This is a genomic window from Hafnia psychrotolerans (assembly GCF_014639435.1).
GTDB classification, from domain to species: domain Bacteria; phylum Pseudomonadota; class Gammaproteobacteria; order Enterobacterales; family Enterobacteriaceae; genus Ewingella; species Ewingella psychrotolerans.
The window spans coordinates 208631-266301 of record NZ_BMFZ01000004.1; the positions used below are offsets into that span (position 1 = coordinate 208631).

General features: G+C 49.6%; 51 protein-coding genes, 2 tRNA genes and 2 CRISPR repeat arrays (1 of these 55 cut by a window edge). Of the genes, 12 read left to right on the top strand and 41 right to left on the bottom strand.

What is annotated here, in order from left to right:
- Positions 1-92: 92 nt before the first annotated feature.
- From IEV89_RS09300 to ubiT, 10 genes are all read right to left on the bottom strand, one after another.
- Positions 93-275, bottom strand: coding sequence for an ash family protein (locus tag IEV89_RS09300; protein WP_188472792.1), 183 nt, complete (start codon positions 273-275; stop codon positions 93-95).
- Positions 276-436: 161 nt separating this feature from the next.
- Positions 437-2144: direct repeats of the CRISPR family, unit length 28 nt; unit sequence TTTCTAAGCTGCCTGTACGGCAGTGAAC.
- Between the two features lie 129 nt (positions 2145-2273).
- The gene (cas6f, locus tag IEV89_RS09305; RefSeq protein WP_188472794.1) at positions 2274-2828 is read right to left on the bottom strand and encodes a type I-F CRISPR-associated endoribonuclease Cas6/Csy4; all 555 of its coding nucleotides are present in this window, start codon (positions 2826-2828) and stop codon (positions 2274-2276) included.
- A 10-nt stretch (positions 2829-2838) separates the two neighbouring features.
- Positions 2839-3858, bottom strand: a complete 1020-nt coding sequence (csy3, locus tag IEV89_RS09310; protein ID WP_188472796.1) for a type I-F CRISPR-associated protein Csy3 — start codon at positions 3856-3858, stop codon at positions 2839-2841.
- A gap of 26 nt (positions 3859-3884) precedes the next feature.
- A complete protein-coding gene (gene csy2 / locus IEV89_RS09315) occupies positions 3885-4850 on the bottom strand; it encodes a type I-F CRISPR-associated protein Csy2 (protein ID WP_188472798.1) in 966 nt (321 codons plus the stop codon).
- Positions 4847-6196 carry a type I-F CRISPR-associated protein Csy1 gene (csy1, locus tag IEV89_RS09320; RefSeq protein ID WP_188472800.1) on the bottom strand — a complete coding sequence of 450 codons (1350 nt, stop codon included), beginning with the start codon at positions 6194-6196 and terminating at the stop codon, positions 4847-4849. The genes csy2 and csy1 overlap by 4 nt, the downstream gene beginning before the upstream one ends.
- 27 nt (positions 6197-6223) lie before the next feature.
- Positions 6224-9481, bottom strand: a complete 3258-nt coding sequence (gene cas3f, locus IEV89_RS09325) for a type I-F CRISPR-associated helicase Cas3f (protein WP_188472802.1) — start codon at positions 9479-9481, stop codon at positions 6224-6226.
- Entirely contained in the window at positions 9478-10458 is a 981-nt protein-coding gene (gene cas1f, locus IEV89_RS09330; protein ID WP_188472804.1) for a type I-F CRISPR-associated endonuclease Cas1f, read from the bottom strand. The genes cas3f and cas1f overlap by 4 nt, the downstream gene beginning before the upstream one ends.
- A 221-nt stretch (positions 10459-10679) precedes the next feature.
- Complete coding sequence (locus IEV89_RS09335) at positions 10680-10946, bottom strand: helix-turn-helix domain-containing protein (protein WP_188472806.1); 267 nt, start codon at positions 10944-10946, stop codon at positions 10680-10682.
- Between the two features lie 432 nt (positions 10947-11378).
- A CRISPR array of direct repeats spans positions 11379-13387; the repeat unit is 28 nt; unit sequence TTTCTAAGCTGCCTGTACGGCAGTGAAC.
- 199 nt (positions 13388-13586) lie between these two features.
- Positions 13587-14090: a GNAT family N-acetyltransferase gene (locus IEV89_RS09340; RefSeq protein ID WP_188472808.1), complete on the bottom strand. Its 504-nt coding sequence runs from the start codon at positions 14088-14090 to the stop codon at positions 13587-13589.
- On the bottom strand, positions 14084-14605 hold the full coding sequence (ubiT, locus tag IEV89_RS09345) for a ubiquinone anaerobic biosynthesis accessory factor UbiT (protein ID WP_188472810.1): 522 nt from the start codon (positions 14603-14605) through the stop codon (positions 14084-14086). Before ubiT ends, IEV89_RS09340 begins: the two co-directional genes overlap by 7 nt.
- Before the next feature lie 314 nt (positions 14606-14919).
- On the opposite strand from ubiT, the gene ubiU reads away from it, so the two are divergent.
- A complete protein-coding gene (gene ubiU, locus IEV89_RS09350) occupies positions 14920-15915 on the top strand; it encodes a ubiquinone anaerobic biosynthesis protein UbiU (RefSeq protein WP_188472812.1) in 996 nt (331 codons plus the stop codon).
- A gap of 14 nt (positions 15916-15929) precedes the next feature.
- Complete coding sequence (locus tag IEV89_RS09355; RefSeq protein ID WP_188472814.1) at positions 15930-16808, top strand: U32 family peptidase; 879 nt, start codon at positions 15930-15932, stop codon at positions 16806-16808.
- 67 nt (positions 16809-16875) lie between these two features.
- Here IEV89_RS09355 and IEV89_RS09360 read toward each other — a convergent pair whose 3' ends face one another.
- The 3 genes from IEV89_RS09360 to IEV89_RS09370 are packed head-to-tail and all read right to left on the bottom strand — an operon-like array spanning position 16876 to position 20167.
- On the bottom strand, positions 16876-18027 hold the full coding sequence (locus tag IEV89_RS09360) for an ABC transporter permease (RefSeq protein WP_188473271.1): 1152 nt from the start codon (positions 18025-18027) through the stop codon (positions 16876-16878).
- 14 nt (positions 18028-18041) lie between these two features.
- Entirely contained in the window at positions 18042-19190 is a 1149-nt protein-coding gene (locus tag IEV89_RS09365) for an ABC transporter permease (RefSeq protein WP_188473273.1), read from the bottom strand.
- Positions 19191-19195: 5 nt separating this feature from the next.
- The gene (locus tag IEV89_RS09370) at positions 19196-20167 is read right to left on the bottom strand and encodes an HlyD family secretion protein (RefSeq protein ID WP_188472817.1); all 972 of its coding nucleotides are present in this window, start codon (positions 20165-20167) and stop codon (positions 19196-19198) included.
- A 337-nt stretch (positions 20168-20504) separates the two neighbouring features.
- Between IEV89_RS09370 and IEV89_RS09375 the strand changes: the two genes are divergently transcribed.
- The gene (locus IEV89_RS09375) at positions 20505-21530 is read left to right on the top strand and encodes a luciferase-like monooxygenase (protein ID WP_188472820.1); all 1026 of its coding nucleotides are present in this window, start codon (positions 20505-20507) and stop codon (positions 21528-21530) included.
- An 89-nt stretch (positions 21531-21619) separates the two neighbouring features.
- Here the strand turns inward: IEV89_RS09375 and IEV89_RS09380 are convergent, their stop codons facing one another.
- The 17 genes from IEV89_RS09380 to rlmE form a co-directional block, all read right to left on the bottom strand.
- The gene (locus IEV89_RS09380; protein ID WP_188472822.1) at positions 21620-23530 is read right to left on the bottom strand and encodes a DEAD/DEAH family ATP-dependent RNA helicase; all 1911 of its coding nucleotides are present in this window, start codon (positions 23528-23530) and stop codon (positions 21620-21622) included.
- Entirely contained in the window at positions 23520-23600 is an 81-nt protein-coding gene (gene yrbN, locus IEV89_RS22015; RefSeq protein WP_096335046.1) for a protein YrbN, read from the bottom strand. The genes IEV89_RS09380 and yrbN overlap by 11 nt, the downstream gene beginning before the upstream one ends.
- Positions 23601-23715: 115 nt before the next feature.
- The gene (nlpI, locus tag IEV89_RS09390; RefSeq protein WP_188472824.1) at positions 23716-24600 is read right to left on the bottom strand and encodes a lipoprotein NlpI; all 885 of its coding nucleotides are present in this window, start codon (positions 24598-24600) and stop codon (positions 23716-23718) included.
- Positions 24601-24732: 132 nt separating this feature from the next.
- The gene (gene pnp, locus IEV89_RS09395; RefSeq protein ID WP_188472826.1) at positions 24733-26853 is read right to left on the bottom strand and encodes a polyribonucleotide nucleotidyltransferase; all 2121 of its coding nucleotides are present in this window, start codon (positions 26851-26853) and stop codon (positions 24733-24735) included.
- A gap of 267 nt (positions 26854-27120) precedes the next feature.
- Positions 27121-27390: a 30S ribosomal protein S15 gene (rpsO, locus tag IEV89_RS09400; RefSeq protein ID WP_188472828.1), complete on the bottom strand. Its 270-nt coding sequence runs from the start codon at positions 27388-27390 to the stop codon at positions 27121-27123.
- 122 nt (positions 27391-27512) lie between these two features.
- On the bottom strand, positions 27513-28457 hold the full coding sequence (truB, locus tag IEV89_RS09405) for a tRNA pseudouridine(55) synthase TruB (RefSeq protein ID WP_188472830.1): 945 nt from the start codon (positions 28455-28457) through the stop codon (positions 27513-27515).
- Positions 28457-28870: a 30S ribosome-binding factor RbfA gene (gene rbfA, locus IEV89_RS09410; RefSeq protein WP_188472832.1), complete on the bottom strand. Its 414-nt coding sequence runs from the start codon at positions 28868-28870 to the stop codon at positions 28457-28459. Before rbfA ends, truB begins: the two co-directional genes overlap by 1 nt.
- Before the next feature lie 80 nt (positions 28871-28950).
- Positions 28951-31641: a translation initiation factor IF-2 gene (gene infB / locus IEV89_RS09415; protein ID WP_188472834.1), complete on the bottom strand. Its 2691-nt coding sequence runs from the start codon at positions 31639-31641 to the stop codon at positions 28951-28953.
- Between the two features lie 24 nt (positions 31642-31665).
- Positions 31666-33153, bottom strand: coding sequence for a transcription termination factor NusA (gene nusA / locus IEV89_RS09420; protein ID WP_188472837.1), 1488 nt, complete (start codon positions 33151-33153; stop codon positions 31666-31668).
- A gap of 21 nt (positions 33154-33174) precedes the next feature.
- Entirely contained in the window at positions 33175-33627 is a 453-nt protein-coding gene (gene rimP, locus IEV89_RS09425; protein WP_140473274.1) for a ribosome maturation factor RimP, read from the bottom strand.
- 242 nt (positions 33628-33869) lie between these two features.
- Positions 33870-33946, bottom strand: a tRNA-Met gene (locus IEV89_RS09430).
- Positions 33947-34005: 59 nt separating this feature from the next.
- Positions 34006-34092: transfer RNA gene (locus IEV89_RS09435), tRNA-Leu, on the bottom strand.
- Between the two features lie 104 nt (positions 34093-34196).
- Positions 34197-34535, bottom strand: a complete 339-nt coding sequence (gene secG, locus IEV89_RS09440; RefSeq protein WP_188472838.1) for a preprotein translocase subunit SecG — start codon at positions 34533-34535, stop codon at positions 34197-34199.
- A 253-nt stretch (positions 34536-34788) separates the two neighbouring features.
- Complete coding sequence (glmM, locus tag IEV89_RS09445; protein ID WP_188472841.1) at positions 34789-36129, bottom strand: phosphoglucosamine mutase; 1341 nt, start codon at positions 36127-36129, stop codon at positions 34789-34791.
- Positions 36126-36971 carry a dihydropteroate synthase gene (gene folP / locus IEV89_RS09450; protein WP_188472842.1) on the bottom strand — a complete coding sequence of 282 codons (846 nt, stop codon included), beginning with the start codon at positions 36969-36971 and terminating at the stop codon, positions 36126-36128. The genes glmM and folP overlap by 4 nt, the downstream gene beginning before the upstream one ends.
- 118 nt (positions 36972-37089) lie before the next feature.
- Positions 37090-39033: an ATP-dependent zinc metalloprotease FtsH gene (gene ftsH / locus IEV89_RS09455; protein ID WP_229746431.1), complete on the bottom strand. Its 1944-nt coding sequence runs from the start codon at positions 39031-39033 to the stop codon at positions 37090-37092.
- A gap of 48 nt (positions 39034-39081) precedes the next feature.
- Positions 39082-39720: a 23S rRNA (uridine(2552)-2'-O)-methyltransferase RlmE gene (rlmE, locus tag IEV89_RS09460; protein WP_188472846.1), complete on the bottom strand. Its 639-nt coding sequence runs from the start codon at positions 39718-39720 to the stop codon at positions 39082-39084.
- Between the two features lie 182 nt (positions 39721-39902).
- Here rlmE and yhbY point away from each other — a divergent pair, with 182 nt between their 5' ends.
- Positions 39903-40199 carry a ribosome assembly RNA-binding protein YhbY gene (gene yhbY / locus IEV89_RS09465; RefSeq protein WP_188472849.1) on the top strand — a complete coding sequence of 99 codons (297 nt, stop codon included), beginning with the start codon at positions 39903-39905 and terminating at the stop codon, positions 40197-40199.
- Positions 40200-40391: 192 nt separating this feature from the next.
- Here the strand turns inward: yhbY and greA are convergent, their stop codons facing one another.
- Positions 40392-40868: a transcription elongation factor GreA gene (greA, locus tag IEV89_RS09470; protein WP_188472851.1), complete on the bottom strand. Its 477-nt coding sequence runs from the start codon at positions 40866-40868 to the stop codon at positions 40392-40394.
- Between the two features lie 281 nt (positions 40869-41149).
- Here greA and dacB point away from each other — a divergent pair, with 281 nt between their 5' ends.
- From dacB to pmrB, 3 genes are read left to right on the top strand one after another with little or no spacing between them, the layout of a single operon-like run.
- Entirely contained in the window at positions 41150-42583 is a 1434-nt protein-coding gene (dacB, locus tag IEV89_RS09475) for a serine-type D-Ala-D-Ala carboxypeptidase (RefSeq protein ID WP_188472854.1), read from the top strand.
- A gap of 8 nt (positions 42584-42591) precedes the next feature.
- Positions 42592-43254: a two-component system response regulator PmrA gene (pmrA, locus tag IEV89_RS09480; RefSeq protein WP_188472856.1), complete on the top strand. Its 663-nt coding sequence runs from the start codon at positions 42592-42594 to the stop codon at positions 43252-43254.
- Positions 43251-44318, top strand: coding sequence for a two-component system sensor histidine kinase PmrB (gene pmrB, locus IEV89_RS09485; RefSeq protein ID WP_188472858.1), 1068 nt, complete (start codon positions 43251-43253; stop codon positions 44316-44318). Before pmrA ends, pmrB begins: the two co-directional genes overlap by 4 nt.
- Before the next feature lie 89 nt (positions 44319-44407).
- Here pmrB and cgtA read toward each other — a convergent pair whose 3' ends face one another.
- From cgtA to rplU, 4 genes are all read right to left on the bottom strand, one after another.
- Positions 44408-45586: an Obg family GTPase CgtA gene (gene cgtA / locus IEV89_RS09490; protein ID WP_188472865.1), complete on the bottom strand. Its 1179-nt coding sequence runs from the start codon at positions 45584-45586 to the stop codon at positions 44408-44410.
- A gap of 18 nt (positions 45587-45604) precedes the next feature.
- Entirely contained in the window at positions 45605-46576 is a 972-nt protein-coding gene (locus IEV89_RS09495) for a DMT family transporter (RefSeq protein WP_188472868.1), read from the bottom strand.
- Positions 46577-46663: 87 nt separating this feature from the next.
- Positions 46664-46921: a 50S ribosomal protein L27 gene (gene rpmA / locus IEV89_RS09500; RefSeq protein ID WP_188472870.1), complete on the bottom strand. Its 258-nt coding sequence runs from the start codon at positions 46919-46921 to the stop codon at positions 46664-46666.
- Between the two features lie 18 nt (positions 46922-46939).
- Entirely contained in the window at positions 46940-47251 is a 312-nt protein-coding gene (gene rplU, locus IEV89_RS09505; protein ID WP_140473288.1) for a 50S ribosomal protein L21, read from the bottom strand.
- A gap of 259 nt (positions 47252-47510) precedes the next feature.
- Between rplU and ispB the strand changes: the two genes are divergently transcribed.
- Positions 47511-48482 (top strand): octaprenyl diphosphate synthase, encoded by a 972-nt coding sequence (gene ispB, locus IEV89_RS09510; RefSeq protein WP_188472872.1) that lies wholly within the window; start codon positions 47511-47513, stop codon positions 48480-48482.
- A 62-nt stretch (positions 48483-48544) separates the two neighbouring features.
- Here ispB and IEV89_RS09515 read toward each other — a convergent pair whose 3' ends face one another.
- Entirely contained in the window at positions 48545-48895 is a 351-nt protein-coding gene (locus IEV89_RS09515) for a DNA-binding protein (protein ID WP_188472874.1), read from the bottom strand.
- Between the two features lie 667 nt (positions 48896-49562).
- On the opposite strand from IEV89_RS09515, the gene IEV89_RS09520 reads away from it, so the two are divergent.
- A complete protein-coding gene (locus IEV89_RS09520; RefSeq protein ID WP_188472876.1) occupies positions 49563-49829 on the top strand; it encodes a helix-turn-helix domain-containing protein in 267 nt (88 codons plus the stop codon).
- A 61-nt stretch (positions 49830-49890) separates the two neighbouring features.
- On the opposite strand, the gene mdh is transcribed toward IEV89_RS09520, so the two are convergent.
- Positions 49891-50829 carry a malate dehydrogenase gene (gene mdh / locus IEV89_RS09525; RefSeq protein WP_188472878.1) on the bottom strand — a complete coding sequence of 313 codons (939 nt, stop codon included), beginning with the start codon at positions 50827-50829 and terminating at the stop codon, positions 49891-49893.
- Between the two features lie 463 nt (positions 50830-51292).
- On the opposite strand from mdh, the gene argR reads away from it, so the two are divergent.
- Positions 51293-51763 (top strand): transcriptional regulator ArgR, encoded by a 471-nt coding sequence (gene argR / locus IEV89_RS09530; protein WP_188472880.1) that lies wholly within the window; start codon positions 51293-51295, stop codon positions 51761-51763.
- A 299-nt stretch (positions 51764-52062) separates the two neighbouring features.
- Here argR and mpl read toward each other — a convergent pair whose 3' ends face one another.
- Positions 52063-53448 carry a UDP-N-acetylmuramate:L-alanyl-gamma-D-glutamyl-meso-diaminopimelate ligase gene (gene mpl, locus IEV89_RS09535; protein ID WP_188472881.1) on the bottom strand — a complete coding sequence of 462 codons (1386 nt, stop codon included), beginning with the start codon at positions 53446-53448 and terminating at the stop codon, positions 52063-52065.
- A 167-nt stretch (positions 53449-53615) separates the two neighbouring features.
- Between mpl and fbp the strand changes: the two genes are divergently transcribed.
- Complete coding sequence (fbp, locus tag IEV89_RS09540) at positions 53616-54632, top strand: class 1 fructose-bisphosphatase (RefSeq protein ID WP_188472883.1); 1017 nt, start codon at positions 53616-53618, stop codon at positions 54630-54632.
- Positions 54633-54740: 108 nt separating this feature from the next.
- Here fbp and IEV89_RS09545 read toward each other — a convergent pair whose 3' ends face one another.
- Positions 54741-56312, bottom strand: coding sequence for a methyl-accepting chemotaxis protein (locus tag IEV89_RS09545; RefSeq protein ID WP_188472885.1), 1572 nt, complete (start codon positions 56310-56312; stop codon positions 54741-54743).
- A 304-nt stretch (positions 56313-56616) separates the two neighbouring features.
- Between IEV89_RS09545 and ppa the strand changes: the two genes are divergently transcribed.
- Positions 56617-57147 carry an inorganic diphosphatase gene (gene ppa / locus IEV89_RS09550; RefSeq protein ID WP_188472887.1) on the top strand — a complete coding sequence of 177 codons (531 nt, stop codon included), beginning with the start codon at positions 56617-56619 and terminating at the stop codon, positions 57145-57147.
- A gap of 135 nt (positions 57148-57282) precedes the next feature.
- Here ppa and IEV89_RS09555 read toward each other — a convergent pair whose 3' ends face one another.
- Together IEV89_RS09555 and tamB are read right to left on the bottom strand one after the other, a co-directional pair.
- Complete coding sequence (locus IEV89_RS09555) at positions 57283-57633, bottom strand: gamma-glutamylcyclotransferase family protein (RefSeq protein WP_188472889.1); 351 nt, start codon at positions 57631-57633, stop codon at positions 57283-57285.
- Between the two features lie 31 nt (positions 57634-57664).
- Positions 57665-57671, bottom strand: the final stretch of a protein-coding gene (tamB, locus tag IEV89_RS09560; protein ID WP_188472891.1) for an autotransporter assembly complex protein TamB. It continues 3821 nt past the right edge of the window; the window shows 7 of its 3828 coding nt (coding positions 3822-3828); the start codon falls outside the window, past its right edge; its stop codon occupies positions 57665-57667.

The window sequence follows — 57671 nt, forward strand, 5'->3', positions numbered from 1 at the left end:
TTGTATTGATGATTAAAAGCAGCGAACAAGAAGTGAGAAATGGCAGAAAGGTAGGATTGTGGGACGTTTTCATCGTGAATTCCTTTAGCTAGTTAATAGCTACCACCGGAGTTCTCACGCTCTTGGGTGGTAGCCCAGACAGGGGTGAGAATACTGGCGCTAAAGGATACCAGCCTGACCGAAGTCAGCCCTGCCTGAGCCACCATAGACATATAATTTGCCATATTACGGCTTATCATAGGTGAGCAAAAGCTTCGATACTTTACGCACATCATTTATAGATGTGCAGCATCGCCTTTAGGTTACCGAGTTCTCACGCCCGACTGCGAATTATGTCGCAGCGAGGTGACTATAGCGTAAATCGCTAAGCTAAATAAAGCGGGTATATTTGAAATTGCTGTGAGGATTCCAGATAAATCTTTTGGTTTGCAACGTGTTGCAGAACTGCCTGTACGGCAGTGAACGCGGGTTTCCGGCCTGGCGGCTAGGGTCTGATTTTCTAAGCTGCCTGTACGGCAGTGAACGGTTGACCAGATTTCGGCTGGTTCTTCGTTATTTTCTAAGCTGCCTGTACGGCAGTGAACATCCGTGAGCTGAAAGGCGATCAGGTGCCGGTTTTCTAAGCTGCCTGTACGGCAGTGAACCTTGACTTTCAGCGCTGCGATTTCTGCCTCAATTTCTAAGCTGCCTGTACGGCAGTGAACCCCAGACGTATGCGGATAACTTAACGCTCATATTTCTAAGCTGCCTGTACGGCAGTGAACGGGGCCGCGCGCACTGGGTCGGTGCGCGACGTTTTCTAAGCTGCCTGTACGGCAGTGAACCGAGACTGGAATCTTTGCTCGGCTCAAGTTGATTTCTAAGCTGCCTGTACGGCAGTGAACACAGGATTAGCGTAAAAGATTTCGGTGCTATGTTTCTAAGCTGCCTGTACGGCAGTGAACAGATTGCCGCTGCGCTGAATGCTGTTGCGTTTTTTCTAAGCTGCCTGTACGGCAGTGAACGAAGCTGCTATTGCTCTTTACGAGTCAGTTATTTTCTAAGCTGCCTGTACGGCAGTGAACCATTCGCATGCTTTTCAGTTCTTCAATGCTCATTTCTAAGCTGCCTGTACGGCAGTGAACTCATCTCGCACAGGGAAGTTGATGCTGATTAATTTCTAAGCTGCCTGTACGGCAGTGAACTGGACCGGAAAGTTTATCGAATGGGGTTTTGGTTTCTAAGCTGCCTGTACGGCAGTGAACGAACTTTTGGCACATAGTCTCTGGTTTCTTTATTTCTAAGCTGCCTGTACGGCAGTGAACAGTTGCGTGAGTTCTTCGACGGAGCATTCACTTTTCTAAGCTGCCTGTACGGCAGTGAACTAGCCGGTGTTCGATGCCGCTGAATAGTTGCCTTTCTAAGCTGCCTGTACGGCAGTGAACGCTCATTAGCATTCATAGTGTGTTCCTTGAAATTTCTAAGCTGCCTGTACGGCAGTGAACTTTTGTTTTCTCCCCGTTCGATTTTGTGGATGTTTCTAAGCTGCCTGTACGGCAGTGAACGTCGATTGCAAAAACAGCAACTCCCGGCAAATTTTCTAAGCTGCCTGTACGGCAGTGAACTGCTTGTTGCGGTATTTGATGCTGCAGGTGAATTTCTAAGCTGCCTGTACGGCAGTGAACAGCATTGGCTGAGTGTTTATCTAAGAGTTGGCTTTCTAAGCTGCCTGTACGGCAGTGAACCCTGACAGAGTAGTCATTATTCGTCTCTATACTTTCTAAGCTGCCTGTACGGCAGTGAACCTGAAGCCGCGATGGTTCTATCGCTTATTCTCTTTCTAAGCTGCCTGTACGGCAGTGAACCCCGATGGTGACTATTTGACTCATACGATGAGTTTCTAAGCTGCCTGTACGGCAGTGAACCCAGTCCCTTGCCATCGCTGCAATCACCGTCATTTCTAAGCTGCCTGTACGGCAGTGAACGCTATTGACTGCGGTGTGCGGCCAGTGATGAGTTTCTAAGCTGCCTGTACGGCAGTGAACGGTGTCCAGACAGGCAGCGGGAATACCAACAATTTCTAAGCTGCCTGTACGGCAGTGAACTCCTTCACATCAGCAAGACGCAATTTAATAATTTTCTAAGCTGCCTGTACGGCAGTGAACAGTTGAAAAAAGCGATTATCCTTTTAATAAACAACCGCTTTTTCCCATCTATAGCGTTAACCCCTTTTTTTATCCTTTTACGACCCCGTGTTTACTATCAATGACTTAGTGATAAACAAAAATAAAGGGTCAAAACCAGGGGACCGTGGTGGTCGCACTCAACCCATACGCGCTGAATACCCCTTCCACTGGCGAATCACGCAATTCTCCTTGCCGGATAAACAATTGAAAACGCTCACCAGTCGACAGGCTTTTAAGGGCAATAAACGGCAAGTTGCAACGTTTTGACTGATTATCCGGGATACGTTCCAGCGCTTGCTCTTCCGTCAGCCAGCCTTTTTTGACTGACCGGCGACGCAGCCTGTCGGCGCTGCTTTTCACCTGAACCCGGCTGACAGTGCGATACTTCAGACTGCCCGGTACAGCGTTAATTTCGCTGGATTCAATATGGTCATTGACTCCTTTCCGCCACGGATGCTGGTTAAACGCCGCCAGCGCCTGTGCAGTGCCATGCAAACGCAGCACATCACCGGGCGTTTTTGCGGCACGGGGGAAACTCACGCCGATGTCACCCGCGGCATGTTGACCCAGCGCGCGGTGCAATTTAGAGAACAGCGCGGCCATCAGCAGCTCGGTACCAAATTCCGGATCAGGTAAGAGGCGGATATCCTGGTAACTTTCCATTGTTGCCCCCTTATTCGCTCTTCTCACCAAAGACGCCACCACGGATCAAAATCGCCATCACGTAATGTTGTTGCTCCACGTCAGGCTCTTTGTCTTTGGTAACCCAGTTATCCAACAGCGTGTAGAAATCCATTTTGTCTTTTGGCTGACGGTAGGCTTTCCCTTTGCTGGTGACTGAGCCATAAGGTTCAACGGCGATCGGGCCAAGTTCCCGTTCCGTGGCCTGCGGATACCAGTCATCGATGGTGCGTAGTGCATTGCCCACTTTCTGAGAGTGCAGTGCCGCAACGTTGCCAACCTGATAGAGGATCTTGCTTTTTTTGCTGTCACGACTGGTATCCAGCACCAGTTCCTGGGAAGGGAAAACTTCCTGCCCCGCGCCCAATCTGACGAAGGCTTCAATACTCAACAGTGCCGATGCCGTCCCACTCAGCCCTTCTTCGACCACGGCCGCCAGTTCAGCCAAATCACCAACGGGTGTGCTGAAGCTGCGCAGGTTTAAGGTATCCGCCTCAAATTTCCAGCAGCGATTATTATGAGTCACATGCACGGCGATATCCTCGGCACCCACGCGGTTGCGCCATAAAAAGCGACCATTCGCCAGGTTTTCTGCGTAACGTGCGGCAAGAATGCCAAAGCCGTGTTGGGTGCGGTAACCGTCAATGACCGCCGCCAGAGCGGCCTGATAATCCTGATCGTTACACACGGACGGCAAGGAGAGATTACCCAGCACCCGCAAGGTAAAGCTCAGTTTCAAGGTATCAGCATCGAAAGGCAACGCGGCAACATCCACACGTTGCAGGTTAGCTTTTTGGATCTCGGCATCGACTTTCAGCGGGTCACTGGCCAGCCCTGTTTTCATACGGTTGGAAATGGTCCCACGTACCGCTTTTTCTTTGATTTCAATCGGCTGCCAGCGGGTATGATCACCCGAGTCCTGCCAGTTTCCGGCAAACATCAACGCATCAGAGTTAGCCAGTTTGCGTTCGAAAGCCAAAACAGAGGCAGTTTTTACGGTAGTTTTAGTCATTGTGCTTTCCTTGTTATCAATGCTGGTTAATCCAAATACATGGTTAGGTCAGATTCTTCGATTTTTTCAGCGTGACGGCACAGATAATGGCCGTCCTGATACTGGTAACGCCAGAACAACTGGTGGATGTCTTTAACACGGTGCGGGCTACGCCACTCGCCGACACCATAGACGGATTCAACAAAACAGAACGGCATGGTTGGGTCGCGGGATTTATCTACCTCATCCGGCGAATAAACCGGTGAGATAGCGCCATACCCTGTCACCAGCGGCACCAGATAACCCCGCTCAGGTTTGGCGACCACGCTCCAGATTGCAGCATCACCATGTTCGGGCTGGCGGCTTTCATCAATAGGTGCGGCCTGCATTTTCAACACGGAAAAATCCAGCCAGGCGTCGATCATTTCAGCATTAGGATCCTGCTGCTGGCGTTGCTTCCAATGGTCGGTCAGATAATCGGTGCGATCCACCAGCGCAAACCCGGGTAGTGCGCGGTACATTTCCCGGCGGGTTAGCGCGGCGAGCCCGGTTTCATTTTCCGGCAGCGCCAAAATACGCGGCATCTCTGCTGAAACAATGGTGCCACCTGCCAGACGCTGAGTCGGGTATAGCGTTTGCAGCAACAGCGCCAAATCGCGCGCGCCGGTGTCACCGTTGGCAATGACTCCCTGGCATTCAATAAACAACGTCACCGTCATGTGCATGCGACCTTCTTCATTGAAGGCCGCGGTTTTAGCTTCTTTGGTCAAGGGGTTACGCGTCAGGGCAAAAGAGTAATCACTCCATTGAGATGCCCGATGAGCCTGAATTTGATGCTGATGGCACACCACGCCGCAACCGGTAAACCTCAGCCCGTGATCCGGTTGAATTTTGCGGGATAAAGCGTGGGTAAAACCGAGAAAATGGCTGATGGCAGGAAAACCATAAGTCAGGCCCGATATAGCATTGGCATTTTCGACTTTCACCCGAGGGATCACGACTAAGTAGCTCATGGTGTCACCTCCTGACGGCAGGCATCAAATTCGAACAGGCGACGGCGCAGCAATACAGAGGCAAGTTCACTGATCTCCACCGCACCCATATTGAGCTTCTCATCCCGATTCAACCGGGTATGTAACCAATGGCCGAAATCTCCGGCAATCTCTTTTTGCCAGCTATCCGTATCTTCACGCTGAAGTTTGAACGACAGGTCTTGTTCCTGACGCAATGGATCAAGCCAGAGTTGCTGAGAGACTTTCAACTGGCATTCTGCCCGGGCACTCCAGCCTTGTTGATCAGTCAAATTTTGGATTTCAGCGGCGTAGCTAAAGACAATGCCGATAATATCATCCACCCGTTCGGCGCGTTGCTGACGGATCAGCATCGTGTTTTCCTCCTTCACCACGCTGACCAGATACCTGCGTAGCTGGTGAATGCTTCCACCCGCCAGTTGGCCTAATGTCGGTCCAAAAATCGTTTTCTGTTCAACCGGCGGTTTAAGGGTGGAGTGCCATTCAGGTGGTGCGCAGCGCAAAAGGTAGGATTTGCCGCCGCGAGCACTGTTCAGGTAGGAGATATTTTGCGGCTTCGTACCGCCAATGCCTTGAATGGCGACATCAGCAAATATTGACAAAGTATCCGGGGCCCATTGCTGCTCACGGCGTGCTTTGCGTATGTCGACCGAGGTTTCGCTGTAGCGCGACGTGTTGATGCGCTGATATAACGCATGGGCCAGTGAGGAGGAGTAAAGCGGGCTGAGCAGATGATAATTGTCATTATCGCCAATGGAAAAGTAGATCTGTTTCGCCAACTTATGCGAGCTGAGACTTTTGTCCGACAACGCCTGCGTAAAACCGCTAACCCAGAGTGCAAGCTGCTGTTCATTTTTTGCCAGCTGTGCAAGCGCTGAGTGGTCACCACGTTGCAAACTGGCCAGCAGCGAATCCCCTTCGTGTTCCGTTTGCAGCAGCTTCGCGACATCAAGAACCGCCGAGTTGCCCACAGCATCAACCGCTGGCGTTTTTAGGGAAGATGTTGACAGATGACTGGCCTGAGGATGTTCCGCAGTACTGTAAATGCTGCTGCCTTTCGCATCACCATGAAAGTACTTAATCGCGTGTGTCACCAGACTGATTTGCCATGCGCGAGACGCAGCCTCGGTCAGCCAGGTACGAACTTCGTACTTTTTCTCAATCTCCTGGCGCAGCCCAAATAGCTTTTGCTGTAATGCGGCTTTCTCTTCTGGATCAGATATCTCCGCCAGTTTTTTTTCTGCGTCTTTGTCGTGGGCTTCAAGCTTGGGTTGCTTGCGGCCCTCGATGTAATCAGTGATAAATTGGCTTAATCCATTTCTTTCCATATCGCCTCTTTTCAGTGTAACTCTTTGTTAATCCCTTTCGCCAAACACCCCTAACAGCGGGTGCCAGTTCCATGTTTTTTTCTCATCAGCCGTCAGACGGATTTCACCGAAGGTCGCGCTGATTCGCGGTAACTCCCATTCCAATTCGTCGGCCAGTTGCTGGTAAATCTTGCCGTAGTCCATGTCTATCCAGGCGCTGACACCGGGTGCCATTTCCTGTGCGATCACGTTGAATCCACCACTGTCTTTCCAGCCCTCAATACCGTCATCGGGTTTACGAAAAATCGGCTCGTTGCCCTCTTCGGCAATCCACAAATTGTGTTGCTCGTCGGGTGCTGACTGACGAAACGGCGTGTTGCGTTGCAGTTCTCCGCACCAGCTCACCGGATATCGCCACCATTGTGCTGCACACGCTTTGTGAGCAGAATCACCCTGTAATTCAATGAATAAACGATAGTGTTCGAGATCGACCAGGTTATCTTTCGGCGTTTTATGAGTGCGCTCCTGAATCCGTGGAATAGCGGTGATAACGTGATATTGCTGCGGTTCGAGGAGCTGGTGTAAATCGTGGCTGGAAAACAGATTAACCGGCGTCTCAAAACCCGGTTTGCAATACGCCGGGAATGCCGGCGTAGTCTGTTTCAGCGCTTTTACGTTTTTGTGCAAAATATGCATATTCGGCGTTGCCGGGAGAAGCTGTCGATGACGTTGAAGACGCCCGGCAAGTTGAATCAGTGAACGCATCGAGCTGGGCTCGGCAATGACCCAGTCATAATCATGGTCGCGCCCGACCTCTGCCACAGCGGTCGCCAGCACGACAAAGATATGATGTTTTTCCGGGGAATGTTCTAATGCATGCCGCACTTCTGCCACCTGCCACAACGCGTTGGGATCATAGCGGGTTAAAGTGGCGTCCAACCGTTTTTCGATATGTGAACGCATCGCCAGCGGATGGCGGCTGTGATAAATGCAGTAGTGAATACGGGTATCAGCGGGCGGGATTGTGTTGAGCAACCGCCTGGCGACAGCCACCAGCGGATCAATATTGGCCATTCTGACTACCCCTACCGAGGCGGTTTTCCCCGTGGAATGTGGCTGATGGTGCAACTGATGCAGGCTTTCAATCGAGGCAGCAATACGGGCTGCTACCGCATCATGTACATCGGCCTCACTCATACTGGCGGGGATAGCGTCAACCAGCAGAGATTTACGCAATGCCTCGCCCTGCCGCAATTTTGCCACGCGCTTCTCGACAAATTCTGCCTGTGCGGTATGGAACGACGTGCCAGCAGCGTGATCGCTCTGCGCAATACTGTTTTCGTCAAACCAGGCGCAGGGAACGTTCAGCGGTAAATCTGGTTCTCCGCAGGCTCGCTGATATTCCTGACGGCCGGTGCGGTAAGCATTGAACAGCGCCAACACCAGAGCCGGAGCCAGTGTGGCGGAAGAGAGTAATACACGCGAACCCAGCATCCCCGCCCAGTTCACCAACCGGCACAGCGCCGGGAGATCGGCCAGATCAAAGTCATCGGGTTCATCTAATACCAGATCAGAGGTCAACAGACGCAACATTGGTGCGATCTGTTTCCCGCCGCGCAGGCTTTCACAGGCCGGGATCAGATGGTCAATGGTGGTGACCAATACCGGCGCGCTAAGCAGTTTATGCAGCGTCGGTGTCTGTTTCAGCCATTGGCTGAGGCGGCCATCGTCCAGGCTGCCGTCGTAACGTACGTACTGATGTTCCGCAAACAGGGCATCCGAAGATCCACTGCCGGTATCTTGATTATTCTGTTTATCGCGCTCGAGCTGATGCAGTTGCTGCACAGCCTGTGAGCCAATCATCACGGCCAAATCTTCGGCATCGAGATGGAGTTTCCCCCCCAGCGCATCACCCGTTTGTAAGGTCAGGGTACGTAAACCGAGAGCAATCGAGAAACGACAGCCGCGTTTTTCATCTGCCAGACCGTACATGATGCGCGCATTGGCCAGGGTTTTACCGCAACCGGTTGAAGCCATGTTCACACCAAAGAACCCTTGTTTATCCGTTCGTTCCCGTACAGAGCAGGCCAGATCGAAAGCCTTGTCCTGCCAGCGAAACTTCTCCTGTGCAGTACGCTTTTTAAATCCTTTATGCCGCGCAATAGCAGGTAATGAATCACGTAAATTTGGCAGACTTCGTCCCAGCAGATAAGCGTTTTGGCTAACGCCGATATTGTGTTCATCGAGTCTCTGTTTCAGTATGCGGGACTTACGATCCGTATTGGCCCAAACATCATAACTTGCGTCTTGCCAGCCTATGATGGCATCAGATGATGAGTAATGGTGGTCAGCCAACATCAATATCAGGCGTGCTATATGACAGGTGAAACGATCATCAATATTGCAATATAACAACCCCGGAAGTTGCAGCGCCCGTCCGGCGAACTTCTGTGCCTTCGCCCGCCATGTGGCACTACGTATTGGTGTCCCTTGTGGAAATTGCCAGACGGCTTGTTGTTCCTTCTCCGTCCATGGTGCATCGGCGTTGGTCGAGTTCCAGCAAGGGGCGAATTGCGAAGTCAGCCACTGCTCGATATCACCAGATTGTGGGGGATTATGATGGGGACCCGTTGCCGAAGGATAAACGGGTAAACGGTGGTGGGAGACAATCAACCAAGCGACAATCCGCGCCACTGGAGGCAGAGCGCTGAAAGGGCTTTGTGAACCCGCGACCGGATCGCAAATCAGGCGTGCCAGCATATTGTCTTCGCTGACCGCGCTGATGGAACGCAATTCAGTCAACCATTGCCTGTCGCTGCTATTGCCCACAAACGCCTGAAACAACCGCAGTGAAAGCCATTCATGCCGGTAGGGTTCGAACCCTTTGCCCTTCCCCTTTAATTTATTCTGAAATAGCCGACTGGCTTTACCGAAATCATGAAAGAGGCCAGCAATAGCGGCCAGGAGGCTAACCGCCTGTAGACTATTCCACTGATTTTCGCTGTCAGACTTTAAGATATCTCTTTGCGTGGTATTCGTCGGTACGGAGCCTTTCTCATTAAACTTCCGGATGTTCCCGACAACCCATAAAATTTCCGTCTGATTATTGGATTTAATCCAATGGCATGCCACTGCGGTATTTCTGCGAGCCGTTTTCTTGAGTATGCGCCGTAAGGTATTCAACCCTTCCATCGTGATTGCCGTCTGCCAGGTTCGTTCCCCTTTTCTTTCGGCAAACTGATCGAGAATACGGCGAGTTTCTACCAACGCTTTTTTATTACATTCGGAGATCAACAAAATATTCATTTGCTGACCTGACTGAGTTGTTGCGCGATGCTTTGTAGTGAATCAATCATCACGTCGAGCGCTTCAGCCCGTTGAAAATTGCGCAGGCAACGCTGACGAAATTCCTGCTCGTCTTCACCGTTCATCGCGGCAATAAAAGCCTGCGGAAGGATTAAGGCATCCTTGATGAGATCGGCAACATCAAACACCAGTCCACCGCGTCGCGTTTTGCCATGCATGACAGCCAGGCCATGCGGCAGACCAATCACCCACACAGCCGTAGCCGCGAGCCCATACGCAAGATAGTTACCATGATCGAGAAAGCGATTAGCGAGATCGACTCCGCCGCCGCGCTTGGCTCTGGTAAAGTCACCATAACTGGCTGCTGTGGCTGCAACCTTATAGAGACTTTTGGTCAGTACCGCTTCCTGCGCCATTAACTCAGTAATGCTGCTACATTCAGGCAGACTCTGCTCAAAACGTAATAGCGTTGATTCTATTCGGGAATGATCAAGTTTAAATGTATCTTCACGTGACATGGTCGCGCTAAGCCAATGTTTCCGAATTTGTTCAATGCGAACCCTTTGAAAGGCGACAGCAGCGGCCAATCTTTTCTGTTCGTCAAACCAAAAACTGACCCAGTGTTGCAGGTATTCTGTCGGCCGGTATTCACTTTGAGAGGTCAGCCACGAGACATTAACTTCAACCTCATTCGCCGCAAATAGCGGCGTGCCGCCTCCCCCACAAAAACCGACTAACACGCCTGCACGGGCAAATTCGCGCATTGCAGCCTGAGTGACGGAGGTGCCGGTTCCGAGCATAACCACCGTGGTATTCGCAATGGGGATATTCCAGTATAAAGACTGTTTTCCCTCTTCCGTGACATATTCCACGCGCCCGCCGCTCACTAATACGCGGCAGTATTGCAGATAATAAATATTGGATCGTTTGGAATGCAGAATGGTTTTAAGTTCACTGGGTGTGAGTGCTTCAGGCATTTTTAGTCGCCTTAAAATAATCAGAAATAGCCTATGGCAATATACTGACTATTTCTAACACCAATAACACATTCAAACCAATAACAATCCGTCTTTTGAAGAGATAATTATAAATAGAATGAAATACATGGGGGTTTTAAATATAAAAAACAATGCGTTATATCTGTTTAAATGGCGTAATTTCTCACGCCATTTAACCTATTCAAGGTGATGACTTACTTTTACAATGCCGTATCACTGGAACGGGGTTTTCTGTCGATCATTTTACGGGTATGCAGATCATAATAGCGGCTGGGCCAAATCGTGGAAGGCGGAACACCAATCGCTTTACTGATGATTAACTCCCCTTTTGGCCATGGCCGTGAAAGTGCATTCGCCAGTGTAGAAGAGCTCAGCCCGGCATTACGTGATGTCGCGGCTAATGTAGTGCCTTTCTTACGCAGCGCGGCAATAATATCGGCGGGGTGCCAGTCAGGTTTAACGCTCATAGCCCACCTCCTTTATTGATGATTAAAAGCAGCGAACAAGAAGTGAGAAAGGGCAGAAAGGTAGGATTGTGGGACGTTTTCATTTACATCTCCTCGTAGTAATAATTACCAACACCGGAGCTGCGAAACTCTTTGGTGATGGCTCAGACAAGGTTCGCAGTACCGGCCTACGAGGACACCGGCCAACCCTAAGGTTGCCCAGCCTGAGCCACCATTGACTGAACAGTTTAAACTGAACGGGTAATAGGTGTGCAAAGACATTAACACTTGATGCAAACATCATGTGTATCCTCATAAGTTTCCGGGCTGCGAAACCCGACTGCGAATTATGTCGCAGCGAGGTGACTATAGCGTAAATCGCTAAGCTAAATAAAGCGGGTATATTTGAAATTGCTGTGAGGATTCCAGATAAATCTTTTGATTTGCAACGTGTTGCAGAACTGCCTGTACGGCAGTGAACGCGGGTTTCCGGCCTGGCGGCTAGGGTCTGATTTTCTAAGCTGCCTGTACGGCAGTGAACAAAGATTTGCGGGGTGTGGTGGTCCACGTCGCTTTCTAAGCTGCCTGTACGGCAGTGAACAGCCAGACAAATAAAGCGTTGTAACGCCAGCATTTCTAAGCTGCCTGTTCGGCAGTGAACGTGCGATACTATCTTAACGGCATCGCCTTCATTTTCTAAGCTGCCTGTACGGCAGTGAACGGAAAATGGTTGTGTGGTTAAGGAATTAGCTATTTCTAAGCTGCCTGTACGGCAGTGAACTCTTACATCATATCGCGATGGTGGCGGCCTATTTTCTAAGCTGCCTGTACGGCAGTGAACGTTCATGCGGCGCGTATCATCCTGCTCTGTATTTTCTAAGCTGCCTGTACGGCAGTGAACAATGCCGCCAAAAGACAGATTGATTCTGCTTTTTTCTAAGCTGCCTGTACGGCAGTGAACCATCTGTTAGCCTCGAATCATCTATGCAGCTTTTTCTAAGCTGCCTGTACGGCAGTGAACTATCAGCCTGCCCAGTCCCGCCGCTAGCTACCTTTCTAAGCTGCCTGTACGGCAGTGAACCAGAATAATGGCAGACATTGATTATCCTAGCTTTTCTAAGCTGCCTGTACGGCAGTGAACCGCATCCCCTCAAGCTGCGGGCTGGGTCTCCCTTTCTAAGCTGCCTGTACGGCAGTGAACATTACACTCGTCTGGAATCGCGAGGACATGGTTTTCTAAGCTGCCTGTACGGCAGTGAACGGTGAGCCAAAGGAAGTGAAGGTCGGCGATAATTTCTAAGCTGCCTGTACGGCAGTGAACTGAACAGTCGCCGGTGTTCGATGCCGCTGACCTTTCTAAGCTGCCTGTACGGCAGTGAACGTGCGGCCAGTGTTGAGGGCGATTTCTTTGTCTTTCTAAGCTGCCTGTACGGCAGTGAACACGTTATGACGCAGGCGCGCACGTACGGTATTTTTCTAAGCTGCCTGTACGGCAGTGAACCTGATCCGTAGAGCCATGCAGTCAAGCAGCACTTTCTAAGCTGCCTGTACGGCAGTGAACAAGCCAGCATACAGCGGCTGAGCTTTCGATGATTTCTAAGCTGCCTGTACGGCAGTGAACCTTAGTGAATGAACGCCACTGTTCCGCTGTATTTTCTAAGCTGCCTGTACGGCAGTGAACTTGGCTCATCCCTTCCTCCCAGCGCGCAGATTTTTCTAAGCTGCCTGTACGGCAGTGAACGGTATTCTCATCACGATGTGCTTTGTCGCGCATTTCTAAGCTGCCTGTACGGCAGTGAACTCTTCATGATCCGCAGCACTGGATGATTCGATTTTCTAAGCTGCCTGTACGGCAGTGAACGTCCGGCGATGCGCGGGTGTCCGGCAATGCGTTTTCTAAGCTGCCTGTACGGCAGTGAACACCTTCTGCAAACTGTTAGCTGTGAATTTCTTTTTCTAAGCTGCCTGTACGGCAGTGAACAGCACTTGAGCCTCGCCCTGCATTGTCACAAGTTTCTAAGCTGCCTGTACGGCAGTGAACAGGAGAGGACATTTAAGCAGAAATCTTCCTGCTTTCTAAGCTGCCTGTACGGCAGTGAACGCTGCGCGGAGATGCAACGAAGAACTTCACCATTTCTAAGCTGCCTGTACGGCAGTGAACATTCTCAGAGCCTATAGGTCCAATGGTTATATTTTCTAAGCTGCCTGTACGGCAGTGAACTGATGCGCGAAACCGAGTGCCGCCCATTGCCATTTCTAAGCTGCCTGTACGGCAGTGAACGCGTCGTCGCCGCTACCCCAACAATGCAGGCCTTTCTAAGCTGCCTGTACGGCAGTGAACACACTCCGCATTATTCTAGTGCTAACTATTCTTTTCTAAGCTGCCTGTACGGCAGTGAGTGCGCCGATCTGCGCCTCCGTTTTTCCCTCGGCGTTTCTAAGCTGCCTGTACGGCAGTGAACGGTTGAAAAATACACTGATTCCCTGTGTTATTAAAGTCCTGCGATGGTTTTAGTGGATAAACCCTTTTTTCAGGCAGATATTGATCTCTATAAATATCAATGTGTTGATACCGGTGAAAAAAAGAGGGTTCGAACGGCGGAATACTGGCGACAAAAAAGCGGAGAGAGCTCCGCTTAGGTTTTATGGGTGAAGCTCACATCAGAACCGATGAAACGCAGCCGGAAAAGTGACTTCGCCGTGGGCATCAGTCAGGGCATCGTCGGTCAGTGTGTAGAGCTGGAAGGCGGCTTCGGTGCCCGGCCAGCGGCAGTGAAGATCGTGGGCGGCGGCAGGTTTGAAGCCGAAACGGCCGAAGTAGGCAGGGTCGCCGAGCACAACCACAGCGGCGTAGCCGAATTCATTGAGGGAATCCAGCCCTTCGTAGATAAGCTTCTCGCCCAGCCCCTGACGGCGCAGGGATTCGTCGACGGCCAACGGTGCCAGCCCGACCCAGTTGCGGTCTTCGCCTTTGATGTCTACCGGGCAAAATGCGACGTAACCGACAACACTTCCTTCATCGTCCGTCGCCACGACGCCAAGCGTCAGCAACCCGTCTTCACGCAGCTCTTTGACCAGATCGGCTTCATCGCCACTCGGAAACGCATTGCGCAATAAGCGGTCGATGCCCGCTGCATCAATGGGGATTTCAGTACGAATTAACATGTCTGCACTACCGGAGCCACAGGCTCGCGGTCCTCCTGTAAACCGGCTTCGATAAAATCTGCCAGACGCATCAGACCACTTTTCAGCAGAACCGGCATGCTGTCCAGATCAATGGCGTCCATAAGATTTTTTACGTTCAGGCCAAGTTCCGTGTCGCCTTCAATACGCAGGCGACGCTGGAAGAATAACGTGTCAGGATCTTGTTTGCGGGCGGCGATCAGCACCAGGTCATTGGCGTTACCGCTGAAGCTGACGTCTGCTTCGCCGTGCTCACGAATTTGCAGCTTGCCCTCTTCGACGCTCATCAGCCAGCTTAGGTTGAGATCACTGACCTCAATTTTTAACCAGCGATCTTCGAGAAAATCGAGTTCACCTTCAGCCAGCGCCTGACGGAACTGCCAGCTCAGCACTTGCTGCAAAACCTGACGCTGTAGTGCAAAAGGCGTGAATTTTAATGGCACACTCAGTAGGGATGGCCCCTGACGCACCATACGTGCTCGTAGTTTTTGCAACACTGGCACTACTCCTTTCGGTAACTTTTCGAAAACTGATTCGGTCAAGATATGCGCCCTATTTTGCCACATCACCCGTTTAGTGCAGCGGCCTGCATCAATAAATACTGCAACAGAAAGAATGCACACACAACCTCCCGCTAAGGCATCCCTCGGTCAACTCGGCATAAACTGCCTCAAATCAAAATATTGGATTGATAGCTTCACTAAAATAGTCGGCCAGTAAAAGGTTCCCTGATGAATGATTTACGTCAGCGGATCCTCCCCTTTTCATTCTTGCCGGCGCGGTTATTACCGGTTAAAGCCAGGAACAGACGATGGAGTTACTTTGCCCGGCGGGCAATTTGCCTGCGTTAAAAGCGGCGATTGATAATGGAGCCGATGCGGTTTATATCGGCTTAAAAGATGATACCAATGCCCGCCACTTTGCCGGTCTGAACTTTACTGAGAAGAAATTGCAGGAGGCGGCAAATTATGTCCACCGCCACCGCCGTAAGCTGCATATTGCCATCAATACGTTTGCTCATCCGGATGGTTATCAACGCTGGGAGCGCGCCGTAGACATGGCGGCGCAGCTCGGTGCTGATGCACTGATCCTCGCTGATATTGCCATGCTTGAGTACGCCGCGACCCGCTATCCGCACGTCGAACGCCATGTCTCGGTGCAGGCGTCGGCGACCAATGACGAAGCTATTCGTTTTTATCAGCGCAATTTTGACGTCGCCCGCGTGGTGCTGCCGCGCGTGCTGTCAATGCATCAAGTTCGTCAACTGTCGCGCAGCAGCGTGGTGCCACTGGAAGTGTTTGCGTTCGGCAGCCTGTGCATTATGGCCGAAGGACGCTGCTACCTGTCTTCTTATCTGACGGGTGAGTCCCCTAATACGGTCGGTGCCTGTTCTCCGGCGCGATTTGTGCGCTGGCAGCAAACACCGCAAGGGATGGAGTCGCGTCTGAATGACGTGCTGATTGACCGCTATGACGAAGGCGAGAATGCCGGGTATCCGACATTGTGCAAAGGCCGCTATCTGGTCGATGGTGCCAAATATCACGCGCTGGAAGAACCTACCAGCCTGAATACGCTGGAGCTGCTACCGGAATTATTCGCTGCCAATATTGCCTCGGTGAAAATCGAAGGCCGTCAGCGCAGCCCGGCTTATGTCAGCCAGGTAACGCGCGTCTGGCGAGCTGCTATTGACCGTTTTATGGCCGATCCGCAGGGTTTCACCACGGATGCAGAGTGGATGAAACAGTTGGGTTCTATGTCGGAAGGTACGCAAACCACACTTGGCGCGTATCATCGTAAATGGCAGTGATCGCAGGAAAAATGATGAAATACTCTTTAGGCGCCATTCTCTATTATTGGCCAAAAGCCGACGTTGAGGCCTTTTATCAGGCCGCCGCCAGCAGCAGCGCGGATGTGATTTATCTCGGGGAGAACGTCTGTACCAAACGGCGCGAGATGAAGGTTAATGACTGGATGGAGATCGCCCGTCAGTTGGCGGCCAGCGGCAAACAAGTGGTGTTATCAACGCTGGCGTTGTTGCAGGCACCGTCTGAGTTGAATGAGCTGAGACGCTATGTCGAGAACGGCGAGTTTGTTATCGAGGCCAATGATTTTGGTGCCATCAATATGGCGGCGGAGCGCAATCTGCCGTTTGTGGTCGGCCATGCGCTCAACTGTTATAACGCAGTGACGCTGAAGATCCTGCAAAAACAAGGGATGACACGCTGGTGTATGCCGGTCGAGTTGTCCCGCGACTGGCTGGTCAATCTGCTGAAACAGTGCGAAGAGCTGGGTATCCGCGATAAATTCGAGGTGGAGGTGTTGTCTTACGGCCATCTGCCACTCGCCTATTCCGCACGCTGTTTTACCGCACGTTCAGAAGATAGGGCGAAGGACGATTGCGAGACGTGCTGCATCAAGTATCCGCAGGGCCGCAAAGTGCTGTCACAGGAAAACCAGCAGGTGTTCGTGCTCAACGGTATTCAGACCCAGAGCGGCTATTGTTACAATCTCGGGAATGAGATGACGTCAATGGAGGGTTGGGTGGATATCGTAAGGCTATCGCCAGAAAGTCAGGAAACACTGAAGGTATTGGAAGCATTTCGCACTAATGAGCGCGGCTTAATCCCACTCAGCCTGACCGACAAAACCGACTGCAACGGCTACTGGCAGCGCGTCGCCGGGTTGGAATTGGTGCGCTAGTTTCGGCTAATCGAGTTTTGGCTAATTAAGGGCAGATGCCTGCCCTTATATTTAGCGTTTCATCATCTCAGTCATTCTTCAGCGATTTTCCGCGATACAGCAGGCTGCGCAAGCGGCCGCTATCACGCAGTATTCCCAGCCCAATCCCCAGCACGGTATAAACCGCTCCGAGCAGGAGCAGCATCAGCATGTCGCTGCCCACTTCACTGAACGGCAGCCCCATCTGGTTCACTCCAGCGATAGCTTTGGTTGCCCAGGTCGAGGGGAGCATTGACGAGATGGCCCGTACCCAGTCAGGCATCGCCTGCAGTGGCCAAAGGGTTCCGGAGATATAAAACACTGGCATGGTAATAAAAGAGAGCGTCAGGTAGATCATCTCCACGCTGCGCAGACACTCCGTCACCAGTTTTCCCAACCCGAGAACCGCCAGCAGGAAAGGGAACGTCAGCATGATGATCTCAGGAATGCTTGCTGTTTGCCGATAGCCCAATACCCACGGCCATAAAACAAACAGGACAATCGACAAAAACAGCCAGATGGGAATTAACGCCGATAACCCGCCGAGAAACACCGGAATGCCGGGTTTACCGTCAGGCGCACTGTTGAGCGTAATGTTGACTCGCACACTGGCGATCAACAAAGAGTGCTGTAACAGCATCACCAGCAGGCCAGGGAAGATGATCGCTGCAAAACTGATACCTGGGTTGAACAAGTCCAGGGTCTGGCCGACGATCGGGGTGATCAATACGTTGGCCTGTTTGGCAGTAAAACCGCTACGCATCAGAATTTCTGTGTTGTATTGCATGAGGATCGACTGATAGGCCGCCACCACATCTTGTTGGATCTGGCCGTTCGCCAGCCGGTTGGTGGCATCGCCATACACTGGGATCACCATATCCTGACCGGCGAGGATTTTCTTCTCCAGATCAACCGGCATGATGATCACAGCAAACAGTTTTCGCCAGGCCAGGTCTTGTTGCGCCTCATCAACACTGTCGTAGCTGTTGATTTTGATCTTCGACGTCGCATCCAACTGACGGATCAACAGGCGGCTGGCGCTGCTGTGGTCCTGATCAATCACCGCTACCGGCAAGTCCCACACCGTGCGGTTAGCGTATACCGTGCTCATGACACATAGGGAGAGCAGTAGCATCATCCACATCGGTTTGTCGAGCATGCCAGTCAGCACTTTGCTGAAGGTTTTCCAGTAGGTTTGCAACCATTGGCGCGTCGTCATTTTCCCAGCTCCTGTTTTTTCAGTCGCTGGTATAAACGCTTATGGACCAGCAGGCCGGTGAGCATTGGGTAAATCAGCAAAATAGCGCAAACGCTAAAGATGGCACGGGCAGGAACCTGCCGCAGGAAGATATCAAACATGGCGTAAAGCGCGTGTGTCAGGGGTTCAATGTTGGAAATGATACGGGCAGGCCAAGGCATCGAGAGCTCGGGAACCGCCATACCCGAGAAGGTCAGCGCGATACCCACGAAAATCCCCATCATGGTATACGCAGTGATGGTGGTTCGGGTAAACGTAAACAACAGCAACCCGATGCTCTGCGCGGCGATCACATAAAAGAAGCCGATCAAAACCATAAACAACGGATTACCACTGACCCGTGCATCAAAGAAGCCAACCAGCATGGCAATTTCTACCATCAGCAAGGTGGTAAAGCACAGAGTATAAGGCGCCAGTTTTCCTAGCAGAGCGAAGGTAAACGAAGGTGCGCTTAGCAGCGACTGACTTCGGGCCATCACGTAGATCATGCAGGTAACGGTAAAGAGTTGGATCAGGTGGATCATGGCGGCAAATTGCTGGTAGTAAATGTAGCTGCCACTGGCGTTGAACAGGCTGCCATAAGAGAGCTCAACGCTGGCCAGAGGCGGCACTTTCTTGCCAATTTCATTAGCAATGATCGACCGATATTGAGCATTGAGTTCAGTCATCAGCCCACTGAAGTCCTGCGTTGAATACAGACCAGCGCCGTAAAACAGGGCGTTGTAGTAGAGCACTACGCTGGGCTGTTTACCTGCGAGGGCATCCGCTTCAAAGTCTGGCGGAATGTAGAGCAATGCGTAGTCCTGCGCGGTGCGCAGCCGGTGCTCAGCTTCCTGCAAACCTCCATCAAAGGTCTGTACATGGGCGTGCGAACCGGCATCAAGTTTTCGGGTTAGGGTTTTCGACAACGTGCTGTGGTCGTTATCGACCACCGATACCGGAAGGTCCAGTAGCGTTCCTTCCGAGAAGTTACTGCTGATGAGAATAAATAGCAGCAAGGGAAATATCCAACCCAGCCAATGGATCACCGGTTGACGAAAAGCATGATGCGTTTCCCGGGTAAAAGAACGTGAGAAGCATCGCCAGCTGGCTTTAATTCGGTACATTGCCACTACTCTTTCCAGTTCCACAAGGCGCTCATTCCCTGCCTTAAATTGGGAATAGGTTTGAATGGATAGAGACGGACTTCAAACGTTTTTAGGTCAAAGTCGCCGGTAGCACGGGTGGCACGCTTGGTGGCGTAATCCCCAAGCGGAGCGATGTAGCGCACTTCGGCTTCGATCATTTGGTTGTTCAGCGCCGGAACACGGATCTGGACTTTGTCACCTTTGTGCACACCTGCCAGAATATTTTCCCGCAGATTGAAAACAAAATAGGCATCGGGAAGACGGATCAGAGTTAAGAGCGGGCTGGATGCACTTTGCAACTCCCCGACTTCCACCGGGATCGGCCCCACTTCACCATCAATGGGCGCTTTCACTTGCAAGTCATCAGTCTGAACTTTGACTTCCAGCAGTTCTTCCTCGGCTTTCCGCAGTTGGGCAGCATAGCTTTCACGCTGCTCAGCGCGATCCCCATTAATGCCTTCATCCAGATTGGCTTTCGCCACTAACACCTGTTGATAGGCACTGTCGCGCGCACGACGGGAGTCCTCTAAATCTGACGCCGAGATAAAACCTTTAACGGCCACCTTGGCGTTACGATTATATTCATCGCGGGCATTCCTATATTCGGCCTGCGCCTGCGCAAGTGTGGCCTTCAGGTTGCGAATGCCTTCTTCGCGGGTTCCATTGACTGACAAATCCAGCTGCGCTTTGGCTTGGTCGCGTACAGCTTCCAGCGAACGCAGTTGTGCCATCAGTTCAGGGCTGTCGAGAGTGATCAGAAGCTGTCCGGCTTTGACATCATCACCGCGCTCAACATGACGCTCAATGACGCGGCCTTTCGCTTTGGACGCGACGATAACTTCAGGGGCATCAACTTCACCCTGCAATAAGAGAGCCTGGCTATTTGCGCGGAAAAGAACCGCCAGTGAAATAGCCACGGCGACCAGCAGTAGGGTCAATAATATTCTTTTACTCATGGGATTCGCTTCCTTTATGACTGCCAGCAGTACCGCTCAGCCCGCTTGGGGTTGGTGCGGAACGTTGGCATTTCCTTTTTCCATTGTGCCTGGTCCCTGGCCACCTGCTTCATTGGAAGAGCAGGCATGATAATGGGATGCAGAGAGGCTTTTTTAACACGAAACAGCATATCCGTTAAAATTATAAATCAAACGGTAAATAGTCATGCAGATTAGCACTCCTGGTAGCCCAGAGCACAAATCAAGTATTCAGCTCAAATTTATTGGGTGATACTTACCTGTATAATTAGCGGGCGAATAAGTTTGCCCCTCACCCATTAACGAGTGAGTGATCATCATGTCTGAAAAAATAACCGTTCCTCTCTCCGTGCTGGATCTGGCACCGGTACCACAGGGTTCTTCGCCGAAGGAGGCTTTCCACTCATCTCTGGCGTTAGCTCAACACGCTGAAAAGTGGGGCTATAAGCGTTATTGGATGGCAGAACATCACAACATGACCGGCATCGCCAGTGCCGCGACGTCGGTTCTGCTTGGGTTTATCGCCGGTGGCACCAAAACGATTCGCGTGGGTTCGGGTGGCGTTATGCTGCCTAACCACTCACCGCTGGTGATTGCAGAGCAATTCGGTACGTTGGCAACGCTCTATCCTGACCGTGTGGACTTGGGTCTTGGCCGCGCACCGGGTACCGATCAACGCACCATGATCGCCCTGCGCCGTCATCTCTCCGGCGAAGTCGATAACTTCCCGCAGGATGTGCAGGAACTGCAGCACTATTTTGCCGATGTACAGCCGGGTCAGCCGGTGCAGGCCGTACCGGGTCAGGGTTTACATGTGCCTTTATGGTTACTGGGCTCAAGCCTGTACAGCGCACAGCTCGCCGCAGCGCTGGGCCTGCCGTTTGCTTTTGCGTCACATTTTGCACCAGACATGTTGGAGCAAGCGCTGGCGATTTATCGCCGCCAGTTCAAGCCATCGGAACAATTGCAAAAAGCACACGCTATGGTCTGTATCAATGCAATTGCCGCCGATACTGACGAAGAAGCTCGCCGCATGTTTACGTCCAATCAGCAGCAGTTCATCAATCTGCGTCGAGGCAATCCAGGTAAACTGCCCGCGCCTGTCGATAATATAGAAAGCCTGTGGTCTGCATCAGAACGCTTTGGGGTTGATCAGGCGCTACGGCTGTCGGTGGTGGGTAAGAAAGAGACAGTACGTGCAGGTCTGCAAAAGATACTCCGTGACACCGAAGCGGATGAATTGATGATCAACGGCCAGATTTTCGATCAGCAGGCGCGGCTGTATTCGTTCGACATTGTCTCTCAGTTGCAAGGCGATTTAGTGAAAGAGCAACGTATCAGCTAAAGACGTCGGTAAATGACAGACGAAAAAAAACCAGCCGGTGAAGGCTGGTTTTTTATTATCTACACTTTCGTAAACCGAAGTGCGATAAATTATGCGTCAGTAGTACGGCGTGGTGTACGACGTTCGCCAGCAGGAGCAGAAGCACCGCCTTCACGACGTTCAGCAGGACGACCACGGCCACCTTCACGACGTTCGCCGCTGAAAGTTCGTGGTGGCGCGCCGTTACCACGGCGTTCGCCGCCAGCACCGGCAGGACGTTCACGACGTGCGGCTTGTGGTTGTGCATCGCCCAGCAACTGCATGTTCATCGGCTTATTCAGGATACGAGTACGGGTGAAATGAGACAGAATCTCGCCCGGCATACCTTTCGGCAACTCGATGGTTGAATGCGAAGAGAACAGCTTGATGTTGCCGATATAACGGCTGCTGATATCGCCTTCGTTAGCAATGGCGCCAACGATGTGACGAACTTCAACACCGTCATCGCGACCCACTTCGATGCGATACAGTTCCATCTCACCGGCATCACGACGTTCACGACGTGGTGCGCCATCACGAGAAGCTGCGCCATCACGTGCAGGACGGTCACCATCACGAGATGGACGACGATCATTACGATCACCGCGATCACTACGCTCGTCGAAATCACGACGCGGCGGACGGCTTTTGAAAGCTTGATCAGCAGGAACGATCAATGGACGTTCGCCCTGTGCCATTTTCAGCAGCGCAGCAGCCAGCGTTTCGATGTCCAGCGCTTCTGCAGGTTGCAGTTTTGCCAGCAACGCACGGTATTGATCCAAATCGCTGCTTTCCAGTTGTAGCTGAACTTTTGCAGCAAACTTAGCAAGACGACGCTCACCCAGTACATCTGCAGTAGGAATTTCAACTTCTGGAATAGTCAGTTTCATGGTGCGTTCAATGTTACGCAACAGACGACGCTCACGGTTCTCAACGAACAATAACGCACGACCCGCACGACCTGCACGACCGGTACGGCCGATACGGTGAACGTAGGATTCTGAGTCCATCGGGATGTCGTAGTTGACAACCAGGCTGATGCGTTCAACATCGAGGCCACGTGCTGCCACGTCGGTTGCGATCAGAATATCCAGACGACCATCTTTCAGACGTTCCAGAGTCTGCTCACGCAGGGACTGGTTCATGTCACCGTTCAACGCTGCACTGTTGTAGCCGCTACGTTCAAGCGCTTCAGCCACTTCCAGTGTTGCGTTTTTGGTACGCACGAAAATAATCGCCGCATCAAAATCTTCAGACTCAAGGAAACGCACCAACGCTTCGTTTTTACGCAGACCATGAACAGACCAGTAGCTCTGGCTGATGTCCGGACGAGTAGTGACGCTAGATTGAATGCGAACTTCCTGCGGATCTTTCATGAAACGACGAGTAATACGACGGATAGCTTCCGGCATAGTGGCAGAGAACAGCGCGGTCTGATGGTCAGCCGGGATCTGCGCCATGATGGTTTCAACGTCTTCGATGAAGCCCATACGCAGCATTTCATCGGCTTCATCCAGCACCAAACCGCTCAAGTTAGAGAGATTCAGGGTGCCGCGTTTCAGGTGGTCCAGCAGACGGCCTGGGGTACCCACAACAATTTGTGGACCCTGACGCAGTGCGCGCAGTTGGACGTCATAGCGCTGGCCACCGTAAAGGGCAACCACATTCACGCCATGCAAATGTTTAGCGAAATCAGTACAAGCTTCAGCAACCTGAACGGCCAGTTCACGGGTTGGAGCCAATACCAGAATCTGTGGAGCCTTCAAATCAGGCTTAATGTTGTGCAGCAGTGGCAGCGCGAAGGCCGCAGTTTTACCAGAACCGGTTTGTGCCATACCCAATACGTCACGACCATTTAACAGGTGCGGGATACATTCGGCTTGGATCGGTGATGGTTTTTCGTAGCCCAGATCGGTCAGGGCGGCAATGATAGGAGCAGACAGCCCCAGGTCAGCAAAAGAGGTTTCAAGCTCAGTAGTCATGTACACGTGCCTCATTAATAATGGCAGCCAGTCTACATAACTCGTCGAGAAAATTTTCAGTCATTTTCATTGAAAAGTGTGAACCGGCTCAAATTAGATTATAAAACGAACAAAAAAACCCTCGCCCGTTAAGGCGCTTAAAAATGGTTAAACCATGATTTAAGAGGGCTGATTGGTGTCGTCAGCTATTGCTGGTCCGATTCTGATAGGTCGTCTTGCTCTTGGCCTAATAGCGCCAATTCCAACAATGCATAGCGGTGCTCAACAAAGTTATGAACGTTGTTAGCTACCGTCAGTTTGAACAGTGCTAAGGCGCTGTTCTTGTCCCCCAGACTTAGGTAATGTTTACCTAAATAGAAGTCAGTTTCACTGAGATGCTCAGCGAGCGAAGTGTTATCCGTTGCTTCCGCCTTTAGGCGTTCCATCAGCGTTGCCTCGCTGATCTTACCCAGGTAGAATTCGACGATATTCCATCCCCATTGCCCTCTATCCGCTTTGTCATAACGCTGTTGTAGCGCTATGTCGGCATTCTTCGGATTGATTTCTCGCTCCGCAAGATAAAGCCATAAAGAACGGAAGGGATCATTTGGATCGTCTCGATAAAACGCCTGCAGATCATCCTGCGCTAACGAGAATCTCCCACCGTAATACAGTGCGATACCTCGATTCAAACGCGCGTAGTTGTAAGTTGGATCAAGCTCTAGTACAGAATCAAACGCTTCATAGGCGGCATCAAAGTTGCCGGCCTGCGTTAAGTAAATCCCCAGGTAGTTAAAAACTTCTGGCATATCAGGACGTATAGACAGCGCTTGAGAGAAATCGTTCCGCGCTAATGCTCTAAGTCCGAGGCTATCATACAGCACACCGCGCTCATATAATAGCTGTGCACGTTCATCATCAGTCAGCGCTCTGCTGGCAAGGATTTGTTCCATACGCGCCAAGATAACTTCCTGCTGCAACGTAGGTTGCAACGGGACAGCCAGAACTTCGTTTTTACGCCAATCATGGTTGCTGCATCCTGCCAACATAAGTGCTGTCGCAACATAACACCAGCGCAAGAAAGGCTTCATTTCTACTCCCGAAGACGAACATTGGATTAACTTCCTGTCATCCGGCTGCTTAACACAAACGCATCCTGCGCTCGTGATACGAACAGTTCCCTGCCTGACGACAGGGAACTGTAAAACTTCCGTTACAGAAATTTATTCTGCTGAAGGTTCAGCTGTTTCGCTTTGGCTCGGCGCTACAGCATCTTTCATGCTCAAGCGTACACGCCCTTGGCGATCAACCTCAACAACTTTAACCGGAACTTCCTGACCCATCTGGAGGTAATCAGTCACTTTATCAACGCGCTTGTCGGCAATTTGAGAAATATGAACCAAACCTTCTTTACCGCCACCAATGGCAACAAATGCGCCAAAGTCTACGATACGGGTCACTTTACCTTGATAGATACGGCCAACTTCAACTTCAGCAGTGATCTCTTCGATGCGGCGGATAGCGTACTTCGCTTTCTCACAATCGGTTGCCGCGATTTTAACGGTACCATCATCTTCGATTTCTATGGTGGTGCCGGTTTCTTCAGTCAACGCACGGATAACAGAACCACCTTTACCGATCACGTCCTTGATTTTGTCCGGGCTGATCTTGATGGTGTGAATACGTGGTGCAAACTGAGAGATGTCGCCACGCGGTGTGCTGATAGCCTGTTCCATCACGCCCAGAATGTGCAGACGCGCACCCTTAGCCTGATTCAGTGCAACCTGCATGATTTCGCGGGTAATGCCTTCAATCTTGATGTCCATCTGCAGCGCGGTAATACCATCACGGCTACCTGCTACTTTGAAGTCCATGTCACCCAGATGATCTTCGTCACCCAGAATGTCAGAAAGAACGACAAAACTCTCGCCTTCTTTAACCAGGCCCATTGCGATACCGGCAACAGCGGCTTTAATTGGCACGCCTGCATCCATAAGAGCCAGAGATGCGCCACAAACAGAAGCCATAGAAGATGAACCGTTAGATTCGGTGATTTCAGATACCACACGTACTGTGTATGGGAAATCTTCTGGTTTTGGCATCATCGCCAACACACCACGTTTCGCCAGACGACCATGACCAATTTCACGGCGTTTAGGCGAACCAACCATCCCAGTCTCACCAACGCAGGATGGAGGGAAGTTGTAGTGGAAAAGGAAGCTGTCAGACTTTTCACCCATCAGCTCATCCAGGTTCTGCGCGTCACGTGCAGTCCCCAGAGTAGCAGTCACCAACGCCTGAGTTTCACCACGGGTGAACAGTGCTGAACCGTGGGTACGTGGCAGAACGCCAGTACGCACGTCCAAACCACGGATCATGTCTTTTTCACGACCATCGATACGCGGCTCGCCACGGAGAACTCGGCTACGTACTACGTTCTTCTCAATGTTGCCCAGCAAGTCAGAGATCTCGCCAGCATTCAGTGTTTCATCTTCAGCTTGCAGGGTTTGAACCACTTCAGCTTTGATAACGTTGATCTGAGTATAACGCTCTTGTTTGTCAGTGATCAGATATGCATCACCTAAACGAGACTCTGCCAGTGCTGCAACACGAGCATTCAGCTCAGCGTTGACAACTTCAGGTTTCCAATCCCATTTCGCTTTACCGACTTCAGCAACCAGAGAGTTGATGTTATCAATAACGATTTGTTGTTGTTCGTGACCGAACACCACAGCACCCAGCATCTGATCTTCGCTCAACACATCAGCTTCAGACTCAACCATCAGTACCGCACCTTGGGTACCGGCAACCACCAGATCCAGGCTACTGGTTTTCAGCTCATCTGCCGTCGGGTTCAGAACGTACTGACCGTTGATGTAACCTACACGTGCTGAACCAATTGGACCACTGAATGGAATGCCAGACAGGCTCAGTGCAGCAGAAGCGCCGATCATCGCAACGATGTCAGGGTTTACTTGTGGGTTCAGGGAAACGACAGTCGCAATCACCTGAACTTCATTCAGAAAACCTTCTGGGAACAGAGGACGAATTGGACGGTCAATCAGACGGGAAGTCAGGGTTTCGCCTTCACTTGGACGGCCTTCACGACGGAAGAAGCTGCCCGGGATACGACCAGCAGCATAAGTACGCTCCTGATAGTTAACCGTCAAAGGGAAGAAGCTTTGGCCTGGCTTGGCTTTTTTCTGGCCAACAACAGTAACGAATACTGCGGTGTCGTCCATGCTCACCATAACCGCTGCGGTTGCCTGGCGAGCCATCATGCCGGTTTCCAGCGTGACAGTGTGTTGACCGTATTGGAATTTACGAATAGTCGGATTAAGCAATGTAATATCCTTTCATTGGACGCGCAGCTGTTATGACAGCAGTTCACGCCAGTAAATATCAGAACTTCTCACTACATTCTCGCGACTAATGACAATCCTTATTTCTCTCAGTGGAAATAAAGTCTCTCATTAGCCGCGCGAACCTATGTAACGGAAGATCGCGTAAAAATAATTTCTATAAAAACAGCAGTACTACAGTAACCTGATTTACAGTCGCTTCCTAGAATAAAGGGGCCAATTGGCCCCTTTACACTGAAACTCGCTAGATTAGCGACGCAGACCCAGACGCTCGATCAGGCTGGTATAACGTGCTACATCTTTACTCTTCAGGTAATCAAGCAATTTACGACGCTGAGAAACCATACGCAGCAGACCACGACGGCTGTGGTGATCTTTTTTGTGTTCTGCGAAGTGACCTTGCAGATGGTTAATTTGAGCAGTCAGCAGAGCAACCTGAACTTCGGAAGAACCACTGTCGTTAGTGCCACGACCGAAGTCTGCAACGATTTGAGCTTTAGCTTCAACGCTTAGAGACATAATCATACTCCAAAATATTATAGACAATTAAATAGGTGCCGATCTCTAATTCAGCTACCCAGTACATAAGCCGCGCTATTCTACTCTTTGCATTATACGATCGCAAGATGGACAGAACGGGCTTACTCGGTGTATTCAACCACCAAACGACGCGGCGCAACGCGGCCATCATCGTCAATCTCACCAACGCCGATAAACTTACGCTCTTCGCCCTCGGTGATGCGCACCATGCCTGACGTTGGAGCACCCGAAGCCTGAACCGGTTGCCCCTGCTTCACGTATCCAGCCACGACAGGTAAAAGATTCACTTCAGGGAAGTCCTCACAGGCACTGTCCATAGGTAATAGCAGAGGATCCAGCAACTGACGCGGCTCAATGCCTTCAACTTCCGCCTGTGCGATCAACTCATGCAGTTTCTCCATCGTCACCATCCTTTCGGCAGGATAGGTCGCCACCTGAATACGACGAAGATAGATAACGTGCGCCCCGCAGCCGAGCTTCTCACCCAGATCATCCACAATTGTGCGGATATAAGTCCCCTTTGAGCAGTGTATTTCCAGCTCAACTTCAACCCCTTCCCAGCGAATGAATTTCAGTTCATAGACAGTGATAGGGCGGGACTCGCGCGGGACTTCGATGCCCTGACGAGCGTACTCGTACAGTTTTTTCCCTTCATATTTTAACGCTGAATACATTGAAGGGACCTGCTGAGTTTCTCCGCGAAAACTCCCCAATGCGTCATCAAGTTGCAGTTGTGTAAAGTCGACGTCGCGCTCAGAGATAATCTGACCTTCCGCATCAGAAGTATCCGTGCGTTGTCCCATGCGGGCGACGACCAAATAACGTTTATCTGAATCTAACAGGAAGCGGGAAAACTTAGTGGCTTCGCCCAAACAGAGTGGCAACATACCGGTGGCCAGAGGATCAAGCGCACCAGTGTGTCCTGCTCGGTTAGCATTATAAAGCCGTTTTACTTTTTGCAGTGCATCGTTAGAGGACAGTCCAAGAGACTTGTCCAATAACAGTACGCCGTGGATATCACGGCCGCGGCGACGTGGGCGACTCATTATACTTCCTCGTCGTCGCCTGCAGCTGAACGACGTTCAGCATCATTCTTCACGACGTTAGTCACCAGGTTGGACATACGCATGCCTTCAACTAATGAGTTGTCGTAAGCAAAAGTCAGCTCAGGAACAACACGAAGACGCATCGCTTTACCCACTAGAGTACGAATGAAACCAGACGCATCCTGCAAAGCTCTGATGCCATTTTTAACACGATCAGGATCGTGATTATCGGTGGTCAGCACATCAAGAAAAGTCACGAAAACTTTGGCATATGCCAGGTCACGGGACACTTCAACACCAGAAACGGTAGCCATACCAACACGTGGGTCTTTCACTTCACGTTGTAAAATAATGGCGATTTCTTTTTGCATCTCCTGAGAGACGCGTTGGGTACGGCTAAATTCTTTTGCCATGATAGAACTCCTTCAGACAATTTCCAGACAAAGAGGGGGGCTCAAGGCCCCCCAACTGGATATAAGCGACGTCGCTGAGATTATGCGATGGTGCGTTTGATCTCGATGATTTCGAAGACTTCGATCACATCGCCAGCACGCACATCGTTATAGTTCTTCACGCCGATACCACATTCCATGCCGTTACGAACTTCAGCAACGTCATCTTTGAAGCGGCGCAGGGATTCCAGCTCGCCTTCGTAGATCACCACGTTGTCACGCAGTACACGGATTGGATTGTTACGCTTAATCATACCTTCAGTAACCATACAGCCGGCAATTGCGCCGAATTTCGGTGACTTGAACACATCACGAACTTCAGCCAGACCGATGATTTGCTGTTTGTATTCTGGCGCTAACATACCGCTCATTGCCTGTTTAACTTCGTCAATCAGGTTATAGATAACGGAATAGTAACGCAGATCCAGGCTCTCATTCTCGACAACACGACGTGCTGACGCATCAGCACGAACGTTGAAGCCGAGGATAATAGCACGTGAAGCCGCTGCCAGAGTTGCGTCGGTTTCGGTGATACCACCTACGCCCATGCCAACAATCTTGACTTTAACTTCGTCAGTTGACAGAGCCTGCAATGCGTCAGAAATCGCTTCGCAAGAACCCTGCACGTCAGATTTCAGCACGATGTTAAGTTCAGAAACTTCACCTTCGGTCATGTTAGCAAACATGTTTTCCAGTTTAGATTTCTGCTGGCGAGCCAGTTTCACTTCGCGGAATTTACCCTGACGGTAAAGCGCAACTTCGCGCGCTTTTTTCTCATCACGTACAACGGTAACTTCATCACCCGCAGCAGGAACGCTGGAAAGACCCAACACTTCCACCGGGATAGAAGGACCTGCAGACATAATGTCACGGCCCATTTCATCACGCATTGCACGAACGCGGCCGTATTCGAAGCCACAAAGAATGATATCGCCTTTGTTCAGAGTCCCTTCCTGAACCAACACGGTAGCAACCGGACCACGACCTTTATCAAGGAAGGATTCAATCACTACGCCGTTTGCCATACCGCTGCGAACCGCTTTCAGTTCCAGAACTTCAGCTTGCAGCAGGATTGCGTTCAACAGTTCATCAATACCCGTGCCCGCTTTCGCAGATACATGGATGAACTGAGACTCGCCGCCCCACTCTTCCGGCATAACACCGTACTGAGAGAGTTCGGTACGAACGCGATCTGGATCAGCGTCAGGCTTATCAATTTTGTTAACGGCAACCACGATTGGCACACCAGCAGCTTTCGCATGCTGTACGGCTTCGATGGTTTGTGGCATCACGCCATCATCGGCTGAAACAACCAGAACTACGATGTCTGTCGCCTTGGCACCACGAGCACGCATTGAAGTAAATGCGGCGTGTCCCGGTGTATCCAGGAAGGTGATCATGCCGTTTTCAGTTTCAACGTGATAAGCACCAATGTGCTGTGTAATACCACCGGCTTCGCCCGCTGCCACTTTCGTTGAACGAATGTAGTCGAGCAGAGAAGTTTTACCATGGTCAACGTGGCCCATGATGGTCACTACCGGAGCACGAGACTCAGCGGCGGTTGACGCACCCGTGTCACGGTCACTCATCAGCGCTTCTTCCAGTTCGTTTTCACGGCGCAGGATGACTTTATGACCCATCTCTTCAGCAACCAGCTGAGCGGTTTCTTGATCAATAACCTGGTTGATGGTGGCCATCGCACCCAGTTTCATCATGGTTTTGATGACCTGAGAGCCTTTAACGGCCATTTTGTTAGCAAGTTCAGCCACGGTAATGGTTTCACCCACTACGACGTCGCGATTCACTGCTGCAACTGGCTTGTTGAAGCTCTGTTGCAACGTGCTTGGCTTACGTTTGCCTTTACGACCAACTGCACGCGCTTCTTCGCGATCTGCTTTAGATTCAGACAGTTTATTGCCTTTCTTCTGCTTGGTCGCTTTGCCACCGCGGGTACGGCTGCGACGTTCGCCTTCAACTTTGGCGTCATTTTCGTCTTCAGCAGCACGGGCATGTGTAGAAGTGGTGACATGATAGTCAGCAGATTCGGATTCACTTGGCGCAACAACTTCAGTCCAAACGCCAGAGTCAGCCATTTTACGGGCCTCTTCTGCAATGCGTTTAGCATTTTCTTCCAGTTTGCGTTGGGCTTCTTCTTCCGTTTTGCGTTTCAGCTCTGCGGCTTCAGCTTCACGGCGTGCTTTATCTGCCTGAGCTGGTTTGATTGCTTCATCTGTATGTTGATTTGTCACTTTGTCTTTTTCCGCTTGTTCGCGCTTAGCTTTTTCAGCGGCCTCACGTTTGGCTTGCTCTTCGGCGGCGCGCTTCGCTTTTTCCTGAGCTTCGCGCTGGGCTTGCTCCGCTGCTATTGCACGCTGTGCCTGTTCTTCCGCTTCACGCTTCGCCTGCTCTTCCGCTTCGGCCTGAGCAACTTCTGCTTCGGTCATATCACGTTTAACATAAGTGCGTTTCTTGCGGACTTCGATTTGCACCGATTTACTCTTCCCGCCGGTGCTCGGAATGTTCAGTGTACTACGCGTTTTGCGTTGTAACGTCAGCTTGTTTGGTACACTTCCGTTTCCACGGTTCAAGTGTGCCAGCAATGTCTCTTTTTCTTGCTGGGTGACAGAGTCAGCTTCCGACTTGTCGATCCCTGCATCAGCAAATTGCTGTACCAGGCGATCAACCGGAGTTTGAATCTCTGCTGCCAGCGATTTTACGGTTACATCTGTCATGCTGTTCCTTCCTGCTACAGTTTATTACGCATTGTCGCCAAACCAGCAGATATTGCGTGCGGCCATGATAAGTTCGCCAGCCTGTTCGTCGCTAAGACCTTCAATATCTGCCAGATCGTCAACACCTTGCTCGGCAAGATCTTCCAGCGTACAAACCCCTTGTGCAGCCAGTTTAAATGCCATACTACGTTCCAGACCCGCCAGGTTAAGCAAATCATCAGCAGGCTTACTGTCGCCGAGACTTTCTTCCTGAGCCAAAGCCAGGGTAGTCAATGCTTCTTTCGCACGTTCGCGCAGCGCATCTACCGTGTCTTCGTCCAGACCATCGATTTCGAGCAATTCTTTCATTGGCACGTAAGCCAATTCTTCAAGCGTTGAGAAACCTTCCTCTACCAAGACGGTGGCGAAATCTTCATCGATAGCCAGATACTTGGTGAAAGTTGCGATAGCGGCATGTGCCTCGGCCTGATGTTTGGCCTGCAGGTCATCCGCAGTCATAACGTTTAATTCCCAGCCGCTTAACTGAGAGGCTAAACGTACGTTCTGACCATTACGGCCAATCGCCTGTGCCAGGTTGCTGGCTTCAACGGCGACATCCATTGTGTGCTTGTCTTCATCAACGACGATAGATGCCACATCGGCAGGTGCCATGGCGTTGATGACAAACTGTGCAGGATTATCGTCCCATAATACGATATCAATGCGCTCGCCACCTAATTCGCTGGAAACAGCCTGAACTCGGGCACCACGCATACCGACACAAGCACCGACTGGGTCGATACGTTTGTCGTTGGTTTTGACAGCAATTTTAGCACGTGAACCCGGATCGCGGGCAGCGGCTTTAATTTCAATCAACTCTTCACCAATTTCCGGTACTTCAATGCGGAACAGCTCGATCAGCATCTCATTACGTGAACGGCTGACGAAAAGCTGAGCACCGCGAGCTTCCGGGCGCACATCATAAAGCACACCGCGAATACGGTCACCAGAACGGAAATTCTCACGTGGGAGCATATCTTCGCGCAGGATAACAGCTTCAGCATTGCTGCCTAAGTCGAGAGCGATACTGTCACGGTTAACTTTCTTAACGATACCAGTAACGATCTCACCTTGCTGTTCGCGGAACTGCTCAACAACCATTGCGCGTTCGGCTTCACGTACTTTCTGTACGATAACCTGCTTAGCGGTTTGAGTCGTGATACGGTCGAAAGTCACAGATTCAATCTGATCTTCGATGTAATCACCCAATTCGATAGACGGATCTTCGTATTGAGCAGCTTCGATGGTGATTTCACGGGTCGGTTGCGTGACTTCGCTTACAGCAACCCAACGGCGGAAGGTGTCAAAGTCACCGGTTTTACGATCGATTGTGACCCGGACTTCAATTTCCTGTTCGTACTTTTTCTTAGTCGCTGTTGATAACGCAGTTTCCAGCGCCTCAAAAATCTTCTCGCGCGGGAGGGATTTTTCATTAGAAACCGCTTCTACAACAGCCAGAATCTCTTTGTTCATCCTAGTTGCCTCATCCAAACTTTAAAAGTGGGGTACCAGATTCGCTTTCTGGATGTTGCTCAGCGCGAACACTTCATCTTTGCCTTCCACAGTAACCGTGATCATTTCGCCTTCGACAGCTTTGATTATTCCCTGCCATTTACGACGGTTCTGCATCGCCATTCGCAATACTACGCTCACCTCTTCACCGAGAAAACGTTGGTAATGTTCAGCGGTAAACATCGGACGGTCGAGCCCAGGAGATGAAACTTCCAGGTTGTATGCCACGGTCACCGGGTCTTCGACATCCAGTACCGCACTAACCTGGTGGCTGACATCAGCACAATTATCAACTGTGATTCCGTCGTCACTATCAATATAGATGCGTAGCGTCGATTGGCGAGCTCTCACGAACTCGATACCTACCAGCTCAAAGCCCAAGGCTTCAACCGGTGCTGAAATCATCTCTGTTAATTTTTGTTCTAATGTGGACAAGCCCACCCCCAAGACATAAAAAAAGGGCCTAATAGCCCAATGATTTTGTTGCCAGTTCTTATTGTAAAACAATAAAAAACCCCGATAAATCGGGGCTTTATGAAACTGGACCCTGTTTGCCGCATAGCGGCTTCGGTTCAACTTTCGAAAGTGTTATTTTCAAATTGAAGCTTTCAAACGGAAGCTACAGAACATCATAGGAAGATACTGAAAGTCTATTTGAAATAAACACTTAGGGAAAGTGGTTGCGGGGGCCGGATTTGAACCGACGACCTTCGGGTTATGAGCCCGACGAGCTACCAGGCTGCTCCACCCCGCGTCCGAAAACGTGGCAAATACTACGCCGATAATTGCTCGAAAGCAAGTTATCACAAAGATTGGTACCGAGGACGGGACTTGAACCCGTAAGCCCATTCGGGCACTACCACCTCAAGGTAGCGTGTCTACCAATTCCACCACCTCGGCACTTTTTTTTTCACAATCGCTTTTACTGTCCAAGTATAAGCAATTGATTGAAAAGCTTACTTCCACTTCTTAGCGAGAACAGTCACATATTATAAAGCTACAGATTAGTGAGGAACATCACTGTTTGGCGCTGGAGGCGCTACTGGTGCTGTAGTCGTCTGCCTAGTTTTCGCTGGCTGACCTAAATTTTCCCACTCACTACCTTGTTGGCCCTTATGTGTACTCATATTTCCAAGGACCAAACTGATCACAAAGAAAAGCGCCGCTAAAACAGCTGTCGTACGGGTCATGAAGTTACTGGAACCACTCGAACCGAACACTGTGCCAGAAGCACCTGCTCCGAAAGAGGCTCCCATATCAGCACCTTTACCTTGTTGCAGCATAACCAGAGCGACAAGCCCGATAGCCACGATAAGGAAAATCACCAGAAGAGCTTCGTACATAGGAGTACCTGTATCCTTGCGGGTTCACCGCGTAACAATTGCTTCTCACCAATTTAGTGGTTTTTCAACGACCCACTGAAGCGGGTGTGAATACTAACCAAAGCCGTATGGTGACGCAAGAGCAATTTGAAGAGGATTGTTTGTTTGCGGAAAAAAACGCCAAAAGCACTGTAACTGCCGTGTCAGGATCAATTCTGGGGCCTTTTTGGCGCTGAAAAGGCCCACACAAATTAACCGCCGATTTTATAACCGACTATATCTTTGACGTTTTGACAGCATCAGCGATGCGGTTAGCGAGCATCTCGACGAGTGCGCCATCTTCGCCTTCCACCATGACTCTAATGAGTGGCTCAGTGCCTGATTTACGCAACAGTACCCTACCGCGTCCGGCCAGTTGTTTCTCGACCTCTGCGGTGACCTGTTTTACCGCTTCGGTTTCGAGCGGATCGTGATCGCCACTAAAATGTACGTTTACCAGAATTTGCGGCAGCAATTTCATGCCACTGCACAGATCCTGCAGGCTCATGTGATTGCGCACCATCGCGGTCAGAACTTGTAAACCTGCGACAATACCGTCCCCGGTCGTCGTTTTGTCCAACAGGATCACGTGACCAGAGTTCTCGGCCCCAATGCGCCAGCCCTTCTCCTGCATTTTTTCAAGCACATAACGGTCACCGACCTTAGCACGGACAAATGGAATACCCAGCTGTTTCAGCGCAAGTTCCAGACCCATATTACTCATTAGCGTACCGACAGCTCCACCCTTGAGCTGTCCCTGACGCAGCCCCTCACGGGCAATAATATAGAGAATTTGATCCCCATCGACTTTGTTACCCTCATGGTCAACCATGATCAAACGGTCGCCATCACCATCAAATGCAAGGCCCACATGCGCTTTTTCAGCCAACACGCGTTGTTGCAACTGACGAACATCAGTAGCACCACACTCTTCATTGATGTTCATACCGTCTGGCTCACAGCCAATCGCAATCACTTGGGCACCCAGTTCTCGTAGCACGCTTGGCGCTATGTGGTAGGTGGCGCCGTTGGCGCAATCAACCACAATTTTCAGACTATTAAGATTCAGTTCACTTGGGAAAGAACCTTTACAAAATTCGATATAGCGCCCTGCTGCATCGACGATACGACTGGCTTTTCCTAATTCCGCAGACTCCACGCAGGTCAGCGGTTTCTCCATTTCAGCTTCAATCGCCTCTTCGACATTATCGGGCAATTTAGTGCCATCAATAGTGAAGAATTTGATGCCGTTGTCGTAATAAGGGTTGTGTGATGCAGAGATAACAATGCCGGCCTCTGCACGGAAAGTACGTGTCAGATATGCCACCGCAGGCGTTGGCATCGGACCCGTGAAAGAAGCTGAAAGCCCCGCAGCAGCCAGGCCGGCCTCCAATGCCGATTCCAGCATATAGCCTGAAATACGTGTGTCTTTGCCGATGATCACTTTGCGGGAACCGTGGCGCGCCAGTACCTTGCCCGCCGCCCAACCGAGTTTTAATACAAAATCTGGCGTGATCGGGCTATCACCTACTTTGCCGCGAATGCCATCTGTACCAAAATATTTACGGTTGCTCATAATTTATCTTCATCCCTTGCTGAAAGTGTTGCCTCGACAATGCGCATCGCCTCGACGGTTTCTTTTACATCATGCACTCTGATTATCTGCACGCCCTGCATCGCAGCAATGACCGCGCAAGCTATGCTGCCCGTAATCCGCTGTTCAGGCGGAACGCTTAATAGCTGTCCTATCATAGACTTTCTCGACATCCCCGCCAGTAATGGCAGGCCAAAATGGTGGAATTCTGCCAGTCGGGCAAGAAGCTGATAATTATGGGTCAAATTTTTACCGAAACCGAAGCCCGGGTCGAGCAACAATTTATTTTTAGGAATCCCGGCACCCATACAGCGTGAAATTTGCTCACTAAAGTAGGTATTCACCTCGTGAATCAGGTTCTCATAATGCGGAGCATGTTGCATATTTTTCGGCTGCCCCTGCATGTGCATCAAACATACAGGTAAACCCGTTGAGGCCGCTGCAGCCAGCGCACCAGGCTCTTGTAATGAGCGGATATCATTGATCAAATGAGCCCCAGCGTTGGCGGTTTCCAGGATCACTGCAGCTTTCGAGGTATCCACCGAGATCCATACATCCATTCGACGGCTGATCGCTTCAACAACAGGAACGACTCTTTCAATCTCCTCATCTTCACTGACTTCAGCGGCTCCCGGACGAGTTGATTCACCACCAATATCCAAAATAGTGGCCCCAGCGTCGACCATCGTCTGCGCATGTTTTAATGCAAGATCGAGACGATTATGACGTCCACCGTCGGAAAATGAGTCCGGAGTCACATTGAGGATCCCCATAACCTGCGGGAAAGTGAGGTCGAGTGAAACGCCCCTGGAAGTAAGCTGCATGCGGGATTCCTGTCTATCGGATCTAAGATATATTTTGTATTGTTTCATCAATATGTATAAAAAAACCCCGGGCGAGGCCGGGGTTTTGTTTTAGCAACATCAATTCTAAGCAACCACTTTACTTGCCGCTAAATTGTTCGCACATTGTATTGCCTGGATTAGGTGTACGAGGCTCATCAACCGGCGTTGGTGCAGTAGGTGTACCGCCGTCGTTTGAATTATCACCGCCACTTTTACCGCTCACATCATCCCAACCCGCTGGCGGACGGACATCTTTACGGTTCATCAGGTCATCAATTTGTGGTGCGTCAATGGTTTCATATTTCATCAGCGCATCTTTCATCGTATGCAGGATGTCCATATTTTCCATTAACAATGTACGTGCACGTTCATAGTTATGTTCAACCAGGGATTTCACCTCCTGATCAATGATGCGCGCAGTTTCATCAGACATATGTTTGGCTTTCGCGACAGAACGACCCAGGAAGACTTCACCTTCTTCCTCCGCGTAAAGTAACGGACCTAACTTCTCTGAGAAACCCCACTGAGTAACCATGTTACGGGCAATTGACGTAGCCACTTTGATATCATTCGACGCACCGGTAGAGACTTTCTCCACACCGTAGATGATCTCTTCTGCCAAACGACCACCGTAAAGTGTCGAGATCTGGCTTTCCAATTTCTGACGGCTGGCGCTGATAGCATCACCGACAGGTAAGAAAAAGGTGACACCTAACGCACGGCCACGAGGAATGATCGTCACTTTATGCACGGGATCATGCTCAGGAACCAGACGACCAATGATGGCATGGCCTGCTTCATGATATGCCGTTGACTCTTTTTGCGCTTCCGTCATCACCATAGAGCGTCGTTCTGCACCCATCATGATTTTGTCTTTCGCTTTTTCGAACTCAGCCATTGAAACAACGCGTTTGTTACCGCGGGCGGAGAACAATGCAGCTTCGTTGACTAAGTTCGCTAAATCAGCACCAGAGAAACCAGGGGTACCACGCGCAATGACAGAGGCATCCACATCCGGAGCAAGCGGAACACGACGAGAGTGAACTTTAAGTATCTGCTCACGCCCACGAACGTCCGGCAAGCCAACAACAACCTGACGGTCGAAACGGCCTGGACGCAGCAATGCTGGGTCAAGTACGTCAGGACGGTTCGTCGCGGCAATCACGATGATGCCTTCATTACCTTCGAAACCATCCATTTCAACCAGCATCTGGTTAAGAGTCTGTTCACGTTCATCGTGACCACCACCTAAACCCGCACCACGTTGACGGCCGACCGCATCAATCTCATCGATAAAAATGATACATGGTGCAGCTTTTTTCGCTTGTTCAAACATGTCACGCACACGTGATGCGCCCACACCCACAAACATCTCAACGAAGTCAGAACCGGAAATGGTAAAGAACGGAACCTTAGCTTCACCCGCGATAGCTTTCGCTAGCAAGGTTTTCCCCGTACCCGGAGGCCCTACCATTAAAACACCTTTAGGAATTTTACCGCCGAGTTTTTGGAAACGGCTCGGTTCGCGCAGGTAATCTACCAGTTCGCTAACCTCTTCCTTGGCTTCATCGCACCCGGCAACGTCAGCAAAAGTCGTTTTAATTTGGTCTTCAGTCAGCATGCGGGCTTTGCTTTTACCAAAGGACATTGCCCCTTTGCCACCGCCACCTTGCATCTGTCGCATAAAGAATATCCAGACGCCAATTAACAACAGCATCGGGAACCATGAAATAAATATCGAGGCCAGCAAGCTAGGTTGCTCTGGCGGTTCGCCAACAACTTTCACATTTTTGCTCAGCAATGTATCCAGCAATTTAGGATCATCAACTGGTATGTAGGTCGTGTATTTGTTGCTATCTTTTTTAACAACGTCAATCTCACGTCCATTGATACGTGCTTCACGAATCTGGTCTTGGGTCAATTCGGACATGAAGGTAGAATAATCTACCCTACGGCCATTAGACTCGCTGGGCCCAAAGCTCTGAAATACAGACATCAATACAACCGCGATGACTAACCAGAGAATCAGGTTCTTCGCCATGTCACTCAAGGGATTAACCTCATATTACAACTGTGTTAACAAACAGCGTTAGGGTACTAAAAGTTTCAGCCCTGTCGCTACGATGTACACTTCTCGCGAACGTGCGCGGGAAGCATCTGGCTTACGAACCTTCACCTTCGTAAAAAGGGAGCGAATTTCCCGTAGGTATTCATCAAAGCCATCTCCCTGGAACACCTTCACCAGGAATGTTCCGCCTGGTGCCAATACATCACGACACATATCCAGCGCTAACTCAACCAGATACATCGACTTTGGAATATCGACTGCCGGAGTACCGCTCATATTCGGGGCCATATCGGACATGACCACCTGAACTTTGTTGTCTCCTACTCTCTCCAAAAGAGCTTTGAGAACTAATTCATCACGAAAGTCGCCTTGAAGAAAATCGACTCCAACGATAGGGTCCATAGGTAAAAGATCGCACGCGATAATGCGGCCTTTGTTACCAATTTGAGTTGCCACAAACTGTGACCAACCACCAGGCGCCGCGCCTAAATCCACCACGGTCATTCCGGGTTTGAACAGTTTATCACCTTGCTGTATCTCATCCAGTTTAAACCAGGCACGGGAACGCAGGCCTTTTTTCTGTGCCTGAATCACATATTTATCGCTAAAGTGTTCCTGCAACCAGCGTGTGGAACTTGCAGAACGCTTTTTATTAGACATTATTTATTAACCATATAATTTTCCATTAACTCTAAAATAGAGCTTTTGGAACAAGCTCTTAGCATCATTATCTCTATGGCTAAGCCAAGCATGTCACGCTGCCGGAGCAGTCCGATTTGGTGATAACCATGACATGGCGGTAGAATGACCCGTTTTCAATCCCAACTTAAGTAAAAAAGACGATGAATCTTAACAATAAGCAAAAACAGTACCTGAAAGGTCTGGCACATCCACTAAAACCGGTTGTCATGCTGGGTAATAACGGCCTTACCGAAGGTGTACTTGCCGAAATCGAACAGGCTCTGAAACACCATGAGCTCATCAAGGTGAAAGTAGCAGCTGAAGAGCGTGAAACGAAGACCTTGATTGTTGACGCTATTGTGCGTGAAACCAAGGCAAGCAGTGTGCAAGTCATCGGCAATATGCTAGTACTTTATCGCCCTTCTACTGATGACCGCAAAATTATCTTACCGCGTTAATTCTTTTAGGTTTAACGAAAAACGCTGTAGATGCATAGAACGGTGACATGTAATCAGTTTTAATAAAAGGCCGCTCGCGGCCTTTTTACGTTAGTTTTCACTTCCCTGTGAAGCATTTCACGAGAGAGGTAAAAGTTTTAAAATCGACTTACACCTGCGAACAGTGCTATTTACTCAGCATTACCTGACAAATTAAAGGTATTCAACCTTCAACACTTCATATTCAACGTCGCCGCCCGGTGTACGGATAACCACGATATCATCCTGTTCTTTGCCGATTAAACCACGTGCAATCGGAGAGTTTACAGAAATCAGATTTTGCTTAAAATCGGCTTCGTCATCGCCAACGATACGATATTTTTGCTCTTCTTCAGTATCGAGATTCATCAAAGAAACGGTTGAACCAAAAATAACACGACCGGTTAAAGGCATTTTGGTGACATCAATAACCTGAGCATTCGAGAGTTTAGCTTCAATCTCCTGAATACGGCCTTCGCAAAAACCCTGCTGCTCTCGAGCTGCGTGGTATTCTGCATTTTCTTTCAAATCGCCATGCTCACGCGCTGTGGCTATATCAGCAATGATCCTAGGGCGACGGACGCTCTTAAGATGGTCGAGTTCTTCACGCAACCTTTCAGCGCCACGCAATGTCATCGGAATCGGTTTCATATATTCACTACCTCTAACTATGTCCTTTCGGCAAACACCATCCTGATTAACTCAGGTAGAAATAAGTCAGTTCTCTTGACTGACTCTCTCTTGGTAAAAACAAAAAAACCCGACCAAAAGTCCATGACCTTGGCAAGGATTGGTTTTGCATTATGCTAGCTATTTTAACGTAGAGTTCATTGAGGGTCATCGTTTACTTTCGCCCTCGTTGCGCCCTCGTTCGTAGCATCGTAGTATGGCAACATGTTCTTCTGCTGTTACCAAGGCCCTTACTCAAAATAATGCATTTTTTACGAATTGTCAGTGGATTAGCTTGCGCGCTAGCTCTGAACGCTAACGCAGCCCAGGTAGAAAATTACACCGAGTATCTGCCCGATGGCACGAACCTGGCGTTATTGGTGCAAAAAATTGGAGCCACGACTCCTGCAATCGACTACAACGGGCAGCAAATGGCACTGCCCGCCAGTACGATGAAAATCCTGACCGCACTGGCGGCGTTGCTGCAGTTGGGTCCAGACTTTCGCTTTACCACTACCTTTGAAACGAATGGGGCGATCTCCGATGGCGTACTAAAAGGGGATCTTGTCGCCCGTTTCGCCGGCGATCCTACCTTTAAAAGGCAAAACATCCGCAATATGGTGGCTGCGTTACGTAAGCAGGGAATTAAGGAAATAAGCGGCGATGTTGTAATAGACAGTTCCGTGTTCGCCAGCCATGACAAAGCACCTGGTTGGCCCTGGAACGATATTACACAATGCTTTAGCGCACCTCCTGCAGCAGCGATTGTCGATCGCAACTGCTTCTCTGTTTCACTCTACAGTGCACCAAAACCAAACGATAATGCATTTATTCGAGTGGCGTCCTATTACCCTGTTCATATGTTTAGTGAAGTACGAACATTGGCAAAAGGCTCTCCGGATGCACAGTATTGTGAACTCGATGTGGTCCCAGGCGAGCTAAACCGCTACACACTAACGGGTTGTCTAACTCAGCGTAGCGAACCCCTGCCTCTGGCTTTCGCCATTCAGGATGGCGCAAGCTACGCTGGTGCGATATTAAAAGATGAATTGCAGCAGGCTGAGATTCAGATTGACGGCACATTAAAGCGCCGGACTCAGCCGACGCCAGCAGGCACTGTTTTAGCACAAACCCAGTCGGCACCGCTGCATGATTTGCTACGCCAGATGTTGAAGAAATCCGACAACATGATCGCTGATACTGTGTTCCGAACCATTGGACACCAGCGGTTCGGTGTACCGGGCACATGGCGGGCGGGTTCTGATGCGGTACGTCAGATATTGCGGCAGAAGGCTGGCATTGATTTGAATAATTCGATCCAGGTCGATGGTTCGGGCCTCTCTCGTCACGACTTGTTATCTCCTGCCACCATGATGCAGGTTCTGCAATATATCGCTCAGCATGATCAGGAGCTGGATTTTATCTCAATGCTTCCACTGGCCGGGCATGATGGAACATTGCAGTATCGCGGTGGCCTACATGAAGCCGGTGTAGACGGCAAAGTCTCAGCTAAAACCGGTTCGCTGGCGGGGGTTTATAACCTGGCTGGATTTATCACCACAGCAAGTGGTCAGCGTATGGCCTTTGTGCAGTTCTTATCGGGCTACGCTGTTCCCCCGGAAGATCAGCGTACACGCCGTGCACCACTGGTTCGTTTTGAGAGTCGCCTGTACCGGGATGTGTATCAAAATAACTGAGTTCCCCGATGAAATTACTGATTGTCGAAGATGACGAGCTTTTGCGACAGGGCCTTTCTCTGGCCCTGACAGGTGAGAATTATGCCTGTGACTGCGCATCAACGGCAGCACAAGCTCATAGCCTGATTAAAACGAGCCAGTATAGCTTAGTGGTCCTTGACCTCGGGCTACCGGACAGAGACGGCGTTTCGTTGCTGCGTCAGTGGCGGCGTGAGAATATTTCACTACCGGTGCTCATTCTCACGGCACGCGACGCACTCGAAGACCGCGTCGATGGGCTGGACGCAGGTGCCGATGATTATCTGGTAAAACCGTTCGCACTGGTTGAGTTGCTGGCCAGGGTTCGCGCGCTGATACGCCGATATCAGGGACAGAGTGATAATCAAATAAACGTAGGTGACCTCAAAATAAACCTGTCGACACAACAGGTTTACCAGAATGAAACTCCGGTGGAGATCACCCCGAAAGAATTCGCCATTTTATCCCGCCTGATGATGCGAGCAGGCCAGACGGTGAATCGTGAATTACTTCAGCAAGACCTTTACACATGGAATGACGACATGGGGTCTAATACGTTGGAAGTCCACATCCACAATTTGCGCCGAAAGCTGGGTAAACAGCTAATACACACCGTGCGTGGCAATGGCTATCGTCTGGAAACCACACCATGATCGGCATGCGTCGTCGCCTGCTGGTTATGCTAGCCTTGATTCTCTTCGTGACTCAACTCACCAGTGTTTTCTGGCTTTGGCGCGAGAGTCAGGAACAGATTAATCTACTGGTCAACGACACACTCTCCGCCCAAGTCCGCAATAGCCACGTTGAGAAGGAGATCACCGAGGCTATCGCATCGTTGATTGCGCCTTCATTGCTGATGATGGCTGTGACACTATTACTCTCTTTCTGGGCAATCAGTTGGATCATCCGTCCTTTAAATCAGTTACAAAAACGGTTGGAAACACGTTCTGCAGACAACCTCTCGCCTCTTCCTCTTAATAGCGAAATTAGTGAAGTCGTTTCAGTCACCAACGCGCTGAATCAGCTTTTCTCACGGCTTTCTAATACTATCCAGCAAGAGCGTTTGTTCACGGCCGATGCCGCGCATGAACTGCGCACACCTCTGGCTGGCGTGCGTTTACACCTGGAATTAATGGAGCAGAACGGCGTAGAGGGCTGTCGAATACTGATCACCCGCATAGATCAGCTGATGCATACTATAGAACAGCTATTGATGCTCTCGCGTGCCGGGCAGAATTTCGCAAATGGTCACTATGATCAGGTCGATTTAGTCGAGCATGTTATCTCCCCACTACAGGAAGAGCTGCAGGAAATGGTTGCTCAGCGACATCAACAGTTATTGTTTGATATGCCTGAACAATTGATTATTCAAGGAGATGCCATTTTGCTTAGACTGATGGTGCGGAATTTGGTCGAGAATGCCTACCGTTACAGCCCTGAAATGAGTGAAATAATTGTGTCTTTATCGCATGAAGTCGAAACGGTGCTGATACAGGTAGAAGATCAGGGACCGGGTATTGATGAGCATCAGGCCAGCGAACTCACACAAGCTTTCAAACGTATGGATCAGCGTTACGGCGGCAGCGGCCTAGGGCTGAATATTATTGTTCGTATCGCTACGCTGCATGGAGGTCATCTGTCATTATGCAACCGCAAGGAAACCACTGGCCTCTCTGCGCAGTGCCGATTACCCATAACGGCCCTCAGCAGGTTATGAACCTGTTATTGTCATAGGCCGCTAAAAAAGTCATTAAAAAAGGCCGCATAAGGCGACCTTTTACACTTAAGATGCTGTCCGAACAGAGATTACCGTTCGTAAATGATTTCGACACCTTCGTCGTCTTCATCATCCCAATCATCCCAATCGTCATCATCTTCTTCTACTTCGATTTCAGCTTCAGCCAGTTGATCACGATGGTAATCGTCCCACATGAACTCAACTTTCTCAGGCACAGCGGCCTCGACAGCCATATGTTTAGGATTTTCGTTGATGAATTTCATCACATCCCAGCAAAGTGCATTCACACCTTCACGATTGGCCGCTGAAATCAGGTAATAATTGCCTTCCCAGCCCAATGCTTCAGCAATAGCTTTAGCCCGAGTCTCAGCTTCTTCTTTGTCGATCAAATCAAGTTTATTGAAGACCAACCAACGCGGCTTTTCGGCCAGTTTGGCATTGTATTGCTGCAACTCATTGATAATGATTTTGGCATTTTCAATCGGGTCTGATTCATCAATTGGCGCGATATCGATGAGATGTAAAAGCACGCGGCAACGCTCAAGATGCTTGAGGAAACGGATCCCTAAACCGGCGCCTTCAGAAGCGCCCTCAATCAGCCCTGGGATGTCGGCAACCACAAAGCTTTGTTCGCTGTCCATACGGACCACGCCGAGACTTGGGACCAGAGTGGTAAACGGATAGTCCGCCACTTTTGGTTTCGCTGCGGAAACAGCGCGGATGAACGTTGATTTACCCGCGTTTGGTAGCCCCAACATGCCCACGTCAGCAAGCAACATCAGTTCAAGCGCGATATCGCGTTCTTCACCTTTGGTGCCCATCGTTTTCTGACGTGGCGAGCGGTTAATTGAGGATTTAAACCGGGTATTACCCAGACCGTGAAAACCGCCTTTAGCAACCATCTGAACCTGGCCATGGCGGGTCATATCACCCAGGACTTCGCCAGTAGCCTGGTCTATTACACGGGTACCGACCGGAACTTTGATCGTGATATCTTTGCCACGCTTACCAGTACAGTCGCTGCTTTGACCATTGGTGCCACGTTCCGCACGATAAGATTTCACAAAACGGAAATCGATCAACGTGTTGAGGTTTTCGTCACCGATAAGATAAACATCGCCGCCGTCGCCGCCGTCGCCGCCGTCAGGGCCACCGCGTGGAATATACTTTTCACGACGGAAGCTGACACAACCGTTACCGCCGTCACCTGCCACGATCAATATGGTGGCTTCATCTACAAACTTCATTTGTACTGTCTCCGTAAATCATTCACCGGGCGGCTTAAGTTTAGCCACCAGGTTTAGTTCTGTCCGACCAGGCCACCAACGATGGCCTATTGCGGAAAACATCGCTCCCGCCACCACCACGAATGCACCAAGATAACCAATAACGTTAAGTACTGGTGCCGCAAACATGCCAGGCCAGGCGAGTGCCAATAAATCTGAAAATAGCAGGGTAAATAGCGGCGTCAGGGTGACAAAAGCACTCACTTGCGCCGCCTGCCATCTCGCCATCGCTTCAGCTAATGCGCCATATCCTACTAAAGTATTCGCGCCGCAAAACAACAAGCAGGCAAATTGCCAGCCGCTGAGCTGAGAGAGCATCGCCGGACTGGCCAGCGGGAGCAATGCGATAGAACATAAAGTGTACAGCAAAAATAAGATTTGAGGTGAGGCCAACTGGCGCAATAAGAACTTTTGTGCCACGCCGTAGGTCACCCAAACCATTGCTGCGCCGATCCCAAGTAATACACCTAACGTGTAATCAGTGAGTCGGGTAAAAATTTCAATCAGGCTAGTATTGAAAAAAAGAACCAGCCCTAAAATAAGCATACCGGCGCCGATGACCTGAGTGATACGCATCCTTTCCTTCAGGATAACGACGCTGGCGAACATCATACCGACGGGCGACAACTGTCCAATTACCTGCGATGCCGTTGGGCTAAGGTATTGCAGAGATGACCCGAATAAAACGAAATTACCCAATAATCCGCAGGTGGCGATAAGGAGTAAGATTAACCAACGCGGACTTTTGAATATGAGCATCGATGGCAATCTATGCCGCGATGCGAGAATACATCCCAGAACGATAGCGGCTAAGGAAAACCGAAACCAAACAACGGTAAACGGATCCATCACCACTAAAACCTGTTTCATCGCAATCGGCAAAGACCCCCAGCACATCGCTGTGGTAATCGCTAACATGATCCCTATTGGCGCCTGCGACTTTGTATCCATATTCTTGTCAGTGTGAACAAACCAGAATGTAAAAAGCCCCGCAACGAATTGCGAGGCTTACATCTATTTACTTAAGACTCGGAAAATTTATTCAGCTTCGATGCTGATAAATTTACGATTTTTCGGGCCTTTAACTTCGAACTTGACTTTACCGTCAGCCAAAGCAAACAGAGTGTGGTCCTTGCCGCAACCCACGTTAGTACCAGGGTGGAATTTAGTGCCACGCTGACGAACGATGATGCTGCCTGCCAGTACCGCTTCGCCGCCGAAGCGTTTTACGCCAAGACGTTTAGCTTCTGAATCGCGACCGTTGCGTGTGGAGCCGCCAGCCTTTTTGTGTGCCATAGTTTCGCTCTCCTAAACTTAAGCGCTGATGCCGGTGATTTTAACGTCAGTGAACCACTGACGGTGGCCCTGTTGCTTACGGTAATGCTTACGACGACGAAACTTAACAATCTTAATTTTATCGCCACGACCGTGAGCTACGACTTCAGCTTTGACCAAACCGCCAGCAACTAATGGCAGACCGATATTAATTTCTTCACCGTTCGCAATCATCAAAACTTGATCAAACTCGATTGCTTCGCCAGTTGCGATGTCCAGCTTTTCAAGGCGAATAGTCTGCCCTTCGCTGACACGGTGTTGTTTACCACCACTTTGGAAAACCGCGTACATATAAAACTCCGCTTTCCGCGCACTCAACTTTGTATAGTCCAGAGGGCGCTATAAATATTCACAATAGGGCGCGAATTCTACGCAAAAAATCCGCATAAGACAAGAGCACATTCACCACAAAAGAAGAAATAAAGCGCAGTTTTTGCGATGGCATTTATATCCACTGTTTTTCAAGTACAATCCCATTTACAGTAAGTGCCATGTGCCAATGTGAGCCAGACCTCATTGCGGTGAAAAGTAACGCAGCCGAAAAAACACAATGAACCTAGAACAGATAATCGATCTCACCGAGCAGGACATGGATGCGGTAAACGCAACCATACTTGAACAGTTGAATTCAGATGTTTCACTCATCAATCAACTGGGATATTACATCATTAGTGGCGGGGGCAAACGTATTCGCCCAATGATCGCCGTTCTTGCTGCACGTGCCTTATCTTATAAGGGTAACAAGCACATCACAGTCGCTGCACTTATTGAGTTTATCCATACGGCAACGCTGTTGCATGATGACGTCGTTGATGAGTCCGATATGCGTCGCGGGAAAGCAACGGCCAATGCTGCATTCGGCAATGCCGCGAGCGTTTTAGTCGGCGATTTTATCTATACTCGAGCGTTCCAAATGATGACGGACCTAGAGTCATTGCCAGTGCTGGCCTTAATGGCGAAGGCGGTCAATGTCATTGCTGAAGGTGAAGTTCTACAATTAATGAATTGTAACGATCCGGATATTACTGAAGAAAGCTATATGCAGGTTATTTACAGTAAAACAGCACGATTATTCGAAGCTGCAGCGCAAGCTTCAGCAATGCTGGCCGATGGCACTGAAGAGCAAATTCAGGGTTTACAGGATTATGGTCGTTATCTTGGTACCGCTTTCCAGCTCATCGATGATTTGCTTGATTATGACGCTAATGGCGAAACTCTGGGTAAAAATACCGGTGACGATTTGAATGAAGGAAAACCAACACTTCCTTTACTCCACGCGATGAAAAATGGAAATACAGAGCAATCTGCCATGATCCGTAAAGCCATTGAGGAGGGTAATGGCCGTCACTTGCTGGAGCCGGTATTGGCAACAATGCATCAATGGGGTTCACTTGAGCACACCCGGCGGCGGGCAGAAGAGGAAGCTGACAAAGCTATCATGGCTTTACACGTTTTGCCTGAATCCGTTTATCGCTCAGCACTCGAGGCTCTAGCTCATATCGCTGTCAGGCGAGACTTTTAACCGTCCTCCAAATCATCGATGAGCATGTACCGCCGTAAGCGGTACATGCAACTCACGCTATTTCAAGTAGTCCGCAGACGCTGTAGAACTTCAGATAATCCCTCCCTGACAATAAATTTTATGATGATCTCACGCTCTTGCTCCTTGAGTTGTTTGTAACTTTCAATCCAAATGACCAAGGGATCCTGATGAGTGGAATACACATATTCCGCAGATTGCTCTTTCATCTCCAGAGAGCTCATCGTTTTGATAGGCAAACTATCAATATGATATTCAACAGCCTTTCCTTGAACACCCTGTCTGCGACGCTTGACCCATGCGTTACGCCGTGCCATTCCGTGGATCCCTTGAGTCGAGGAAGGTAACCCTTCAAAACCAATGAGTTCATTTGCTGAAAACCACTCTTTTTTCATAACGTTCCTTTTCAGATGGCACTCAGGCCTATTCGAATATGTTAGAAATCCATGAGAGGGTGAATAGTCTTATAAAACCCTTCACCTTTCCATTTAAATGTACATTTAATAACAGCGTATAACTTATATCATTACTCAATACAAAGCAGAATGCTAATTAGCCCCGCCCCTTAGAACACACTCAAGACTCTGAATTTTATTAATCACTTTATAACAATTAAAAATGCATAAAATACATTTTTTGGAAAGTAACAACATGAAAAACCAAGAAGTAAATTACAATAAATCAAATAAAATCAATGACATAACCAAAGCAACACTTATTGAAGCGACACTATCTTGTTGAAAGAAACACTATAAATGGCTAAGGAAGCGAAATTCGTTAAAAGTGTATCTAAATCGAACAGCTAATAGCAAAAAAAAATTATTTCCCACATCTTATTAATAACCAAATATTTATAAAAATCTGTTGTGGTTCACCCGTAAAAAATCAAATTACGCATTTGCGTTAATTGCCATAAAGAGATATTTTTCCAGAAGATGAACAACATATTTTTTAGAAACAAAAACATCAACTCTGAAATGCAATATTCCAGATCTTGATTCCATAAGTCACACTGACGTTAAAAAATATTGAGTATTTTGCCTATAATGAAAGGGAATAAGTATGAAAGGACGTAAAGAAAATTGGCATCAGGCAGACATCATCGCAGCGCTGAGAAAAAAGGGAACCACTTTGGCTGCGGTCTCTCGTGGTGCAGGGTTAAGCTCATCGACACTGGCTAATGCATTGTCTCGGCCATGGCCCAAAGGGGAACGTATCATTGCAGATGCTATTGGTGTCCATCCTTCAATGATTTGGCCAAATCGCTATTTCGATGCGACAACCTCTCAAAGAATAGAACGTAAAATGAAAACACCGAACAAAAACTGAGCTCATACCAATAAAAACCGCCGTAAATGACGGCGGTTTCTCAAATAATTTACATAGGGGATCAGCTATTGATGAATTGTTCACCCAGTTCAATATCTTTGCGCAATACATCAAGCATTGAGTCAAGGGAGCTTTGCTCAAAAGCACTCAGCTTACCGATACTCTTCAGTTCAGCGACGCCATTTTTACCCAGCAGAATCGGTTGAGCGAAGAAGCGTGCATATTCGCCCTGACCTTCCACATAAGCGCACTCTACAACATCACTTTCGCCTTGTAGTGCACGAACTAAGGATAAACCAAAGCGCGCAGCTGCCTGGCCCATAGAGAGCGTGGCAGATCCACCACCGGCTTTCGCTTCAACCACTTCTGTACCCGCATTCTGGATACGTTTGGTTAAGTCAGCAGCTTCACTTTCGCTAAAGGTAACCCCAGGAATTTGCGACAAGAGAGGTAAAATAGTGACACCAGAATGGCCGCCAATCACGGGTACTTCAATATCCTGTGGCTGTTTGCCTTTCAGTTCTGCAACAAAGGTATTCGCACGTATTGCGTCGAGTGTGGTTACGCCAAACAATTTATTTTTGTCGTAAACACCAGCTTTTTTCAATACTTCAGCAGCGATAGCCACCGTAGTATTCACAGGGTTAGTGATAATACCAATGCATGCTTTTGGACAGGTTTTCGCAACTTGTTCAATCAGGTTACGAACGATGCCCGCATTGACGTTGAACAGGTCAGAACGATCCATACCTGGCTTACGTGCCACACCGGCAGAAATCAGCACTACATCAGCTCCCACTAATGCAGGAGTAGCATCTACTCCACTGAAACCTATAATTTTTACAGCTGTAGGGATATGACTGAGGTCGACAGCAACACCTGGCGTTACCGGGGCAATATCATACAGAGAGAGTTCTGAATCTGGAGGGAGCTGAGTCTTGAGTAGAAGGGCGAGGGCCTGGCCAATACCACCAGCTGCACCGAGAACTGCAACTTTCATCCTATACTCCTTTTTTATCATAAACTTAAAAAGTGCCGTGAATTCATCTAGTTATGAGCTTAATCTACTGAAGCACCAAACACAATCAACTAATCCGGATTGTGAGAAGCTACGCAGTATTAAGGCTGTATGCTGGCTTAATGTAAGACTACTTTGCTTATGTTTCAGCAGCATAAAACAATCACATCATAAAAATAGCTTCACGAAACACGACAGGTTAACCGGCAGTTACATTACACCCGAAGATAACCTCAGAACAATATCATTCTCATAACAATTTGTTTACCAGTACAGGCGCCAATAACGCACAGAATTGGCATATTTATCATATTTGATCGTTTGAATTTTTAGCCTGATTCAGTCTATTAAGTGTAATCCAAATGACCTCGCAGAACGTTCGTTGCATAAAAATTCAAATATATGCATAATCCTCAGCACTATTGTCATTACCTCTGGGGGTCAAATGCGTAATCCTGCCAAACAGGAAGATCTGATCAAAGCTTTCAAGTCATTATTGAAGGAAGAGAAATTCAGTTCTCAGGGCGAAATCGTCCTCGCCTTACAAGAAGAGGGCTTCGAGAACATCAATCAATCGAAGGTTTCGCGCATGCTGACCAAATTTGGCGCTGTACGTACCCGAAATGCCAAAATGGAAATGGTCTACTGTTTACCCGCTGAAATTGGTGTCCCTACGACCACCAGCCCATTGAAAAATTTGGTTTTAGATATCGATTACAACGAAGCCTTCGTTGTAATTCGCACCAGCCCAGGTGCGGCACAGTTGATTGCACGTATGCTGGACTCTTGGGGGAAATCGGAAGGGATTTTAGGTACCATCGCTGGCGATGACACTATATTCACCACCCCAGCCAGTGGTTTCAGCGTTAAACAGCTTTATGAAGACATACTGTGTCATTTCGAACAGGAACTGTAAGCAAGCTCTCTTCTTGTGAAGTTAATGTATAACGCCTACCACGACATGCAGGCTACCCGTGATATCTCTTCAAGGTATCCTGCAAATGTCACTTAGCCGCACCATTATGCTATGACGCCCTCCTTTTCTCGCGATCTATCTGCACAGTCATGAACAGATGACCAAATCAACTTAAGTGCTGATGTTAAAATAAGAAATCATTCATTATTAAATCTCTTTTTATGCCCTCACTTCACCAAACTTGAAGCATAAAAAAAGCACAGCCAAAACTGTGCTTTTTTGTTTTCAAAATCAGAATGTTAAAATTCTTTTACTGCACTGGCCTTAGCCGCTAAGGCATCCAGGAGCTTGCTATGGATACCGCCGAAGCCGCCATTGCTCATGACCAGAATATGGTCGCCCGGCAGTGCGGCTTTAACCACCAGATCCACCAGCGAATCCACATCGGCACTCCAATGTGCAGGCTGGATGCAGTGTTCGGCGACTTCAGCAACCTGCCACGGAATATGCTGTGGTTGCAGCAGGAACACTTCATCTGCACGCCCCAGCGCAGGTGCAAGTTCGTTTTTACTCAGTCCCATTTTCATGGTGTTTGAGCGAGGTTCCAGAACCGCCAGGATGCGTGCCGTGCCTCCCACCTTACTGCGCAGTGCCGCCAGCGTGGCGAGAATGGCCGTTGGGTGATGCGCAAAATCATCATAAACGCAGACACCAAAGGCTTCACCGCGCAGTTCTAAACGGCGGCGGGCATTGATGAAACTATCCAGCGCTTTACAGGCATCTTCTGGCTTCACACCCACGTGGCGAGCAGCAGCAATGGCCATCAACCCGTTATGCATATTGTGTTCGCCTACCAGAGACCAATTCACTTCACCGACGTTTTCTCCGTGAAGCGTCACGGCAAAGGAGCTGGAATCTGGCGTCATTTTTTTCGCATCCCATGCGCAGGTTTCTGCTTCTCCGACAAACTCTTGTTCACTCCAGCAACCCATTGCCATCACTTGTTTCAATGGCGTGTCATGCTCAGGCAGGATAATTTTACCTAAGCCTGGCACCAGACGGACCAAATGATGGAACTGTTTCTGAATGGCTTTAAGATCGTCGAAAATATCCGCGTGATCAAATTCAAGGTTATTAAGAATCAGCGTGCGTGGGCTGTAATGGACAAATTTTGAACGTTTGTCGAAGAATGCACAGTCGTACTCATCGGCTTCAATCACCATGAATGGGCTGTTACCAAGACGTGCAGAAACGTCGAAATTCCCTGGCACCCCACCGATGACATAACCAGGTTCGTAGCCACAAGCTTCGAGGATCCAGGTCACCATGCCGGCGGTGGTCGTCTTACCATGCGTACCCGCAACGGCAATCACCCAGCGGCCCGGCAGTACATGGTCGTGCAGCCATTGTGGGCCTGACACGTAGGGAATGCCCTGTTCCAGTACGGCTTCCACGCAAGGATTCCCCCGGCTCATGGCGTTGCCGATAATCACCAGATCCGGCAGAGGATCAAGCTGAGAAGGATCGTAGCCCTGGATCAGTTCAATGCCCTGATTTTCCAGCAGCGTACTCATTGGAGGATAAACGTTGTTATCTGAACCGGTAACCTGATGCCCTTGTGCACGAGCCAGCATAGCCAACCCGCCCATAAAGGTGCCGCAAATCCCAAGAATATGAATGCGCATATGTTTTCCATTAATGCCTTTAAGTCAGCCGCTATTCTACCGCTCAGAATCCCCCAGAAGAAATGGATTTGCCTATGATTCATCCATATATTTGGGATAAACTGCCCTCGCTAATGTAAAGGGTTTATTAAAAAACCGTTATCCATCCTAGATTCAGGGAATGCGTCATGAAAACGTTAGGCGAATTTATTGTTGAAAAGCAGCAGGACTTTCCCCACGCGACCGGTGAACTCACCGCCCTCCTTTCAGCAATAAAACTCGGCGCAAAAATAATTCACCGAGACATCAACAAAGCAGGGCTGGTCGATATTCTGGGTACGAGTGGTGTGGAGAACGTGCAGGGCGAAGTTCAGATGAAACTCGACCTATACGCCAATGAAAAGCTAAAAGCTGCCATGAAAGCGCGCGGTGAAATTGCAGGTATCGCGTCAGAAGAAGAAGATGAGATCGTCATTTTTGAAGGTGAACGTGCTGAAAATGCAAAATACGTGATCCTGATGGATCCGCTGGACGGCTCCTCAAACATTGATGTAAACGTCTCCGTGGGGACTATCTTCTCTATTTACCGCCGTACAACGCCTCTGGGCCAATCAGTGACCGAAGCGGACTTCCTGCAACCGGGTCACCGTCAGGTTGCAGCAGGTTATGTGGTTTATGGCTCCTCAACGATGTTGGTTTACACCACCGGTGCCGGTGTTCATGCCTTTACTTATGACCCATCACTTGGCGTATTCTGCCTGTCACATGAAAAAGTGCGTTTCCCTGAAAAGGGTGCCATGTACTCGATCAACGAAGGGAACTACATCAAATTCCCATTAGGCGTAAAAAAATATATCAAGTACTGTCAGGAGCAGGACGAAGCCACGCTGCGCCCTTATACCTCACGCTATATCGGTTCGCTGGTCGCTGACTTCCACCGCAATCTGCTCAAAGGCGGCATCTACATTTATCCAAGCACCGCAAGCCATCCTGCCGGCAAACTGCGTCTGCTGTACGAATGCAATCCGATGGCCTTCCTGGCTGAACAAGCGGGCGGCAAAGCCAGCGACGGTAAAAATCGTATTCTGGATATTGTTCCGCAAAAACTGCACGAGCGAGCACCTTTCTTTGTCGGCAATAGTTCGATGGTCGAAGATGCAGAACGCTTTATTGCGCAGTTCCCTGACGACGCATATCCACAATAAATACGTTTTAGCTCTGTACACGACTTACATTAATAAAAAGCATAAACCAGAAGGTCCAGCGCAAGCCGGACCTTCTTTATGGTTGAATGCCGTAGAACGAACGGCCTTTCAGACAACATCCTGATGATTCAGTTTGAAGACTGACATGCTTTGCGCCAGTATTTTCGACTGCTCTTCTAGCGAACGTGTCGCAGCCGTCGCTTCTTCGACCAAGGTGGCGTTTTGCTGCGCCACCCGATCCATCTGGGTGATCGCAATATTCACCTGCTCAATACCCTGCGTTTGCTCTGAAGTAGCAATGGAGATTTCGCCCATCAGGCTGGTGACACGACGCACTTCATCGGCAATCTCGGTCATGGTGACGGCGGCTGATTTCACCATTGCTTCTCCTTCTGAGATACGGCTTTCCGAATCGATAATCAGCCCTTTAATCTCTTTGGCCGATTGCGCACTGCGCTGAGCCAGACTACGCACCTCGCCCGCTACTACGGCAAAGCCACGCCCTTGTTCACCCGCTCGTGCCGCCTCAACCGCCGCGTTCAGCGCCAGAATATTAGTCTGGAACGCGATACCATCGATGACCGTAATAATGTCAGTAATGTGTTTCGAACTGTCCGTAATAGCGCGCATTTTATCCATCACCTGTCGCACCACCTGGCTGCCTTTCTCCGCGATACCCGATACGCTTTGCGCCAGTTGGTTCGCCTGCTCGGAGTTCGTCGCGTTCATGCGTACCGTTGAAGTCAATTGCTCCATACTCGCCGCGGTCTCTTCGAGTGATACGGCTGATTCTTCAGTACGTTGTGCCAAATGCACATTACCTGCGGCCAACTCACGTGAACCGATATCAATCTGATTACCTGCATCACGAACACGGCCTACTGAGGTGGCTAGCGCATCTTGCATCTTCTTCATCGCACGTAATAAACGCCCCATTTCATTACTGCGAGAATCGTCGATGTCTTGAGTCAAATCCCCAGCGGCGATGAATTCTAGCTGCGCGATAGATGCGCTGAGCGGATGCATAATGATTTTTTGCAGAGCAAACCATGCCAGTAGGGCAATCGACATTGCAACAATGCAGGCAATGACAATAATGGTTAACTGAATATGTGATTGCGCACGGGCATGCTCAATGCGTTGTCGAGTGCTATCCGTCGCGTAGGCCCGAAAATTAGCCAGCGCTTTGTCATAAGCATTGCTGTAAGGCGTCATTTTGTTTTCCAGCACGTCGTAATAACCGTCGGGGCTTTGGGCCTGAATTGATGCCAGTGCGGGCATCAAACCATGGGTTTTATACGCGTCATACGCCACTTTCACCGCTTTACTTAACAGGCGCCCATGCTCATTACCGTCGTCAATATCGATGAACGTCTTCACCTGCTCATCAGACTGTCTGATATATTCAACAATGCGTCTGGCCGTCGCTTGCGAGTCATCCATCATGCCAATCTCCATCTGGCGCACGGCTACGCTGCTGGCAACTCGGGCGCGCAGCGAGAAGCTATAACTATTCGCCAGCGAGCCTAACTCTTCGCCCTGCAGCTGGTTAATCTGTTGCAACGATGTTGCACTTTGACGAATGGCATTGGCACCCAAAATACTCACCAGTAATAAAATCAAGGTCATTACGACTAACAAGGCCATCAATCCAGCCTTTACGCTCAACTTATTCAACATGCTGTAGTACCCGGTTATTTAGGAAAAGGAGGAAAATCGGAGAGCGCTAATCTGTCGGTTATAGAAAATTTTATATGTCACTGATTATCGGCAATCCCATGAATTCCTTGAGAAGAAACCGTAAAACAGGCAGTTAGGCGGTAAAGCGAGAATGCTGAAAACTTTAATGCCGAAAAAGGCTGACTAAGCACAAAGAAAAAGTGAGAAAAACCAGAAACAACGGCCGAGAAAAGGGCAGGAATTCGTGACAGACTTGGCTATAATGTTCGCCACTCCAATTCCTGGTCCAACGAAGGAAACCAAAATGAGCTTACTCAATGTGCCGGCAGGCAAAGACATGCCAGAAGATATCTACGTAGTCATCGAAATCCCTGCTAACGCTGACCCTATCAAATACGAAGTAGATAAAGAGACCGGTGCACTGTTCGTGGATCGCTTCATGTCGACTGCAATGTTTTACCCATGCAACTACGGCTACATCAACCACACGCTCTCTCTTGATGGTGACCCGGTTGACGTACTGGTACCAACGCCATACCCGCTGCAAGCAGGTTCAGTCATTCGCTGCCGTCCGGTTGGCGTACTGAAAATGACAGATGAATCTGGCGAAGATGCCAAAGTTGTTGCAGTACCGCACACTAAACTGAGTAAAGAATACGATCACATCAACGATGTGAATGACCTGCCAGAACTGCTGCGTGCCCAGATCACCCACTTCTTCGAGCAATACAAAGCGCTGGAAAAAGGCAAATGGGTGAAAGTTGAAGGCTGGGCTAACGCCGCTGCCGCGAAAGAAGAAATCGTGACCTCTTTCGAGCGCGCTAAAAACAAGTAAGTATCTTTGCAGTCCCACATTGTTTTTGTTTTACCGCACTAAAAAAAACACCGTCCACTGGACGGTGTTTTTGTGTCTCTCTCCCTGGCAGAAGAGAAGATGTAGCAACAGATTAAACGACCTTGCTCAGAGTTCTCACTTCACATCATCCGCACGTTTCAACCAGTCCCCACCTTCAATACGTGACACTCCTTCGAGGGAACGGATATAAAGGTAGATCCAGGCGCTGCCATACGGGGTGGAAATCAGTTCACGTTTATAGTCTTTTGTATTACTTTTCAGTTCGTCCAGTTCAGCCATGATAGATGACGTAATACGGTAAACTTCACAATAAACTTTTCCGTTCCCTGGAACTGCCGCAGGATAATGCCCCAGATTGTAGAGCACGTAGCCTTCCAGCTCGTGATCCCCCAACCATTGAGCGTTAGTCATCCAATGACTGTTGCCTTGCTTGCGTCGTAAACTGCCATAAACAATTATTCGCATGTTTGGTTTCGTATTATAAAAGTCACATGAGTTAGAAC

Bases quoted from the DNA above. Each gene is read 5' to 3' on its own strand.
- IEV89_RS09300 (WP_188472792.1), bottom strand. From the start codon at position 275: ATGATGTGCGTAAAGTATCGAAGCTTTTGCTCACCTATGATAAGCCGT.
- cas6f (WP_188472794.1), bottom strand. From the start codon at position 2,828: ATGGAAAGTTACCAGGATATCCGCCTCTTACCTGATCCGGAATTTGGT.
- csy3 (WP_188472796.1), bottom strand. From the start codon at position 3,858: ATGACTAAAACTACCGTAAAAACTGCCTCTGTTTTGGCTTTCGAACGC.
- csy2 (WP_188472798.1), bottom strand. From the start codon at position 4,850: ATGAGCTACTTAGTCGTGATCCCTCGGGTGAAAGTCGAAAATGCCAAT.
- csy1 (WP_188472800.1), bottom strand. From the start codon at position 6,196: ATGGAAAGAAATGGATTAAGCCAATTTATCACTGATTACATCGAGGGC.
- cas3f (WP_188472802.1), bottom strand. From the start codon at position 9,481: ATGAATATTTTGTTGATCTCCGAATGTAATAAAAAAGCGTTGGTAGAA.
- cas1f (WP_188472804.1), bottom strand. From the start codon at position 10,458: ATGCCTGAAGCACTCACACCCAGTGAACTTAAAACCATTCTGCATTCC.
- IEV89_RS09335 (WP_188472806.1), bottom strand. From the start codon at position 10,946: ATGAGCGTTAAACCTGACTGGCACCCCGCCGATATTATTGCCGCGCTG.
- IEV89_RS09340 (WP_188472808.1), bottom strand. From the start codon at position 14,090: ATGTTAATTCGTACTGAAATCCCCATTGATGCAGCGGGCATCGACCGC.
- ubiU (WP_188472812.1), top strand. From the start codon at position 14,920: ATGGAGTTACTTTGCCCGGCGGGCAATTTGCCTGCGTTAAAAGCGGCG.
- IEV89_RS09355 (WP_188472814.1), top strand. From the start codon at position 15,930: ATGAAATACTCTTTAGGCGCCATTCTCTATTATTGGCCAAAAGCCGAC.
- IEV89_RS09365 (WP_188473273.1), bottom strand. From the start codon at position 19,190: ATGTACCGAATTAAAGCCAGCTGGCGATGCTTCTCACGTTCTTTTACC.
- IEV89_RS09370 (WP_188472817.1), bottom strand. From the start codon at position 20,167: ATGAGTAAAAGAATATTATTGACCCTACTGCTGGTCGCCGTGGCTATT.
- IEV89_RS09375 (WP_188472820.1), top strand. From the start codon at position 20,505: ATGTCTGAAAAAATAACCGTTCCTCTCTCCGTGCTGGATCTGGCACCG.
- IEV89_RS09380 (WP_188472822.1), bottom strand. From the start codon at position 23,530: ATGACTACTGAGCTTGAAACCTCTTTTGCTGACCTGGGGCTGTCTGCT.
- yrbN (WP_096335046.1), bottom strand. From the start codon at position 23,600: ATGAAAATGACTGAAAATTTTCTCGACGAGTTATGTAGACTGGCTGCC.
- nlpI (WP_188472824.1), bottom strand. From the start codon at position 24,600: ATGAAGCCTTTCTTGCGCTGGTGTTATGTTGCGACAGCACTTATGTTG.
- rpsO (WP_188472828.1), bottom strand. From the start codon at position 27,390: ATGTCTCTAAGCGTTGAAGCTAAAGCTCAAATCGTTGCAGACTTCGGT.
- truB (WP_188472830.1), bottom strand. From the start codon at position 28,457: ATGAGTCGCCCACGTCGCCGCGGCCGTGATATCCACGGCGTACTGTTA.
- rbfA (WP_188472832.1), bottom strand. From the start codon at position 28,870: ATGGCAAAAGAATTTAGCCGTACCCAACGCGTCTCTCAGGAGATGCAA.
- infB (WP_188472834.1), bottom strand. From the start codon at position 31,641: ATGACAGATGTAACCGTAAAATCGCTGGCAGCAGAGATTCAAACTCCG.
- nusA (WP_188472837.1), bottom strand. From the start codon at position 33,153: ATGAACAAAGAGATTCTGGCTGTTGTAGAAGCGGTTTCTAATGAAAAA.
- secG (WP_188472838.1), bottom strand. From the start codon at position 34,535: ATGTACGAAGCTCTTCTGGTGATTTTCCTTATCGTGGCTATCGGGCTT.
- glmM (WP_188472841.1), bottom strand. From the start codon at position 36,129: ATGAGCAACCGTAAATATTTTGGTACAGATGGCATTCGCGGCAAAGTA.
- folP (WP_188472842.1), bottom strand. From the start codon at position 36,971: ATGCAGCTTACTTCCAGGGGCGTTTCACTCGACCTCACTTTCCCGCAG.
- ftsH (WP_229746431.1), bottom strand. From the start codon at position 39,033: ATGGCGAAGAACCTGATTCTCTGGTTAGTCATCGCGGTTGTATTGATG.
- rlmE (WP_188472846.1), bottom strand. From the start codon at position 39,720: ATGTCTAATAAAAAGCGTTCTGCAAGTTCCACACGCTGGTTGCAGGAA.
- yhbY (WP_188472849.1), top strand. From the start codon at position 39,903: ATGAATCTTAACAATAAGCAAAAACAGTACCTGAAAGGTCTGGCACAT.
- greA (WP_188472851.1), bottom strand. From the start codon at position 40,868: ATGAAACCGATTCCGATGACATTGCGTGGCGCTGAAAGGTTGCGTGAA.
- dacB (WP_188472854.1), top strand. From the start codon at position 41,150: ATGCATTTTTTACGAATTGTCAGTGGATTAGCTTGCGCGCTAGCTCTG.
- pmrA (WP_188472856.1), top strand. From the start codon at position 42,592: ATGAAATTACTGATTGTCGAAGATGACGAGCTTTTGCGACAGGGCCTT.
- pmrB (WP_188472858.1), top strand. From the start codon at position 43,251: ATGATCGGCATGCGTCGTCGCCTGCTGGTTATGCTAGCCTTGATTCTC.
- cgtA (WP_188472865.1), bottom strand. From the start codon at position 45,586: ATGAAGTTTGTAGATGAAGCCACCATATTGATCGTGGCAGGTGACGGC.
- IEV89_RS09495 (WP_188472868.1), bottom strand. From the start codon at position 46,576: ATGGATACAAAGTCGCAGGCGCCAATAGGGATCATGTTAGCGATTACC.
- rpmA (WP_188472870.1), bottom strand. From the start codon at position 46,921: ATGGCACACAAAAAGGCTGGCGGCTCCACACGCAACGGTCGCGATTCA.
- rplU (WP_140473288.1), bottom strand. From the start codon at position 47,251: ATGTACGCGGTTTTCCAAAGTGGTGGTAAACAACACCGTGTCAGCGAA.
- ispB (WP_188472872.1), top strand. From the start codon at position 47,511: ATGAACCTAGAACAGATAATCGATCTCACCGAGCAGGACATGGATGCG.
- IEV89_RS09515 (WP_188472874.1), bottom strand. From the start codon at position 48,895: ATGAAAAAAGAGTGGTTTTCAGCAAATGAACTCATTGGTTTTGAAGGG.
- IEV89_RS09520 (WP_188472876.1), top strand. From the start codon at position 49,563: ATGAAAGGACGTAAAGAAAATTGGCATCAGGCAGACATCATCGCAGCG.
- mdh (WP_188472878.1), bottom strand. From the start codon at position 50,829: ATGAAAGTTGCAGTTCTCGGTGCAGCTGGTGGTATTGGCCAGGCCCTC.
- argR (WP_188472880.1), top strand. From the start codon at position 51,293: ATGCGTAATCCTGCCAAACAGGAAGATCTGATCAAAGCTTTCAAGTCA.
- mpl (WP_188472881.1), bottom strand. From the start codon at position 53,448: ATGCGCATTCATATTCTTGGGATTTGCGGCACCTTTATGGGCGGGTTG.
- fbp (WP_188472883.1), top strand. From the start codon at position 53,616: ATGAAAACGTTAGGCGAATTTATTGTTGAAAAGCAGCAGGACTTTCCC.
- IEV89_RS09545 (WP_188472885.1), bottom strand. From the start codon at position 56,312: ATGTTGAATAAGTTGAGCGTAAAGGCTGGATTGATGGCCTTGTTAGTC.
- ppa (WP_188472887.1), top strand. From the start codon at position 56,617: ATGAGCTTACTCAATGTGCCGGCAGGCAAAGACATGCCAGAAGATATC.
- IEV89_RS09555 (WP_188472889.1), bottom strand. From the start codon at position 57,633: ATGCGAATAATTGTTTATGGCAGTTTACGACGCAAGCAAGGCAACAGT.